The organism is Streptomyces scopuliridis, from assembly GCF_042790125.1.
In the GTDB taxonomy this organism is placed as follows: domain Bacteria; phylum Actinomycetota; class Actinomycetes; order Streptomycetales; family Streptomycetaceae; genus Streptomyces; species Streptomyces scopuliridis_A.
The window spans coordinates 170,685-228,355 of the sequence record NZ_JBHTZS010000009.1; the positions used below are offsets into that span (position 1 = coordinate 170,685).

Consider the following 57,671-nt stretch of genomic DNA (forward strand, 5'->3'; position numbering starts at 1 on the left):
TCTCAGATCGCCATGACGATGGAGGTCTACGCGGAGGCGAGCGAGGAAGAGGTGCGTGCGGCCATCGGCAGGCTTTCCGAAGCAATGGGCGGCACCGGCTGACGTTCACCGGACCCGTTGCTGTACTTCGCTGCTGTACGGCCCAACAAGAGGGGCCCCCGGATTTCTCCGGGGGCCCCTCACCTGTGTGCACTCGGCAGGATTCGAACCTGCAACCTTCTGATCCGTAGTCAGATGCTCTATCCGTTAAGCTACGAGTGCTTGGCGTTCCGGGTTTTTCTTCCCGGTCGGCGTTGCGGGAACAACATTACATGACCTGTGGCGCCAGGTGAAATCCATTAGCCGGACCACCGCTGACCTGCGAAAACGCCTCAGATTCGACCCCGGAACCGCGCGCCGGCCCCCGGGCGGACGATCACTCGTGGGGGCGGTCACTCGTACGGACCATCGTTGCCGGAACGACCGAAGCCCCGGCCGTGGGGCCGGGGCTTCGGTGATCAACACGCGGAGGCGGAGGGATTTGAACCCTCGATGGGCTTTAAGACCCAAACCGCATTAGCAGTGCGGCGCCATAGACCGGACTAGGCGACGCCTCCAGCACACTCACGCGGGCGCGAGTGGTGCGTGCAGATGATGACACAGCCAGGTGGGGTGTCACCAATCGCTTCTCACGGTACTAGGCGGGTGGCCCACAGAGCAAAGCGCTTCCGCGTGCGCAACGCCGCGGCTTGACGCGCGTTAGAGAGGGCGGGGCGTTGGCCCCGGATCCGAAACCCGTCAGGAGCTTCCATGCCGCGTCGCCTCGCCCTCATCGCCGCCGCCTCTGTCGCCGCGTCCGCCGCCCTGCTGGGCGCCGTCGCGCCCGCCGCCTCCGCGGACGCCTCGGCCCGCGCCGACACCGGCACCTTCACCGAGTCCGCCGGCTTCACGCTCACGCGGCTCGCGCCCGTACCGCTGCCGCTGCCGCGGGCCGAGGACGCTCCGGACGAGTTCACCGTCACCGTCGCGGACTCCGGGCTCCGGGGCGCCGACGGCACGTACCGTCTGAAGTGCCGGCCGGCCGGGGGGACGCATCAGCAGGCGCGGGCCGCGTGCGACCGGCTGGCGCAGCTGGCGAGCGAGAAGAAGGATCCGTTCGCGCCGGTGGCGAAGGGCACGCAGTGCACGATGCTGTACGGCGGCGACGCCACCGCCCGCATCACCGGCACCTGGCAGGGACGCGCCGTCGACGCCACGTTCAACCGGAAGAACGGCTGCGAGATCGCACGCTGGCAGACGCTGGAGCCGGTGCTGCCGAGCACCCGGGCGTAGGACCGCCGACTCGTACAGGCGCCTGTCCCGGTCCGGTCCGGTTGGGTCGGGTCGGGTCGGGTCGGGTCGGGACAGGTGCCCGGTCGGGCAGTACACCCCACAATGAGGCAATTGCGAGGTGCAGAAAGTCCCGTGAGAGGCCACTGGAACAGGCCATTCGCACACAACCCCTGCGAGAGCTCCCGCTCATCCGCCGTCGCGGCCGGCTCCCCAGCCTTTAGACTCCCTTCCGTGACAGGCCGGAACCCGAGGGGCAAGATGGGTGCCGCGGTCCGCAAGGTGCAGTGGTTCAGGGAGGAAGCGTCGTCGTGAGCAGCAGGCCATCGCGAGGCGCTGCTCGCCTCGCGGCGATACTCGACGCACTCCCCGACGGCTTGGTGCTCGTCAACGCCAACGGCACGGTCGTCAACGCCAACACCATCGCGCTGGAGATGTTCGAGACGCCCGGCACGGCGCTGGTCGGCCGCGGGCTGCTCGATCTGCTGCCCGAGTTCGACTCCAAGCTGATCCCCGGTTCGATGCGCCGCCCGGAAGCGGCCGACGCGCGCGGCCGTACGAAGCCGACGCGGATGATCGCGCGCCGTACGGACGGCGGTGAGTTCCCGGCCGAGGTCACCAGCGCGAGCCTGGAGGACGGCCGGGACGCCTACAACGACTCGCACAGCTACACCGGCGACGAGCTGCTGATGCTGGTCGTACGCGATCTCTCGGGCACGATGGACACCGAGGCCGAGCTGGCACGCTCGCAGCGGCAGACCGAGATGATCCTGCGGGCGGCCTCGGAGGGTGTCGTCGGTACGGACACCGACGGCCGCGTCGTCCTCGTCAATCCCGCCGCCGCGCAGATCCTCGGCTTCCGCGCCAGCGATCTGGGCGGCCACCAGCTGCACCCGCTGATCCTGCACTCCCGCGCGGACGGCGAGCCCTTCCCGTACGAGGACTCACCGCTCGCGGACACGCTCAGGTCGGGCCGCAAGCACCGGGTGCGCGGGCAGGTGCTGTGGGCGAAGAGCGGCAAGCGGGTGCCGGTCGATCTGACGACCGCGCCCGTACGGGACGGCGATCAGCTCGTCGGCGCCGTGATGACCTTCACCGACCGGCGTCCGTACGACGAACTCACCGAGCAGCACGCCGCCGAGCTGGCCGCGGCGGAGGAACGGCACACCGCGGAGCTGACGGAGACCACGGAGCGCCTCACCACCGAGCTGACGGACACGACCGCGCGCCTCCGCGCCGAGCTGGCGGAGACCACCGAGCGGCTGCGTGCCGAGCTGGACGAGGCGACGGAACGGCACGCGGCGGAGCTCGCGGACCGCAGCGACCGGTACGCGGCCGAGATCGAGGAGCTGACGGAGCGGTACGGCGAGACGTCCGACCGGCACTCCCAGCTGACCGCCGTCCTCGGTGAATCGCTGCGCGGGCCGCTGGTCGAGCTGCGCGGCGAACTGACCACGCTCGCCGCCGACCCGGCCGGACAGCTCTGGCCCGAGGCCAACCAGATCCTGCACCATCTGGCCGCCGGTTACTCGCGGATGACGACGCTCGTCGACAACGTCCTCGGGTACCAGCGACTCGACGCGGGTACGGAACAGCTGATCAAGACGAACACCCTGCTCGACGGGGTCGTGGCGGCCGGAGTGGAGGGCGCGGTCGAGCTGATCGGGCCCGGCCGGGCGCAGTTCGCGGTGCACGCCCCGCCGATCGAGGCCGAGGTGGACCCGGGCCGGCTGGCGACGGCGCTCGCCCATCTGATCGCCGATGTGGCCGGGGTCGACTCGACGGGCCGGGCCAGGCTGGTGCCGGGCGGCGGATACGTGGACTCGACGATCGTGGTGGCCGCGGCGCAGCGCGGCGATGTCGTACGGATCGAGGTGCGCGGGCCGTACGCCGGGGGCGATCCGGTGCATGAGCCGATCGTGCGCGGGATCGTACGGGCCCACGGCGGCGTGCTCCAGACGCACGAGATGCCGGGCATGGGCGGTAGCGCGTATGTGCTGGAGCTGCCGCTCGGCGAGGGCGCGGGTACGGTCAAGCCGCCCGCCGGGATGCCGGGGTCCGCGCAGCCGGCCCTGCCCGCGGCGGGCGCGGAAGCCGGGACGGGCACGGGAGCCGGTGCGGGGACTTCGGGCGGCGGCAGGCGACGCGCGCGGCGGGCGTCCACGGACGCGTTCCTGGCCTCCGCGACGGAGACGGAGGACGCCGGGGAACCTACGGGACGGCGCCGGGCGCGCGCGGCGGAGCCGGGAGCTGAAGCGGGCGCCGAGCCTGGAACGGCTGGGGCTGGGACCACTGGAGCTGGGGCCGGGACGGCTGGGGCCGGGGCCGGGGTCGGCCAGGACCTGATCCCCGCGCAGGACTCCGGCGGGGGAAGCGGCACGGGCCGTCGGCGCGGCCGTCCGAGCCCCGCTGACGACGCTGCCGCGGCTGCCGGGGGCCCGGGTGCCGCTGGACCGTCGGTCAGCGGACCGGGCGCCGCCGGGCCCTACCCGGGGTCCGCTGTCGCGCTGCCGGCTGCCCCGCTCTCCGAAGGAGCGGTCGTGACGGCCGCCGAGGGAGCGCATCCGACCGGACGGGCGGCGCTCGGCCAGGCCGTCCCGCCCCAGGGTGTGCCCACGGAGGCCGCCGCCGGGACGGGACGCCGGGCTCGGCACGGGGGTCAGGCCGGACACGGTGGCCAGGGCGGACAGGCGGGGCAGGGCGGACAGGCCGGGCAGGGGCAGCGGGCGCTTCCCGCGCTTCCGGCCGGGCCTATGACGCCCGCCGCTCCGATGGCGCCCGCCGCCCCCGTATCCGCACCCGTACCGCCGCCCGCTCAGGCAGGCATCGCGGCATCCGCCTCGCCCGCCTCACCCGCCTCACCCGCCTCACCCGGCGCTTCTCCCGCTCCCGCCGCCCCGGCACCGTCCCCGGCGCCCATGCCGATGCCTTCCGCTCAGCCGACGCCACCGGCCGGGCGCCGCGCCCGGCGCGCGCTGGCTCCCGCGCAGGAGCGGCACATCCCCGTGCCCGCCGAGCCGGAGGGCGCGCGCAGCCCGTTCGCGCTCCCGCCCGCCGAGGCCGACCGTACGCCCGCGTCCGGCGCTGGTCACAGCCCCGCAGCCGCCGTCCCGCCCGCGCCGGGCGGCTCACTGCCGAGCCGCCATGACGCCGTACGGACGAACCCGGACGACGACCACACCCCGCCGCAGCCGCACCCGCTGCCACCGCGGCGCAGGGAGTCCTTCGCCGAGACCGAGGACGCCCCGAACCCGAACGTCTGGGGAAGCCCCGAACGGACCCCGCCCGGCCGGTCCGTCCCCGGCCCTGATCACGGCCATGGCGATTACGGCCATGGCGTGGACCCCACGTCCGGTCCGGCGTCCGGTACCGGCCTGGCGTCCAACGGCCGGGGGATGCCCACGACTTCGGGCTTCGGCACGATGGCCGCGCCCCCGGGCTGGCCCGACGACCCCGCCGCGGGCAACGACACCGGCAGCACGCTGGTCCCGCCGGCCGCCCGTACCGCCCCGGCGCCCGGGGCCGTACCCGGGGACTCCTCCGTCCAGCCTCCGACCTCGTCCGCCGCCGTCGCCGCCGTGCCGAATCCCCGGCGCGGCGCTCATCAGCCGCTCCCGCCCGCGCAGCCCCTGCCCGAAGAGGCGCCGGTCTCGCCGGACTCCACACAGGGGCGGGCCTTCAGCGTGCGCACCCTCGGTCAAGGTGTCCCCTTCACGCAGCAGCTTCCCCACCCCCAGGGCCAGAACCAGAACCAGGCCCAGGGCCAGGCGCAGGCGCATGCTCCGGGCCAGGCCCCGAACCAGCCTCAATCCCTCGGCTCCGGCCGCCGCCGCAAGCTGGGCACCCCGCCTGACGGCACCGAACGCCCCGACCTGACCGCCCCGGGCTCCGGCTCCGGTGCGCACCCCGCCGTCGGCGCGGCGCAGAGCGGCTCGCGCCTGCCGCACGCACACCCCGAGGGACGTTCGTACGCGATAGGGGCGCCCGACGAGGGCGCCGAGGGCCCCGAGCCGCTGGACGGCCCCGGCGGCGCGGTCGAGGTGGCCAACCGCCCCCAGCCGCGGCCCGTCGACGACGAACTCCCCCCGGAGCCGCTCGACAACCCCCGCCGACTGCTGGTCTGGCCCGCGCCGGACGTCTCCACGCAGCAGGCGCTGAGTGACCGCGGCTACCGCCCGGTGGTCGTGCACTCCCGCGAGGAGGTCGACGCGCAGATCGCCGCGTTCCCGGCGGCGCTGTTCGTCGACCCGCTGACCGGACCGATCACCCGTACCGCGCTCCAGTCGCTGCGCCAGGCCGCGGTCGCCGCCGAGGTCCCCGTCCTGGTGACGGCGGGGCTCGGGCAGGCGACCCGCGAAGCGGCGTACGGCGCCGACCCGGCCGTACTCCTCAAGGCCCTGGCCCCGCGCGACAGCGAACAGCACCCCTCGCGCGTCCTGCTGATCGAGGAGAACGAGGAGATCGCGCTCGCTCTGACGGAGACGCTGGAGCGGCGCGGCATGCAGGTCGCGCGCGCGGCCACCGACAACGAAGCGGTCAACCTCGCGACCCAGATGCGGCCGAACCTGGTGGTCATGGACCTGATGCAGGTACGCCGACGGCGCGCCGGGATCATCGACTGGCTGCGGGCCAACGGCCAGTTGAACCGGACGCCGCTGGTGATCTACACCTCGGCGGGAATCGACCGGACGGAACTGCCGCGGCTCGCCTCCGGGGAGACGGTCCTGTTCCTGGCCGAGCGCTCCACCAGCGACGAGGTGCAGTCCCGGATCGTGGACCTGCTCGCGAAGATCGGGACGAACTGACCTTGGGACGGAGTGACGGCCGGACAAGACCTCCGGACACGACCTCCGGACAGGACCTCCGGACAAGATCTAGAGCCGCGTGACGTCCAGCTCCCCGTCCGCGTACTGCCTGCGGATCACCTTCTTGTCGAACTTCCCGACGCTCGTCTTCGGCACCGCGGACACCACCGTCCACCGCTCCGGCAGCTGCCACTTCGCGATCTTCCCGGCGAGGAACTCCCTCAGCGACGCGTAGTCGACCGTCGCCCCGTCCCTGAGAACGACCGTCGCGAGCGGTCGCTCGCCCCACTTGTCGTCCGGTACGGCCACGACCGCCGCCTCCGCCACCTCCGGATGGGCCATCAGCGCGTTCTCCAGCTCGACGCTGGAGATCCACTCGCCCCCGGACTTGATGACGTCCTTGGCGCGGTCGGTGAGCGTGAGATAGCCGTCGGGGCTGATGGTCCCCACGTCGCCGGTCTTGAGCCAGCCGTCCTCGCTGAACTTGTCCGCGGGCTTGATCGGCTCACCGCCCGCGCCCCCGTAGTACGCCCCGGCGATCCAGGGCCCTCGTACCTCCAGCTCGCCGGCCGACTCACCGTCCCATGGCAGGAAGTCGCCACGGGGCCCGGCCAATCGGGCCTCGACACCGGCCGGGAAGCGCCCCTGGGTGAGGCGGTACGGCCACTCCTCCTCGGCGGTGAGTCCGGCGGGCGGGTTGGACATCGTGCCGAGCGGCGAGGTCTCCGTCATGCCCCAGGCGTGGCAGAGCCGTACCCCGAGCGTGTCGTACGCCTCCATGAGCGAGGGCGGACAGGCCGCGCCGCCGATGGTGACGCGGGCCATCGACGTCAGATCGCGCGGGCGGGCGGTGACCTCGGCCAGCAGCCCCTGCCAGATGGTGGGGACGGCGGCGGCGTGTGTGGGCTTCTCGCGCTCGATCATCTCGGCGAGCGGGGCGGGCTGGAGGAAGCGGTCGGGCATCAGCATGCTGACGCCGGTCATGAAGGTGGCGTGCGGCAGGCCCCAGGCGTTCACATGGAACTGCGGGACGACGACCAGCGTGGTGTCCTTGTCCGTCAGACCCATCGACTCGGACATGTTGACCTGCATGGAGTGCAGATAGATGGAGCGGTGGGAGTAGACGACGCCCTTGGGATCACCGGTGGTGCCGGAGGTGTAGCACATGGCCGCGGCGGACCGCTCGTCCAGCTCGGGCCAGTCGAACGTGGTGGGGCGGCCGGCGATCAACTCGTCGTAGTCGTGCACGCGTACGGACGCCCCGTCGAGCAGGGCGCGGTCGCCGGGACCGGAGACGATGACGTGCTCAACGGTCGGCAGATGCGGGAGGAGCGGGGCGAGGAGCGGCAGCAGCGACCCGTTCGCGAGGATCACGCGGTCGGCCGCGTGCCGGACGATCCAGATCAACTGCTCGGCCGGGAGCCGGAGGTTGAGGGTGTGGAGGACCGCGCCCATCGAGGGGATCGCGAGATACGCCTCGACATGCTCGGCGTTGTTCCACATGAGGGTGGCGACACGTTCGTCGTCGACGACTCCGAGCTCGTCACGCAGGGCATTCGCGAGCCGCGTCGCGCGCCCGCCGACCTCGGCGAAGCTGCGGCGCTGTGGCTCGCTCTCGCCGGTCCAGGTGGTGACCTGCGACCTTCCGTGGATGGTCATCCCGTGGTGCAGGATGCGGGTCACAGTCAGCGGTACGTCCTGCATGGTGCTCAGCACGGCGTCCTCCCGGTGGGCGCTTGCGCTACGTGGCAGTTAACGGTTGCGGAGATTCTGCGCACGTACCGCGCGGTATGTCACTACCCGGGAGTAGAACGCGCGGTCGGACGTCGCACTGTCCGACTCCCCGCGATCAGCGGACGGGCGAGAGCTCCGGGTCCTCGCGGAGCTTTCCGAGCGCGCGGGACACCGCGCTCTTGACCGTGCCGACCGAGACACCGAGCACCTCGGCGGTCTGGGCCTCGCTGAGATCCTCGTAGTAACGCAGGACCACCATGGCCCGCTGACGGTCGGGAAGCCGCATCACCGCACGCCACATCGCGTCGTGCAGCACCTGCTGCTCGGCCGGATCGGGCTCCGGCTGACCGGCGGGCTCGGGCAGTTCCTCGCAGGCGAACTCGTCCACCTTGCGCTTGCGCCACTGCGACGTCCGGGTGTTCAGCAGGGCACGGCGGACGTAACCGTCCAGCGCCCGATGGTCCTCGATCCGGTCCCAGGCGACATACGTCTTGGTGAGGGCCGTCTGCAGCAGGTCCTCCGCGTCGCTCGGATTGGAGGTGAGCGAGCGCGCCGTACGCAGCAGCACGGGCCCCCGCGCCCGTACATACGAGGAGAACGACGCGAAGGGCGGGAACGGCGAGAAGCCCGCGGGGCCGGTGTGGCCGCTATGGCCCGCGTGGGAGTTGTGGCTCGGGTACGACGAGTGCGCGGCCGGTTTGGCGGCTTGAGAGGCGCTCGTGCAGACAGGCGTGGTCATGGCTCCACGCTAGGAGCGAGGCCCACCTCGGGGGATCGGCCCCAGGTCCCGAAGCGGTCTCCGCCTCAGGGTGTAGGGAGGGTGCCGGCTCCACCTCCTGTAGGTGGAGGAGGGGTCGGGGAGGCCGTCAGGGTCATGCGCGGGAAGTACGGATCCGCCACCGTACGAGAGCGATCGGTTACGCGAAGACCATGGGCCGCGCAGGAGTGCCAGCGCCGACGAGAGACCGGCGAGAGCACGAGGAGACGCCGGAGAGACGCCGACCGGAAACCGCCCGAGACACCGACCGAGACACCGGTCGAGACATCGGCCGAGGAGCGGACCGAGACGCTGACCGAGACGCCGGTGAACGCGGAGAACGCGGAGAACGCCCTGCGCGACGGCACCGGAGTACCGCCGCGCAGAACGTACTTCACCCCTCAGTCACGCCCCCCGTCGGGCCGTACTTCACCACCAGAGGTTGTTGAAGGTCACCGCGACGTTCTTGTTGGACTGGTCGATCGCCGTGAAGCCCGAGCCGATCACATTCGCGGTGTTGTTCTGATTGGACGCCCCTTCGCCGGTCGCTACCTGCTGCGTGGTCGTCGAATTGCCGAGGTTGTGTCCGCCCACCCCACTGCCGCTGATCGTGGCCACGGTCGCGTTCGATCCACCACCGGAGAAGGCGCCGTTGTCAGCCTGAGCGACCCCGGTGAAGAGCGCGGCGGCGAGGGGCAGCGCGGCGACAGCGGCGAAGGCACGGGCGGTACGGAAGCTTGCCATGACATTTCCTCCAGGAACCAGAAGTACGGCTTTTTCCGAGGCAGTTGGCCGACTGTCTCGGTCGTGGTGACGACGTCGCGACCTCAGAATTGCCCACCGAATCCTCCGCGAACCACCCCGGAGACCCTGATTCCCTCGCAAGCGTGAGGACATGTCGATAAACCCCTAATGCGCCCCCAAAGCCCTGATCCGCCCTCGTCCAGACGTCGCGATCCGTACCGCGAGCCCTTCCACCACAAGCGAAGAAGCGTTTCCTCCCCTCCTCACCCTCACTCCTCGAACTACTCCCCCTTCCCTTCTTCGAACACTTGTACGAACATAGACCCATGGCCATCACCGCCCGGCACACCGCCACCCTGGCCCTCGCGCACGCGCTGTCCGCCGCCGACCGTGGGCTCCCCGTCTTCCCGCTGTCCCCCACCAAGCTCCCCGCGCTGCGCTCACCGCACAGGGGCGAGCCAGAGCCGGTTCTCTGCCGGGGCGAGTGCGGGCGTCCCGGCCACGGCGTGCACGACGCCACCACCGATCCCACCGGCGTACGCTCCCTGTTCACCGCCGCGCCTTGGGCGACCGGCTACGGCATCGCCTGTGGCAGGCCGCCGCACCACCTCATCGGAATAGACCTGGATGTCACCGCGGGACCGACGTCAGGACCGGCTTCGGGACCGACGTCAGGACCCACATCGGGACCGGCCTCCGGTCCACACCCGGGACGGACCTCGGCACCGGCGCCGAACTCACCACCCGACTCGGTGGCAGCGCTTCAGCAACTGGCTCTCCAGCATCTGTTCACGCTCCCGGAGACCGTGGTGGTCCTCACCCCCAGCGGTGGCCGCCACATCTGGCTGACAGGCCCGCCGAACGTCGTCGTACCGAACTCCGCGGGCCGGCTCGCCCCCGGCATCGACGTACGCGGAGCGGGCGGCTATCTCGTGGGCCCTGGCTCCGTCACGGCGCGCGGCGCCTACCGGCCTGCTCCCGGTACGGCCGACCTGGCACCCGCGCCCTGCCCCCGCGCCCTTCTGCGCCTGCTCACACCCCCTGCGCCCCCTACGCGCGCTCCGCACCGCCGGCACGGCTCCGGCGCGGCCCAGGAACAGCCCGCGCGCGGCCACGGCCTCGTGCAGTTCGTACGCGCGGCGCACCCGGGCCAGCGCAACACCCGGCTGTTCTGGGCCGCCTGCCGCGCGTACGAACACGGCTTCGGCGAGACGCTGACGGAACCCCTCGTCGACGCCGCCGTACACACCGGCCTGACCGAACAGGAAGCCCGCGCGACCATCGCGTCGGCCGCCCGCCTCACCGCCGGCCCCTGACGGACGACACGGAGAGCGCCCGTCATCGATGGTGAGGATCAAAGCCGCAGCCGGGCGTCCCCCTTCACCCCGCGACCAGGTCCGCGACTTCGCGCGCGGTCCAGTGGCCGGCCGCACCTGGGCACGCCGCGAGATAGCGCGCGACGGTCTCCACATCCCAGGCCCCCGCCTCCAGCAGGCCGGAGCCCAAGACCTTGATGTAGGACGCAGAAGGCGCGTTCCACTCCGTCTCGTTCACGCTCCACGGAGCGGTGAAGGTGAGCACCGGAATCCCGTCGATCGCCCCCGGACACACAAGCGTCTCGTACCGCCCGCCCCCGAACACCGACCGCCCGCCGCTCAACGCTTCGGTCAGATCGAGATCAACCCCCGGCTCCCGGTACATCTCTTGTGCCGCGATATCCGAGAACTGCCCCACCGAGACACGATGCGCTCGCGCCAACACCCTCCCCCTACCGCCGGGATCGTAGAACGCCCTCCCCCCTCCCCACACGGGCGACTCGGTGGCGAAGTACACCACGCCGCCGAGCTCCACGGGCACGGACACCCGCGGCAACCGCGTGTCCCGGCACCCGGGATACGCCCTGCCGGCATTCGGCGGCCGTCCACCGACGATGTAATACGAGAGCCGCTCAAGGCACGTATTGGAACCGTAAGACGTGTACCAAACCTCACCCGGCGAAGCGCTGCCGCTCGCTCGCCTCTCCATGACACGGGGCCTGATCACTGATCCACCGATCGCTAGTCACGGCCACTCCAACGCACCGCCCCCATCCTCGCCACAACGAGCACCCACCGCCTCAGGTCAGACGGGTTCAAGCAACCCCGCCGGCCCGTCATCACTCGCCCCGGGGGGCCATCACGGACGTGATCACGGCCGAGGGGCACGTAGCGGACTCGACGATGCGGGTCCAGAAGGCTCATCATGCAGGCGCGCCGCGGAACCGACAGGTTCGGCACATGCGTCGTCGCCAGACAACCTCATGCAACTACATCAAGAAGGCAGGGCATGGAACCGGATCCCTCGATATGGGAGTTGCTGTTCGTGTTCCTCTTCGGGGGCATTATCGCCATTGTGAGGATGTCGTTGATCGTGTTCCCCATCATCGGCGTCGGGATCTGGACTGTGTCGCGAGTGCGCCGCCGCCTACGTGGCCGCAGCCGCTAGTCCAGCACGCGCAGCCGTGCCCAACTCGTGACCGACCGAGCAGGGACTGCGGGGAACACCTGTCGCTCCTAAAAGGCCAAGCGAAGGCACTGGCTAACGGTTCGGCCGGAGGACGGTGAACTCATTCCTCGCATGGAAGTAGAGGCCACGCCCTCCCCTCCTCACGGCAGTACGAGCACAAGGCGCCCGCGGCGAACACCTGGAGGCGTTCTTCGGCTGCATCTACTACGCGGCCATGCGACCGGGCGAGATCGCAGCGCTCAAGATACGGCGCCGACCCTGACGGCCGGCTATTCCGCGCGGCCCAGGGCGGCCACGTCCGTCCCGGCCAACTCCCAGTCCCTTGTTGCGGAAACCGGCTGACACCAAGCGCTGAAGCCGTGCATAATCCTGCTACTTGGCAACAAACGCGGCTCCCTGCGTCCGCCGCCCCATTGTGGGCATGACTTGAGGGAGTCCGTAATGGAACCGATTTCTCTGCTGCTCATTGCGATCATCTTGATGATTGTGCGTGAGAGGTAGTTACGTCGCGCCGAGTGTCGAGGGCCCTCACGGGCCCTCGATTTGTTCCTCAAGGACATCGTCGTGATCTTCGAGGCCGACCCTACGGTGGCTCGCTAAAGCCTGGGAGACGACCGGTCCCAGCCACAGCGAGCTTTGCACCCTACCCGCTGCACGTAGCGCGCCGCGTCTGGCGCGGACTGCCGGGACGAAGGCGGGAGGCGCGTCGCGCCGCGTGCGGGCCTTGAAACCGTGGGGAAAGCTGTAGCTCAGGGCTTTACTGATTTCTCGATGCAGTTGGATCCATGTGAGAGTCTGCCGAGTTCTGGGGGGGGGACAGTCGGGGGACGAACACTGATCCACAGCAGGCCGCAGGTGAGAAACAGTGAGACAGACTCAACGCCGAAGGGGTGTCTCCCACACGGAGACACCCCTTCTGACCTGCACCTACACTGACCTGCTGCGGTGGGTGTGGGATTTGAACCCACGGTGACATCGCTGCCACGACGGTTTTCAAGACCGTTCCCTTAGGCCGCTCGGGCAACCCACCCATGCCCCGCCCACCAGCGACGGAGCGGCTACAGCCTACCGGGCCCGGCCGGTCGCGGGGGCCGTTGGCCTGTCCCTGGTCTGTGGGCTCCGGAAACGGGACGTTGACGGGCCCGAGAGCAGGGTGCCATGGGTACCGGCCGTACCCGTCGAGGAACGCCGGGCGGGAATCGCGACGGACGGCGGGAGCCGGAGCCGCCACCCTCCTGGGTCCTCCGGACGCGGGCCAGGTGGTCGGCGCGGCTGCGTCGGGACGGGGACAGAAACTTGCAGGTCCTTGCGGAGTCCGCCGATCTCCCGTCAGCCGGCCGGGTCGATCCGCTGGATCTGCTCGACCTCGTGATGGAAGTGCCGGATCACGTGGATGAGGATCGCCTCCACGTCACCTCCGCAGGTCGTCGCTTCGTCTCTCATAGAACAATCACGAGCACGAACGTCGGCAGCAAGGTCACCAAGGCACTGGGCAGCCAGTACCAGGGAGTGGCCACAGCAACCCTGCGCCGCACGGGGCGGTTGGTCAGCCACCAGAGCAGGATGAACCCGACCGTCACCGGCCCCCCGAACAGGAGCCAAGGCAGCATGCCGTCGTTCTCCGTCGGCTCGCGCTGGGTCCAGCCGAGCGCGGCGAACGGCCAGTTCGACGCGAAGTACCACAGCAGCCACACCGGAACCACAGCGGGAAGTCCCAGCAGCAGGTTCACGCCCACGGATGTCAACGACCACTTCCACATGCGCCCAGTATGGAAACCCTGGGTGGCTGTCACTTGCCGCGGGAGAGCTGGTTGTCGTTCTCCAGCACGTTGTACAGGCCGTGCAGCTCACGGCCGTACGGTCAAGTCCGGCCTGCGAGCCCCGGATTGGGTGCGCGTTGCAGAGCGTCAGGCAGGCGACCGACCGGATGTCGTAGTCACCACCCGTGATCACCACTACCTTGATCGACTTCGCACCGGTCCCTCGGGGGGACTGCTGGCGCCCGGCTCCCCGCCTACCGCTAGAGTGCGATGCTTGTTCGATTCGCCGGGGGCGGAGGGGGAGGGGTTATGAGCGTACAACTGCGCGATATCGCCGGTGAGTTGGCGGGGGTTTTGTGGCGGGAACACACCGTGTACCGGGAGCGGTCCGGCGGTGTGGTGATCCGGGGCGAGCATGTACGGCGGTGGATCAGCCTCGCTCCGGCGGGCGGCCGGGACGAGGTCCTCGTACGCGCGGGGCGCATCCTGGACGGCGGCACCACCGCTCCGGCGCGTTCGGAGGCCGTGGTGCCGCTGTCCGCCGGTACCAGCGTGCTCGCCGCGACCTGCCGTCGCCTGCTCGCCGAGACGGCGGCCGACGCGGCGCCGTTCACGCCGGGACGGGCAGCGCCCGCACGGTCGAAGCGGTCCGGGAAGGCCGCGCGGCCCAAAGGCAGGGGGAAGCACACCAGTTTCGGTTCATGGGTGATCCTCGCCTGCGTCGCCGGTGTGATCGCCCTGTACGTCTACAGCACCGCGATGCGTGGCTAGCCGGTACTGCTAGCAGGTACTGGAGGGACACGTCAGGGTCGGTCCCGGTCGAGGCGCGGTGCCCACCGACAAATTGTGTGGTCGTAGTCTTCAGCGGCCCGTAGCATCCGCCCGTGACTGAGGATGCGATGGGAGAGCCGGTGGCGGAGGCGGACCGGGAGCCGTGTTGGCGGGGGAGGAAAGTCGGTCTCTCGCCTCTTGATGTCGCTGACGCCGAGCTGGTTCACAGGTGGCGGTCCGACCCGGTAGCCGCTCACGAGATCGGTATCTGGCCCCAGCCGCTGTCCGGCCTCCGTGAACGCATCGAGCGCCACATCGACGACCAGGACCGCGACGACTTCCTCGTTCTCCTCCCCGATGGCACGCCGATCGGCCACATCGCCCTCTTCGACCAGAACATGGCCGAAGGCACGGCGGAGGCCTATCTGATGCTGGACCCGCGGAACCGCGGGCGGGGTTACGGCACGGACGCCTTGAACGCCCTGGTCGATCTCGCTTTCGGCGAACTGCCGATGCACCGCGTCGAGGCCGTCACGCACACAGACAACACCGCCGCGCTCGCCACCTTGGGAAACGCCGGGTTCGTCCAGGAGGGAGTGCGCCGCTCGGCGTGCTTGCATCGGGGACGCCGCTATGACCTCGCGGTCCTGTCTCTGCTCCGCAGCGAGTGGGAGTCACTGACGCGCCCCAGATCCTGGGATCTCTGAACGAAGTCGCCTCCGACCGGGGTCGTGGTCCGTCAGCTCGGCAGTCGCGTGGCGGTGTTCGTGGTGACGCGCCGCGCTGGGACGACGCTTTCGACTTACCACCAGTCGCCCTAACCGGGGCCCCGGGCCCCGCCAAGACGCAGGCCGGCGGTTGAGCGTGTTCCACGCCCCGCCGCTGGCCTCAGGAAACGAGCAGACCCGTCAGCTCTCGCCCTCGCGCTCGCCCAGGGTGACCTGGGCCGTGGACTCCTTGCCGTCGCGCTTGTAGGTCAGGGTGACCTTGTCGCCGGGCTTGTGGGTCCAGATCTGGCCGATGAGGGTGGGGCCGCTGTCGATCGGGGTGCCGTTGAACTTGGTGATCACGTCTCCGGCCTTCAGCCCCGCCTTGGCAGCCGGGCCGTTCGCGACGACCGCCGGGGTGCCGCCCTCTCCCTGGGCCGAGATCCTGGCGCCTTCGCCGCCCTCGGCCATCGTGACCGTCGCGCCGATCACGGGGTAGACCGGCTTGCCCGTCTTGATGAGCTGCTCGGCCACGTTCTTCGCCTGGTTGATCGGGATCGCGAAGCCCAGCCCGATGGAGCCCGCCTGGGACTGACCCATGCCGCCGCTGCCCGCCGACTGGATGGCCGAGTTGATACCGATGACCGCCCCCCGCGAATCCAGCAGCGGGCCGCCCGAGTTGCCCGGGTTGATGGAGGCGTCGGTCTGGAGGGCGCTCATGTACGAGTTGCTGGAACCGGAGCCGTCACCCGAGGCGACCGGGCGGTTCTTGGCGCTGATGATGCCCGTGGTGACCGTGTTGGAGAGACCGAACGGGGCACCGATCGCGATCGTCGAGTCCCCGACGGCGACCTGATCCGAGTTGGCGAGCGGGAGCGGGGTCAGGCCGGAGGGCGCCTCCTTCAGTTTGATCACCGCCACGTCGTACCCCTCGGCCCGGCCGATGACCTCTGCGTCGTACTTCTTGCCGTTGGAGAAGGTCGCCGTGAGGTCACCTCCGTTCGCCGCGGAGGCCACCACGTGGTTGTTCGTGAGGATGTGGCCCTCCTTGTCGTAGACGAAGCCGGTGCCCGTACCGCCCTCGCCGTTACCACCCTGCGCCTCGATGGTGACCACGCTCGGCAGCGACTTGGCGGCCACCGAGGCGACCGTGCCGGCGTCACGCTTGACCTCCTTCGGGGCGTCCGCCGCGGAGACCGTCGTCGAACCGATCGAGCCCTCGTCGTTCCTCTCGGCCGCCCAGTAACCGATCCCGCCGCCCACACCGCCCGCGATCAGCGCGGCCACGAGCACGGCGGTGATCAGCCCGCTCTGGCGCTTGCGCGGCGGCCTCGGCTCATGTCCCGGCACCGGCGCGCCCCAGGCGGGACCGCCGCTGTCCGCTCCGCCGTACGACGCTCCGCCGTACGAGGGGAACTGGGGCGGCGGCGGGGGCCAGCCCGCGTCGGCCGCACGCGGCGGCGCGGCGGCATGCTCCGGCTCGGAACCCGGCTGCGAATGAGGCTGCGACGGCGACTGAGGCTGAGGCTGTGACTGCGACGACGGGTACTGAGGAGCGGACTCGGAGAAACGCCCCGCCCGGTCGGCCGTCGGCGCCGCCGGCTCACCCGGTGCCGACCCGTGCCCCCCGGGCTCGCGCGCCCCAGGCTCAGCCGCGGCGGGCTCGCGCGCCCCCCGCTCATAGGGACCCGGCTCATGCGCGGCCGGCTCAGGCGCGGCCCCTCGCGGAGCGGACGCGGGCGTGCCCTCGGGAGCGGCATCCGGCACGGGAGGTACGGACGGGGCGGCGGGGACCGCGTTGCCCTCGTTCTCAGTGCTCACAGCTCTTTCTCCTCGGTTCCACGTCGTCTTCGGCAAGAGTCCGCTGTGCAAATGTGCAAGTGAGTGTCTGCGGTCAGCTTTTCCCACAGCACGTCAGGCCACTGTAAGCAGGACCTGTGCGTCTGCCCGTCATCCTTTATTCCGGACAAAAAGAACACACCTGGACCGACCGGCCGTCAGACACCAACCGTTCACTCACGTACCCCCTCACGATGACACCATGACGCGGTGACTCAAGCACGCCAGCACAGCATCCAGGTCGTCGCCCACCGCGGAGCCTCGGAGGACGCCCCCGAGCACACCCTGGCCGCGTACATGAAAGCCATCGAAGACGGGGCCGACGCGCTTGAGTGCGATGTACGGCTCACCGCCGACGGCCATCTCGTCTGTGTCCACGACCGGCGGGTGAACCGCACCTCCAACGGCCGTGGCGCCGTCTCCGCCCTGGAACTCGCCGATCTCGCGACCCTCGACTTCGGTTCCTGGAAGGACAGCGAGGAGAGCCCGGACTGGCGGGACCCGGAGTTCACCTCCGTACTGACGCTGGAGCGCCTGCTCGAACTGGTCGCGGACGCCGACCGCCCCATCCAGCTGGCCATCGAGACCAAGCACCCCACCCGGTGGGCCGGGCAGGTGGAGGAGCGGCTGCTGCAGCTGCTGAAACGGTTCGGACTGGACGACCCCACGCGCGGCGGCCGGGCCCCCGGCGCCCCCACGCGGGGCGGCCGCGCCCCGGGCGGCCTGCCGCCGGGCGAGCCCCTCCGGGGCCGGTCCGCGCCGGGCGGAGCCGTTCCCGGGGAGTCGGCCGTACGGATCATGAGCTTCTCGGCGCGCTCGCTGCACCGGATCGCCTCCGCCGCGCCCCAGCTGCCGACCGTCTATCTGATGCAGTTCGTCTCACCCCGGCTGCGCGACGGACGGCTTCCCGCGGGGGCCAGGATCGCGGGTCCCGGCATGCGGATCGTCCGTAACCACCCCGGCTATATCGCCCGACTGCACAGGGCGGGCCACCGTGTCCATGTCTGGACGGTGAATGAGCCGGAAGATGTCGATCTCTGTGTGCGCCTCGGGGTGGAGGCGATCATCACCAACCGCCCCAAACAGGTTCTGTCCCAGCTGGGCCGTCTTTCCTGAGATCTCCCGACTCACACCTGACTCCGGCTCACGGACAGTGACAAAGAGCGCACCGGCGCGTTCGTTCCGTGTTCGAACGTCACGAGTGCGTCAATGGCCTTCCCTTGGCCGGTTTCCGGTCCAGGCCATTGGGGCATCCACACCGTGGCGTGGGGCAAAGGAGGTCTCGGGGGTGGCGTTTGTGGTGGCACAGGAAGTGCCCACGTCGTCGTGCATGGCCGTGCCCCATGGCCCTGCGGGCGTGGGTGAGGCGCGACATCGGATGCGTGAGCAGTTGAGGCGCAGCGGGATGTCTGACGCGGTAGTGGACGACGCCGTACTGATCCTTTCCGAACTCCTCAGCAATGCCTGTCGGCACGGCAGACCGCTGGGGCGTACGGAGATCGGTGACGGGGACATACGTGCCGCCTGGCGCGTCGACAAGGCGGGCCGGCTGACCGTCGAGGTGACGGACGGCGGTGGTCCTACGCGGCCCATCCCCGCCACCCCCTCGGTCACGGCGCGCGGCGGGCGCGGGCTCAACATCATCACGGCCCTCGCCCAGGAGTGGGGGGTACGGGACAGCGCCTCCGGAGAAGTCACGGTGTGGGTCATCGTTACGGATGGGCACCGCCGCGACGATTTCGCTACGCGCGTCACATCCCCTCGACCGAGTCCGGAGAGGCACGACGGCCTGGAGGAACTGGACGGGCTGGACGCGTTGGAGGGCTTGAACGGTCTGGACGGGCTGGACGGATTGAACGGTCTGGACGGGCTGGATCTCGCGGAGGTCTTGGAGGACAGGGACTGACGGGACTGACCGAGGACTGACCGAGGACTGCCTGACGAATGACCTGACGAAGGTCTGACGAAGGCCCGGCGGAGGACTGCCGGAAGACTGGCGGAGGACCGTCTGAGGCCCGGCTCAGGGGCCAACTGCGAGCTGACGGGAGGACCGCGGAGAGCGGTTTCGTCAACTCTTCGCCTCTCCGATCCTCCGTCTCGCCCGTTCGCGCGACGGCAGCGCGCCCCCGGCAATCCCCGTACGGCTAGGCTCGCGCCGACACCGCATCGCCGCTACCGGGAGAAAGCCACACCATGGCCAAGAAGCGCCCCCAGACGAAGGCCGCGAAGGCTCAGCTCAAGGACGGACCGGTTCCGGTAGTGGGGGCCCGTGAGCCCTGCCCGTGCGGTTCGGGCCGTCGCTACAAGGCCTGCCACGGCCGGGCCGCCGCACACGCCGTGACCGAGCTGGTCCAGCGCCCCTTCGAGGGCCTCGCCGGTGAGTGCGACTGGGTCGCGCTGCGCGAGCTGGTGCCCGCCGCGACCGCCGAGCTGACCCTGAAGGACGGACTGCCCGAGGGAGTTCCGTCCGTGACGCTCGCGACGGTCCTGCCGATGGCCTGGCCGGCGCTGCGCCGCGACGACGGCTCCGTACTGCTCGCGCTCCAGAACGACACCTCGTCCGGTGATCTGAGCCGCGATCTCGCCGACACGCTCCGGCGTGCGCTGACCGCGGAGCCCGGCAACCCGGTGGCCGCCCAGCGCGTGCCCGCCGACGGCCCGCGCCTCCAGGACCTGCTCGACCCCGACGCCGCCTTCACGCCGGTCGTCCACTCCGGATTCGAGTTCTGGGTGCCGGACGCGCAGAACGCCTCGGCGGAGGTGACCGCCTCACTGGAGCGCGCCAACGCCGCCGCCATCCCCACCGCGCTGCTCTCGGGTACGGACGCCGCGTACTGGTGCGAGACACCGGAGAAGAACCACCTCCGCTGGGTCATGCCGTACCCCGAGGAGAAGCTGCTCGACGCGCTCGCCCGGCTGCACGCCGCGGGCACATCAAGCCTTGGTGAGGGCACCCGGCTGGTCGGCTCCTTCCGGGCGCACGGGCTGACGGTGCCGGTGTGGGACCTGCCGAGCTCGATGGGCGCGGAGGAGTGCGAGAAGCCCGCGGCGGAGTTCGCCGAGCGGCTCACCGCGGCGCTCGCCGTCGACGCGCCGCTGACCGGGGACGAACGCCGGGCGCGCGGCGGGCTCACCAACCGCCAGGTGACGCTGAGCTGACAGCCCCAACGGAGTGTGACGCGTTCCACTGAAGTCGGTGACACCTGTCACAACTTGCTCTACCGGCAGGTAATTCATTGTCCGAATACACCGGATCGAATTTGCTAACCGCCGATCTCTTGTTACCGTTCTAGAAGCCCGGTCGCTGGTGCATCCCCCGTCGCCAGCGACCGGGCGTCTGCGTTCTCGGACGCCCCCGGCGTGTCAACGAGCCGCCGGGGCCGGGGAGTTGCTCCCTGATCTCAGCAGCAACGGCTCGATCTCCGCATCGTTCCCCGCAATCTCCCCACCGTTCCCACTGCTCCTGCCGTTCCCCTCGTTCCCGCCGCCCCCGCCGCTCCCTCCGTTCGCACTGTTCGCGGACGCGGAGAACTCCGCCACCGCCATGTACGCGGTGTGTTCGCCCCGGGACGGCTCGCGCGGTGTCTCGCAGATCGCCGGTTCGTCACCGGCCTCGATCGGGCACCGGGTCTGTACGGTCCGCCCGTACGGCCCCATCAGACTCAGCACGGCGAGCAGTTCGTCGCCCGTCCTATTGCGGTAGTACGTACGCGCCCACGTATCGGGCCTGTCCCGCGCCGTGGTCAAGATGCAGGTCTGCGCTTCGATCCCCTCAGGGGAGGCGACTTCCGGCCCGCATCGCTCGCTCGTACGTGCCACGGGGTCCGTATCACGCGTACCGGCCGTCACAGCGTTCCTCGTGCCCCGAGCGCTCCCCGTGTCCCCCACGCCCCCAGCCGTCCCGGAGCCATCAATTCCGGACACGGTCGAGAGTCCCGTCTTCGCATCCGCAAGGAGCCCGGCCGCGCCACCTCTCGCTTCCACGTCGGACTGTGGGCCGTCCACGGGGCCGGCGGAGGCGGCGAGCGGCAGCAGCGCGGTGAACACCACAACGGCCGCGAGCCCGATCATGCGGAGATTCATGGTGGGGCCCACCTGTCACTGCCGGGGGAATTGCTGACGGTGGGCCGAAGATATCGACGGAATGAGGCGTCCACGGACCCCGCGCGCCCAATTCCCCCGCAACTCGGCCCTACTCGCACCCGTACGAGTGACAGAGCGTAAACGCGCCCCGGTCCGTGTGACACCGGACCGGGGCGCGGAAAGCCGTCAACAACACCGGCCGGCCGGCACCGGAACACCGGACGCCGCCGGGCAGGCGGGACTTTGAAGACAGGCCTAGGCCGTCAGGTCAGTACGCGAGCCTGCTGCCGCCGTCCGGCGCGCTCGTACTCGCCTCGACGAGCGCGTCCACGACCGCCTCCACGTCCGGCAGCCAGGGCGCCGCCGAACCCTCCAGAGGCGCCCGCTCCCAGCGCACCTGTCCACCGGCCGCCTCGGACGGTGGCAGCACCAGATAGCCGCCCTCGCCGTGGAACCGCAGCGAACTGGGCACCCAGTCCTTGCTGTAGAGCAGCTCACCGAGTTGTTCGAGGCTGTACGGGGCCACCAGCAGCGACCAGCGCGTCGGGGTCGCGACAACCGGCCCCAGCCGCATGCCCATCCGGTCCAGCTCCACCAGCGCACGCGCGCCAGCGACGGCGGGCAGGCTCACCGCGCACGGGGCGCTGCCGCCGGTGGCCAGCACGATCGGGGCCATGGGGCGGTTGCCCCACCACCAGCGCACCATCCGCTCGTCGGTGGTCGCGGCGAGCAGCCCCGGATCGAAGGGGTGCGCGCCGGGCACGACGCATTCGAGGTCGGGGCAGGCGCAGCCGTGGCCGCGCGTCCCGCGTCCGCCGGCCGACTTGAGTCCGGCGCCCGGCAGTACGGGCCATCTCCACGCGGTGGCGCAGGTGAGCGCCGCGTCGAGCTGCGCCGCCCTCCCCTTGCGCCGGAACCGGAGCCTGCGTCGCCTTCCGAGGATCTCGCGCATGAGCGCTCGTTCCTTTCCGTTGAACGCCGAGGTCCACATGACACTGACACCATGTGTGTGCATCACTTCACCGTGCGTACATTTCGACGCGTGGCCGCCCCCTGCCCGAGGCATGGACAGACCTTCGCGGTCCGTGGTGCGTCGCACCGTCCCTGAACCGAACTCGGACTGTCTTCATTAAACGCGTGGCGAGGGGTGGCGTGCGCATGGCGCTTACTGTCCCGCTGCCGTACCGCTGTACTTTTCCCGCCACTCCGGGGGATGGGCGCGGGCTACGGCGGTTAAGACGCCCAAGCCCGTCGGCAGGTTCCGAGGCGGTCCCAACTGCCCCTGTCCGTCACCGTTTACGTACCCATCACGTTCGGAATGACGCTCCACCCGGGTCGTACTCGAACTCAGCCCTGAAGGACTCCCAGTTGAGCGCCCTCAGTCGACCGCAAAACCACATCACCACGGTCATTTTTTGGCCAAGTTCACCGTCTCACAGACACCCATCGTTCCTCTAGGACAATGCTGGACATCACATCAGCTGTACGTGTAGATGTGGATCTATTGATAGCTGCGCAGAATGACATGGGGGTTTGCAATGCTATTGAGTGAAATGCACCGTCTCGGAAGGCGGCTGCTATGAGCGCTCCGCACATGCCGAAAGTGGCTGGAATCGACTCCACGGTCCCTGCCCCCACGCAAACTGCTTCGCCCCTCGACGCCCTTCCGGCCGCGCCGGGCGCACTGATCCAGGACCGGCTGGCGGGCTGGGTCTCCGATCTCACGACCCTCCATGAACTCACCGAATGCCTGGCCAGGACCCGTTCCCTGGACGGCGCGCTCCATGAACTGCTGCGCGCCGGCGCCGCCCTGGTCGGCGCGCGGCGGGGTCTGGTCCTCTTCGAACCGGCCGACGGTCTGGGTCCCGTCACCACGCTCGGGCTCGGACTCAGCCACGCCGATCTCGGCCATCTGGAGACCGTGCCGCGCCACGCCACCTCGTACGGCAGACTCCTCGGCGGTCCCGACGGACCAGACGGTCCCAACGGACCAGACGGGCCAGCCGAAGCGGTGGCTGTCCCCGATCTGCTCGCCGAGACGGATGGCGGTACAGCGGGTGCGGGGACGGGTGCGGGTGAGGGGACGGCGACGGAGACGGACCCGCGCCAGCGCGAGGTGGCGGCGCGGCTCGGCCTGGGCGCCAGTTACGCCGTACCGCTGCTGGCCGGTGGCGCCGGGAGCGATCCCCGTACGGCACCTCCGGGCGAGCCCCCTCAGCCCGCTCAGTCCCCTCAGCGCGCAAAGCTCGGTGCCGCCGTCTGGTTGTACGACAACCCCGGCGAGCCGACGGAACGCCAGCGCCATCTGATCGGTCTCTACGTCCGTTACGCCGGCGAACACCTCGCCCGTCTGCTGGAGCTGGAACGGGCCCGCGCCCACGTGACCACCCTCACCCATGAGCTGCTGCCCGGCCGGCTGCCCCGGATGCCGGGCGTACGACTCGCCGCGCGCCACCGCACCACGGCGGGCGGCGGGGGCGACTGGTACGACGCGCTGCCGCTCCCCGAAGGCGCCCTCAGCCTCGCCGTCGGCTCGGTCAGCGGCTGCGGGCCCAGCGCGCTGGCCGCGACGGGACGCCTGCGCGCCGCTCTGCGGGCGTACGCCGTGATGGAGGGCGAGGACCCCATCGCCGTCCTGTCCGATCTGGAGCTGCTGCTGCGGCTGACCGAGCCCGCGCGTACGGCCACCGCGCTCTTCGCGTACGCCGAACCCGCCCGGCGCACGCTCGTACTGGCCGGAGCCGGACACGCGCCCCCGCTGGTCGTCGGGGACCGGCGCACCGAGTTCGTCGAGACGTCGTTGTCCGCGCCGCTCGGGATGCTGTCCTGCTGGCAGGCGCCGAGCGTGGAACTGGTGACCGAGCCCGGAGAAACGGTGCTGCTCTATACGGACGGGCTGCTGCGCCGTACGGGCGAGCCCATGGACCGGGCCTTCGCCCGGCTGCACTCGGCCGCCGCGAGTGTCCCCGCGACCGCCAGGGACGATCCGGGAGCGGTCGCCGATCACGTACTGCGGGCCCTGCCGCCCGCCGAAACCGCGACGCCCGGCCTCGCGGAACCGGCCGAGGACTTCGTACTCCTCGCCGCCCGCTTTGAGTGATCATGACAGATTCCTCACAGCGAACCCGGGCTCTTCTGCGCTCACACATACGATGGAAAAGATGGTCCAGATCCGTAGTCGTATGAGGAGTAGACGTGGCTGAGGAGCTCACACCGGAGACCCCGGAGCCGGAGACCCCTGAAACAGCAGAAGCCATCAAGCCGAGGAAGAACGGTCTGTACCCGGGCGTGTCCGATGAGCTCGCAGAGAACATGAAGTCGGGCTGGGCCGACACCGAACTGCACGGCCTGGAGCCGATCGCGCAGGCCTCCGAGACCGCCGCCCGGCGCGCCGCGCTCTCCGCGCGCTTCCCCGGCGAGCGCCTGGTGATCCCCGCGGGCAACCTCAAGACCCGCTCCAACGACACCGAGTACGCCTTCCGCGCCTCCACCGAGTACACGTACCTCACCGGCGACCAGACGCAGGACGGCGTCCTCGTACTGGAGCCGAAGGCCGGCCAGGACGGGCACGACGCGACTGTCTATCTGCTGCCGCGCTCCAACCGCGAGAACGGCGAGTTCTGGCTCGACGGCCAGGGCGAGCTGTGGGTCGGCCGCCGGCAATCCCTCACCGAGGCCGAGCAGTTGCTCGGTATCCCCGCCAAGGACGTACGGGAACTGCCCGCCGCCCTCAAGGACGCCACGGGCCCCGTCCGTAACGTCCGGGGACACGACGCCGGTATCGAGGCCGCGCTGACCGACAAGGTCACCGCCGAGCGCGACGAGGAGCTGCGCGTCCACCTCTCCGAGGCACGCGCCGTGAAGGACGCGTTTGAGATCGGAGAGCTGCAGAAGGCCGTGGACTCCACCGTCCGGGGCTTCGAGGACGTCGTGAAGATCCTCGACAAGGCCGAGGCCACCAGCGAGCGCTATATCGAGGGCACGTTCTTCCTGCGTGCCCGCGTCGAGGGCAACGACATCGGCTACGGCTCGATCTGCGCGGCGGGACCGCACGCCACCACCCTGCACTGGGTACGCAACGACGGTGACGTACGCCCCGGCGATCTGCTGCTGCTCGACGCCGGTGTGGAGACCCACACCCTCTACACCGCGGACGTCACGCGCACGCTGCCGATCAACGGCCGCTACAGCGAGCTCCAGCGGAAGATCTACGACGCGGTGTACGAGTCCCAGGAGGCCGGCATCGCGGCGGTGAAGCCCGGCGCGAAGTACCGCGACTTCCACGACGCCTCGCAGCGGGTCCTCGCCGAGAAGCTCGTCGAGTGGGGGCTGCTGGAGGGGCCGGTCGAGAAGGTCCTGGAGCTGGGCCTCCAGCGCCGCTGGACCCTGCACGGCACCGGCCACATGCTCGGCCTGGACGTCCACGACTGCGCTGCCGCGCGCCGGGAGGCGTACGCGGACGGGACGCTGGAGCCGGGGATGTGCCTCACCGTGGAGCCGGGGCTCTACTTCCAGGCCGACGATCTGACCGTGCCCGAGGAGTACCGCGGCATCGGCGTCCGGATCGAGGACGACATCCTCGTCACGGAGGACGGGAACCGGAACCTGTCGGCCGCGCTGCCGCGCCGGTCCGACGAGGTCGAGGCCTGGATGGCGGCGCTCAAGCAGGCCTGAGCCCGGTCCCGGTCCGGCTTCCGTGGAGGGCGTCTTGGCTCTGGGCTCACATGGCTCTGAGCAGGGCGCCCTCGCGCCATTTCAGGATCTTGTCGAAGCTGACCACCGCGCCGTGCCCCGGCCGGTTCCCGAACTGCACATGATCGGCGAGCTGCTCGATCAGCCCCAGGCCCCTGCCGTTCTCGGCCGTGAGCGCGGGTGCGGGGGCGGGGGCCGTACGCTGCACCACCCGCCGGGCGGGAAAGCCGGGGCCCGAGTCGGCCACTTCGATACGGCATCTCTCCCCGTCGAGATACGCGGTCACCCGGTACGCCCCGGGGGGCTCGCCGGACCCTTCGTCCCCGCCGTGCTCAACGGCGTTCGCACAGGCTTCGCTGAGCGCGACCGACAGGTCGAAGGAGATGTCCGGGTCGACACCCGCGGTGTCCATGGCTCCGAGCAGAAGGCGGCGGGCGAGCGGAACACTCGCGGCTTCGCGCCGCAAGTGGAGAGACCACCAGATGCTCATGCTCCAGCCTCCAGGCTGCGGCTCGACATACCGGCGCTCGACATATCGAGGCTCGACATACCGATACGTATTGCCCCGCGTCTCCGGTCGTAAGCACGAGGGTGACGTGATAACCCTCATTCGGCGGACGCGTCCACGGGGCACCGCGGTGTATGGAAACCGAGCGCCCCGGTGTCCGGAACAGGGAGGGAACGAGGGAGGGAACGGGGGATGGGTAGGGGACGGACAGAGGGCCGGGACGGGTCGGTGATGCCGCGGGGAGGGGGAAGAGTTCGGGCAGAGGGTGACCTTCCGGACCTGCCCTACGGCGCCCGGGGCCGCAGTGCGATGATGACCCGGCCATGTCCAGACCCGTCCGTACGTACGCCGGAGCCGCGCCGCGGCTGCTGAGGGCCGCGGTGTTCACCGCGGTCTGTGTCGTGCTGTCGGCGACGGGACATGTACTGGCCGCCTGTGCGCCGGTCCCCTGGTGGACCCTGCTCCTCGGCTTCCTGGGAGTGTTCGCGGTCACCGCCCCGCTCGCCGGACGCGCGCGTTCGACCGGCTCCATCGTCATCGCCCTGATGGGTGGTCAGCTCGGTCTGCACACCCTGTTCGGCATCGGCCAGCAGCACCCCAAGGTGCCGGTGGGCACGGACGACGCACTGATCAGAATGGCCGCGAAGCTGGTCTGCGGACCGGGACCCGCCTCACTCAGCGCGGTCGACGCACAGCGGATCGTCGCCAACGCGGGGATCAGCCCGGTGGGTTCGACGACGGGCACCCATCAGCACATGGCGTCCGCGTTCGGCCCCGCGGCCTCGACCGCCGCGTCGGCCACCGCCGCCGGCGAGGGGCTGCTGCCCTCCCTCCCCATGGTGCTCGGGCATCTGCTCGCCGCCCTCGCGACGGGCTGGCTGCTGCGCCGCGGGGATCTCGCGCTTCTCCGGCTCACCCAACTGTCCACGCAGGGCATCGGTGAAGTCACCGACAGTGCGGCGCTGCGTGCACTGCGCGCCGCTCTCGCCCTCGTACGCGCCCTGCGCGCCGGGCTGCCCGGCGTACCCGCGCCGCGGCCACGCGCCCGCCGGAACGGCTCGTACCGCACTCCCCCGCCACCGGCCGGTGAGACGCTCCAGCACACGGTGATCAGACGCGGCCCTCCGGCCGTATTCGCTCTCGCAGCCTGACGCGACACCCCTCCGCGCTTCCGCGCGCCGATGGACATCGGACACGGACCGGGGTGAGGTCGCGCTGCCGTCGCGCACCGCCGCCGCGGCATCCCCGTCCGATCACCTCTCTGTCTTCACTTTTTCTTTCGCACCGTGGAGTGTTCTGTGTTCTCAGGAAAGAACGTCACCCGCGTCTCCGTCGCCGGCGGTATCGCCGCGACCGCCCTTCTGCTGGTGGCCGGCACCGCCTCCGCGCATGTGAGCGTGCAGCCGCAGGGCGAGGCCGCCAAGGGCGGTTACGCGACGATCAACTTCAAGGTCCCCAACGAGCGCGACAACGCCTCCACCACCAAGGTCGAGGTGAGCTTCCCGGCCGACCACCCGCTGGCGTCCGTGCTTCCGCAGCCCGTGCCCGGCTGGAAGATCGACGTCGCCAAGACCAAGCTCGCCAAGCCGCTGGAGATGCACGGCAACACCATCACCGAGGCCGTGTCCAAGGTCACCTGGACCGGGGAAGGCGGCAAGATCGGTCCGGGCCAGTTCCAGCAGTTCCCCCTCTCCGTCGGACAACTCCCCGAGGACGCCGACCAGCTGGTGTTCAAGGCGATCCAGACGTACGACAACAAGGAAGTCGTCCGCTGGATCGAGGAGCCCAGGGAGGGCGGGACGGAGCCTCTGAGCCCGGCGCCCGTGCTGAAGCTCACGGCGGCCACCGAGGACGAGCATGGCGCCGCGGACGGGAAGCACACCGCCGGAGCCGACGCGAAGGCCGAGTCGGCCTCGGCCTCCGCCGACACCAGTGACACGACCGCCCGTGCCCTCGGCCTCATCGGCATCCTCGTCGGCATCGCCGGCGTGACCTTCGCCGTGCTGGCCGGCCGGCGCCGTACGGCCTGACGCTCCCCCTCACGCGCTACGGCCCCGCACGCCGAGGCCCCCGCGCACCACGGCACTACCCACCACGTACCCGAGGCGCCCGGGACACGCGGGCCGGGAAGCACACCCCCCGGCCCGCGTGTCCGGTGCCCGTACCCCACGACCAGGAAATACCCCCATGCGCACGAACACAGTGACCTCACGCAAGAAGACAGTGGCTTCCGCCGCCGCCCTCGTCGCGGCCCTGGCACTCACCCTGACCGCCTGCGGCGGTGGTGGCGACGACTCCGCGAAGCCCGTCGCCGATGTCTCCGCCCAGCCGAAGACCCAGGCCGCGACCGTGCTCGACACGCCGTTCAAGAAGCCGAACCTTGTCCTGAAGGACACCAAGGGGGAGTCGTACGACTTCCGCGAGGCGACCAAGGGCAAGCCGACGCTCATCTACTTCGGCTACACCAACTGCCCCGACGTCTGCCCGACAACGATCAGCAATATCGCCATCGCCCGTAAGTCGCTGCCCAAGGCCGACCAGGACAAGCTCCAGGTCGTCTTCGTCACCACCGACCCGGAGCGGGACACCTCCGACGAACTCCGCAAGTGGCTGGCCAGCGCGGGCGATCCGTCCTTCGTCGGGCTCACCGGCGACTTCCCCACCATCCAGGCGGGCGCGCGTCAGCTCGGCATCGGCATCGACGCACCCAAGAAGGAGAAGGACGGCACCGTCGTCTCGATGCACGGCGCGCAGGTCATCGCGTTCTCACCGAAGACCGACGGCGGGTATGTCCTCTATGGCGAGGACGCCTCCTCGGACGACTACGCCAAGGACCTGCCGAAGCTCATCAAGGGTGAGACCCCGTGAACCGCCGCGTGAGCCGCCGCGGCCCTCTCGCTCTCGCCATCGGTCTGACCGCCGTGCTGGCGCTGGCGGGCTGCTCCTCGGCATCATCCGCTTCCTCCTCTTCCTCGTCCACTTCCGGCTCTTCGTCCAACTCATCCGCCAACCCCGCGGACAACGCACCTCAGTTGAAGGTCAGCGGGGGCTATATGCCGCGCCCCGTCGGCGATCTCGCGGCGGGCTTCCTCGTCGTCACCAACAGCGGTGGCGTCGCCGACAAGCTCACGTCGGTCACCAGCGACATCTCCGACGACATCACGATCCACCGCACCGAGAACCAGAAAATGCGGAAGGTGAACTCCTTCGACATCCCGGCCGGCGGCGAACTGAACCTCGCGCGTGGTGGCAACCACATCATGTTCATGGGGCTCAAACAGCAGCCGGAGCAGGGCCAGAAGATCGGCATTGAACTGCACTTCGAGAAGGCCGACCCCATCAAGGTCGAGCTTCCCGTGAAGGAGATCAACTACAACCCGGCCCAGCGATGAGGGACTGACACACCATGACAGCCACCGCCCCGCGCTTCGGATCCGCACCGCTGGTGCGGCTACTGCTCGTCACCACGGTGCTTCTCGGCACCGTCTTCACCGTGCTCTCCGGCACGGCGTCGGCGCATGCCGCACTGACCGGGAGCACTCCCGAGGACGGGGCGGTGGTCGCCACCGCTCCCAAGGACATCAGCCTCACCTTCTCCGAACAGGTCGCCATGGGCGACAACTCGATCCGTGTGCTCGATCCGAGCAGCAGGCGCGCCGACACCGGGAAGATCCGCGACCTGAGCAGCGGCAACACCGTCGCCTATGGCATCGGCCTCCACGCGGGGCTGCCCGACGGCACCTACACCGTGGCCTGGCAGGCCGTTTCCGCCGACAGCCACCCCATCTCCGGCGCCTTCACCTTCTCCATCGGAGCGCCTTCGAAGACCACGGCCACCGTGCCCGCCGAGGAAGCCGGCGGGGGACTCGTCGGCGTCCTCTACGACATCGCGCGCTACGTCTCGTACGCCGGTTTCATCCTCCTCGTCGGCGGCGCGGCCTTCGTGCTCGGCTGCTGGCCGCGCGGCGCGTCCGTTCGTCCCCTGCAACGGCTCGTCGTACAGGGCTGGCTCACCCTCACCGCCGCCACGCTCGTCCTGCTGCTCCTGCGCAGCCCGTACACCGGTTCGGGTGAACTGGGCGACGCCTTCGACCTCGGCGGACTCCGGGACGTCCTGGCCACCAAGACCGGAGCGGCACTCGTCTCCCGGCTGCTGCTGCTCGGCGCCGCCGCCCTGTTCGTCGCCGTGCTCTTCGGCGCGTACGCCAAGCGGGAGACGCACCGGGATGAGGAGGAGAGCGAGGAGGAGAGGAAGGAGAGGAAGGACCTCACCTTCGGACTCGCCATTGGCGGCACGGTCGTCGCGGCCGGGATCGCCGGAACGTGGGCGCTCGCCGAGCACGCCTCGACCGGGATCCAGCCCGGTCTCGCCATGCCGGTGGACGTCCTGCATCTGCTGGCGGTGGCGACCTGGCTCGGCGGGCTCACGGCGCTGCTCGTCGCCCTCTACCGGGCACCCTCCCTGGAGAACGCGGCGGTGCGGCGCTTCTCGCGCATCGCCTTCATCAGCGTCGTGGTACTCGCCGTGACCGGGCTCTACCAGTCCTGGCGTCAGGTCGGATCGTGGTCGGCGCTCTGGGGCACGTCATATGGGCAGCTCCTTCTGGTCAAGGTCGGGCTCGTCGCTGTGCTGGTCGGGATCGCTTGGTTCTCGCGGCGGTGGACGGGACGGCTGGGGCAGCGGGCTGAGGAGGAGACGGAGGCCAAGGCAGAGACAGAGAAAGAGGCAGAGACGAAGACGGTGGCCGAGGCCGAGGCCGCGACAGGATCGGAGACTGGGAGTGGGGCCGATACCGCCGCGGCGACGACCGTCGTTGGTGACAGTGAGAGAGCTACCCAGCTCGCACGGCAGAAAGCGGCACTGGCGACTGCTCGCCAGAAGCGGATCCGCGACGCCGATCCGGGACGAATCGGACTGCGCCGTTCCGTACTGGCCGAAGCCGGCGTCGCCGTGGTGCTCCTCGCCGTCACGACCGTACTGACCTCCACCGAGCCGGGCCGTACCGCCGAGCAGGAAGCCGGCGCGACCGGTGGCACGGCCGCCACCGCACCCGCGGCCGAGGGCCCCATCGCCCTCACGCTGCCCTTCGACACCGGCGGCGAGAACGGCAAGGGGACCGTACGGCTCAGCCTCGACCCCGGCCGCTCCGGCGCCAACGCGATGCACATCTACGTCGACGGCCCGGACGGACAGCCGCTGGACGTGCCCGAAGTGAAGGCCGCCTTCACCCTCACGGCCCAGCAGATCGGTCCGCTGCCGATCACCCCCGAGCACCTCGCGCCAGGACACTGGAGCGCGGACGCCGTGCAGATCCCGATGCCGGGCGACTGGCAGCTCCAGCTGACCATTCGTACCTCCGACATCGACCAGACGACCGTCGACAAGAACGTGAAGATCGGCTGACCCATCGTGAGCGAGACGACCCGGCAGGACCACGACAACCTCGACGGCCACGGCGACGGAGGCGGGCACGCCCCGCCCGCAGGTATCTCCAGGCGGCGGCTGCTCGGCACCGCGGGCGCCGCCGGCGCCACCGGGCTCGCGCTCGGAGCGGCGGGCGGAGCCGGCGCGTACGCGGCGAGCCGCCCCGCGCCCGCGACCGCGCTGACCAGCGTCGGCACGGACTCGGTCCCCTTCCACGGCGCGCACCAGCCCGGCATCACCACCCCCCTGCACGCCCGTGGCCATCTGATCGCCTTCGACCTGGCCCCGGGCGCGGGACGGAAGGAAGCCGCCGCGCTGCTGCGCCGCTGGTCGGCCACGGCACGGACACTGATGGCCGGTGAACCGGCCGGGGGCGGCGCGTCAGGAGGGGCGGGAACGGACGGCGGCCACGACACCGGTATCGCCCTGGACGCGGGGCCTTCCTCCCTCACCGTGACCTTCGGATTCGGCCGTACCTTCTTCGACCGTACGGGCCTGGCCGCCCGGCGCCCGGCCGCCCTGGATCCGCTGCCCGCCTTCTCCTCCGACCATCTCGACGCCGGACGCAGCAACGGCGACCTCTGGATCCAGATCGGCTCCAACGACGCGCTCGTCGCCTTCCACGCCCTGCGGGCGCTCCAGAAGGACGCGGGCGCGGCGGCCCGGGTGCGCTGGCAGATGAACGGCTTCAACCGCACTCCCGGCGCCACCCCCCACCCCATGACCAGCCGGAATCTGATGGGCCAGATAGACGGCACCGGCAACCCCAAGCCATCGGAGCCGGACTTCGACCGGCGGATCTTCGTCCCGGCGACGCCGGCGGCCGGCACCCCGTCCTGGATGGCGGGCGGCTCCTACGCGGTCGTACGGCGTATCCGCATGCTCCTGGACGACTGGGAGAAACTCGCGCTCACCAAACAGGAGCAGGTCATCGGCCGGCGCAAGTCCGATGGCGCCCCGCTCACGGGCGGTACGGAGACGACCGATCCGGACCTGGACCGGATGGGACCGGACGGCAAGCCCGTCATCCCCGGCAACGCGCACGCCCGGATCTCGACGCCGGAGGCCAACGGCGGGGCCGCGATGCTGCGCCGTCCCTTCTCGTTCCACGACGGGATCGGGCCGGACGGAACGCCGGACGCGGGGCTGCTCTTCGTCTGCTGGCAGGCCGATCCGCTCAAGGGGTTCGTACCCGTACAGCGCAAGCTCGACCGGGGGGACGCGCTCTCGGCGTTCATCCGGCACGAGGCGAGCGGTCTCTTCGCGGTGCCCGGGGGCGCGCGGGAGGGGGAGTACGTGGGTCAGCGGCTCCTGGAGTCCTGAGTCCGCACGCCCCCCACCTCGGGGTTTACGAGGCAGGATCCATGAGACCCGTCGGCCTACTAGGGTGACCGTATGTCGGCCACGCGCTACACGTATCTCGGCCCCGAGGGCACCTTCACGGAAGCGGCCCTCCGTACGCTCCCGGAATCCGCCACGCGGGAACTCGTCCCCATGGTGTCCGTACCGGCGGCCCTCGATGCCGTACGGAACGGGGAGGCCGCGGCGGCTCTCGTTCCGATCGAGAACTCGGTGGAGGGCGGGGTCACCGCCACCCTGGACGAGCTCGCCTCCGGCGAGCCGCTGATGATCTACCGCGAGGTGCTGCTGCCGATCGCCTTCGCCCTGCTCGTACGGCCGGGGATGCGGCTGTCGGATGTGAAGACGGTGACCGGTCATCCCGTCGCCCAGCCGCAGGTACGCAACTGGCTGCGGAGCCATCTGCCGGACGCGCTGTGGGAATCGGCCGCGTCGAACGCGGACGGGGCGCGGCTGGTGCAGGAGGGCCGGTTCGACGCGGCCTTCGCGGGTGAGTTCGCGGCGGCGACGTACGGCCTTGAGCCCCTGGTCACCGAGATCCATGACGCGGAGAACGCGGAGACACGCTTCGTCCTGGTGGGCCGGCCCGCGCGCCCCGCGGCGCCGACCGGTGCGGACAAGACGTCGGTGGTCATCTGGCTGGGCGACGACCACCCGGGCGCGCTGCTCGAACTGCTCCAGGAGTTCGCGGTGCGCGGGGTCAACCTGATGCTGATCCAGTCGCGTCCGACGGGCGCGGGGATCGGCAATTACTGCTTCGCGGTGGACGCCGAGGGTCATATCTCGGACCGGCGAGTGGGTGAGGCGCTGATGGGGCTGAAGCGGATCTGCCCCAAGGTGCGGTTCCTGGGCTCGTACCCGCGGGCGGGGATGTCCCCGGCCGATGTACGGCCGCTGCGGCCCGGGACCTCGGACATGGCGTTCATCGAGGCGTCGGACTGGCTGGCGCGCAGCCAGGACGGCCGCGCCTGAGGACCGAGCCGGCTGCGGAGCCCGCTCCGGTCCCGCCCGGCCTCAGTACGCGCCCGTACGGCCCCGATACGCCCCGTCCGGCCCTGTCCGAGCTCCGGGAACCTGTGGATGCACCGCCGAGTTATCCACAGGCTCACCCCTCGCCCTGGGGACAAGTCGACAACGCGGACCTGCACAGTCGACAAATCGCTCCCGTCGCCCCCCGCCCATCCACAGGGCACCAAGGGGCCCCACGTCACCTCAATTCCCGTGATCAACTCGTTAGAGCGAGCAATTCCCACCCGGATGAGCGCGTAAAGCGGGTTTGAGAAGAGAATTCCCCAGACCGGCCCCGGCTTTCGAGACGACCGCTTCAGCGATCCACAGATCTCCCACACAGCCTGTGGATAACCCCGGAACCCTGTGCATTTCTGTGGACAACGCACGCCCCCGACCGGCTCAAGTCCCGTGCCCCACAAGGAAAGTGAGTCAAGGCGGCGACGCCGGAATGCCTCGTTCCGGGGAATTGCGCCCCCTTTATTGACGAACACCGGGCAACCGGTGAGGGTTTTCCCGACAGGTTTACCAATTCCGGCAATTAGGACAAAGGGGCGCGCCTGTCGATATCGAGTGGGGCGGTGTCAGTGCGCACCGGTAGCCTGGTGGGGTGATTGACCTTCGCCTGCTCCGTGAGGACCCCGACCGTGTTCGCGCCTCCCAGCGCGCCCGTGGAGAGGACGTCGCGCTCGTCGACGCCCTGCTCTCCGCCGACGAGCGGCGCCGGTCGTCCGGCCTGCGCTTCGATGAGCTGCGCTCCGAGCAGAAGTCGCTCGGCAAGCTGATCCCCAAGGCGTCCCCGGAGGAGAAGGCGGAGCTGCTCAGGAAGGCGGAGCAGCTGAAGGCGGACGTCAAGGCCGCCGACGCCGAGCAGCACGAAGCCGACGAGGACGCCAAGCGGCTGCTCCTCCAGATCGGCAACATCATCCACCCCGACGTCCCGGTGGGCGGCGAGGAGGACTTCGTCGTCCTGGAGACGCACGGCACGATCCGTGACTTCGCGGCGGAGGGCTTCGAGCCCAAGGACCATCTGGAGCTCGGCGAGGCGCTGGGCGCCATCGACGTCGAGCGGGGCGCCAAGGTGTCCGGCTCGCGCTTCTACTATCTGACGGGTGTCGGCGCGCTGCTGGAACTCGCCCTCGTCAACGCGGCGATCGCGCAGGCCACCGAGGCCGGTTTCATCCCGATGCTCACGCCCGCGCTGGTCCGCCCGCGCGCCATGGAGGGCACGGGTTTCCTCGGCCAGGCCGCGGAGAACGTGTACCACCTGGAGAAGGACGACTACTACCTGGTCGGTACGTCAGAGGTGCCGCTCGCCGCGTACCACATGGACGAGATCATCGAGGCCGACAAGCTGCCCCTCCGGTACGCGGGCTTCTCGCCGTGCTTCCGCCGCGAGGCCGGGACGTACGGCAAGGACACCCGTGGCATCTTCCGGGTCCACCAGTTCGACAAGGTCGAGATGTTCTCGTACGTCGACCCGGCCGAGGCACAGTCCGAGCACCAGCGGCTGCTGGACTGGGAGAAGCAGTGGCTGACCGGCCTCGGGCTGCCCTTCCAGGTGATCGACGTGGCCACGGGCGATCTGGGCGCCTCGGCCTCGCGCAAGTTCGACTGCGAGGCGTGGATCCCGACCCAGGGCAAGTACCGCGAGCTGACCTCCGCGTCCAACTGCGACGGTTTCCAGGCCCGTCGGCTCGCCGTCCGGATGCGGGACGGGAAGCAGGTCAAGCCGCTGGCGACGCTGAACGGCACGCTGTGCGCCGTTCCGCGCACGATCGTGGCGCTTCTGGAGAACCACCAGCAGCCGGACGGCTCGGTGTGGGTGCCCGAGGTGCTCCGCCCGTATCTGGGCGGCCGTGAGGTACTGGAACCGATCGCCAAGTGAGCACGGACCCCTCGGCGGCGCCCGCGCCGTCCTCCGCGCTCTCCTCGGCGCCGTCGTTCCCGTACAGGCTGGTCGCGACCGATCTGGACGGCACGCTGCTGCGTGAGGACGGCACGGTCTCCGGGCGTACGCGCGAGGCGCTCGCCGCCGTCACCGCGGCGGGCGCCGCGCACATCATCGTCACCGGACGTGCCGTGCCCTGGACCCGGCACATACTGGACGACCTCGGCTACGAGGGTCTCGCGGTGTGCGGCCAGGGTGCGCAGGTCTATCACGCCGGAGAGCACAGGCTGCTGACGTCGCTGACGCTGGACCGCCAACTGGCCGGGCTGGCGCTGGCCAAGATCGAGGGGGAGGTCGGCCCGCTCGCGCTGGCTGTGAGCCGCGACGGACTCGACGGCGATGTGCTGGTCGGCCCCGGGTACCGGCTCCAGGAAGGCCCGCTGCCGACCGTGCTGGTCGACGACCGGGCAGAGCTGTGGTCGGCGCCGCTCAACAAGGTCTACATCCAGCATCCGGAGCTGGACGACGACGCGCTGGCGCAGGCCGCGCGGGCGACGGTCGGCGGTCTGGTGGATGTGGTGATGGCGGGCGCCGGGGTCGTGGAGATCCTCCCACTGGGCCTGAGCAAGGCCACCGGACTCTCGCTCGCGGCGCGCCGGCTGGGCGTCAAGGCGGCGGACACGATCGCCTTCGGCGACATGCCGAACGACATCCCGATGTTCGGCTGGGCGCGGCACGGCGTGGCGATGTCTAACGCGCACAACGAGTTGAAGGCCGTGGCGGACGAGGTCACGGCGTCGAACGAGGACGACGGCATCGCGCTGGTGCTGGAGAAACTGCTGGCCCAGAGCCTGACTTGATCCAGGCCCCTGGGCCTGCCGATCCGGTGGGTCGGTGACGGGGACGGCGACGGGGGGGACGGGGGACGGGGGACGGGGACATCGGCGGAGGATGCGCGGATCGAACGCGCGCGGGCTGTACACCCGACCGCGGCTTGGAGCCTGTCGCAAGCCGTTGCCTTGCCACTCGGCCAATCCTCCGGGGGAGGGGCGGCCCGCGCGGATGCGCGCTCGAAGCGGCCGCCCCTGGGCAGCGCGCCGGCGGCAGCGCGGAGTGGTGATGTCCACTCCGGTGCCTACGCGGTGCTGCCCCGCTGGGAACTCGACGGACTCGGCCTCCCGGTCATCGCCGCGTTCCGCTCCCGGTCTCTGTGTGTACTGACACAACTACTCTGACCGGCCGGGCGGTTCGGCGCCACCGAATTTCCGCGGCACGGCCCGCGTCCGCCCCTGGGATGTCCGTTGGGCGGACGCGGGCCGGCCGAAGAGGATCAGCGGCGCTTACACCCGCGACGCAGATCCCTCAACTGATGGACGACGTCGTCCACTCTGGCGTCGACGCTGTGGATGTCCGCGGACATCTCGCACAGCCGGTTGCTGATGGCGGCGACAACCCGGTTGGTGGCGTCGAGCCGCCGGTCCAGGCTGTCGAGCCGGTACGACATCCGGTTCAGGACCGGCCCCAACTCCCGCAGCGCGACCCCGACCCCACCGAGGCACGCCTCGACGTCGGTGACCCGCCGGTCGAGGTCCACATAGCCCTTCCGCAGATCGTCCTCGGCGTCGAGGAGGTACGTTCGGACGCACCGCGCGATGTCGCTGTCGCGGAGAAGCATCGCGATGTTGAGGACGGCGCGACGGGTGTAGAGCGTGAGGCTGGAACGCCTCTGTGGATAACTCCTCTCACCCTCGGATGAGAGTGACATCGTGTCACTCTGATATTCCCGCAGGTCAGGGCCTCGCAGTACCTGCATACCGTTCTCGGACAGCTCCGCGCGATGCCTCGCGGTCAACTGCCTGATGACGTCTGTGGATACTTCGAAGTAGCGCGCGACGCCCTCCGTCGCGATGTGCACGCCGTCGTGCAGCAGTTGGAGCGCCTTGACCTTGTCGAGCGTCTCGACCCGCCCCACGACGCTGTCGCGCATCGTGCGCGATTCGAGCAGAGCACCTTCAGGTGGCATGAAAATGCCTTCCCCTTGTAGAACCGATGATGGTCGGCCCTGTCCCCGGGCTTCAGGGGCGGAGGTCGGCTCACGGTGGCTACTCACTCAATGACCGGTGCGGCTTTCGATCCGGCACCGGCAATCCCCAGTTTCACAAAGGCTCGACGCTACGAATCCCAGTTGCCTCCACGCACCCCGAACAACGAGCCGATAAGCGTACAGTTACGCCGCAACCCCTACCCATCGGGCAGGGGTTGCGGCGTAACGAGGGCGTACCTCGGAGGTCATGGCAGTGGACACGGCGGAGGACGCGGCAGAAGACCTGTCGAGCGAGAGCCCTCGGCTCACTCCTCGCCCGCGAGCGTCAACGTCCGCAGTTTCTGGCCCGCGTACCAGGTCGCGACCACCGAGACACCCACCAACAGGACCACCGCCAGCGGCAGTCCGACGTCCGAGGTGATGGTCGTACCGTCACCGATCTTCTGGGCGAGCGCCAGGGACCACTGCTGGACGCTGAGCGTGCGCGCGCCCGCGACCAGGCTGCCGAAGAGGGCCTCCCAGACCAGCGCGTAGACGAGTCCTATGACCACCGCGTGCCTGCTGACCGTGCCGAGCAGCAGGAACAGCGCGCTGTAGGCGATCGAGGCGACGAGCGCCGCCACCGTATAGGCGATGGCGATCTGCTGGCCGTTGCCGTTCAGGATGTATCCGGCGATGAAGGTGGGGATCGCGGAGAACGCCATGGTCACGGCGATCGCCACGATCAGCTTGGTGAAGATGATCGTCGACCGCTTCACCGGCTTGGACAGCAGATAGACGATCGAGCCGTCGTCGATCTCGGGCCCGATCGCGCCCGTGCCCGCGATCACGCCGATCAGCGGCACCATCGTGGCGAGGGCGAAGCCGCCCAGCACGTCGGACGCGACCTGGTCGTCCACTCCGTTGAAGCTGCGGACGGCCGCCGCGATGACGATCAGCAGAGCGGGCAGTATGAAGAGGATGGCGGCCCGGCGCCTGCCGAGCAGGGCCCGGTAGGTGAGCCGGGCGACTGTGGGGTTGTACATGACGTCACAGCTCCTTTCAGGCCGCTCAGGCCGCTACGAGGTAGGAGAAGACCGATTCGAGGGACTCGTCCGAGGGCGAGACCGCGAGCAGCCGGATGGAGTGCTCACGGGCGACCCGCGGCAGCAGTTCGGTGAAGCGCCCGAAGTCGACCGCCTGGATGCGCAGGGCGCCCTCGGCGATATCGACCTCGATACCGGCCGTCGACGGGTCGGCGATCAGCGCGGCGGCGAGCGCGCGGTCGTCGCTGGACCGTACGAGATAGCGGTGCGGCCGGTCGGTCATGAGGCGGCGGATCTTGCGGAAGTCGCCGGAGGCGGCATGGCGGCCGGCCACGATCACCTCGATGTGTGAGGCGAGTTGCTCGACCTCCTCCAGAATATGGGAGGAGAACAGGACTGTCCGGCCCGTGGCGCCCATACGCCGCAGCAGATCCATCAGCTGCATCCGCTGGCGCGGGTCCATCCCGTTGAACGGCTCGTCCAGGAGCAGCACCGACGGGTCGTGCACCAGCGCGGACGCCATCTTCACGCGCTGGCGCATGCCCTTGCTGTATGTCGCGATCTTGCGGTCCTGCGCGTACTCCATCTCGACGGTGGCGAGCGCCGCGCGGGCGGCTTTCGCGCCCAGTCCGTGCAGTTCGGCGTTTGCCACGACGAAGTCGAGACCGGTGAGGAAGTCGTACATCGACTCCCGCTCCGGCACGATGCCGATCTTCCGGTAGACGGACTCGTTGCGCCAGATCTGCTCCCCGTCGAGCGTGACGGTGCCCGTGGAAGGGGCGAGGAAGCCCGCCATCATGTTGATGAGGGTGGACTTGCCCGCGCCGTTGGGGCCGAGCAGTCCGGTGACACCGGGTCCGATCGTCATCGTCACGTCGTTGACGGCCACCACATTGCCGAACCAGCGCGAGGTGTGCTCGATATTGATGGTGGTCACAGCCCGACCTTCCGGTAACGGCGCATGAGAACGGCGTACGAGCCGAGGACGAGCGCGAGGACGACCAGCAGATAGACCACGCCCACGCCGGCCGAGGGACCCGCCTCGCCGGGGAAGGCCGAGGTGGCGCCCAGGAAGGCGGTCTGTACGCCGTCGATGAGCGTGACCGGCGAGAAGAGGCCGAGCCACTTGACGGCGCCGAGCGCGTCCGTCTGCCAGGCGATCGCCTGGACGGTGGAGACCGCGCCGTAGGAGATGGTAAGGGTGGCGATGACCGCGGCGACACCGAAGCCGCGGCGCGGCGTGAGCGCGGCCATCACGAGGCCGATCCCGCCGAAGAGGAGCGAGAGCAGCGCGACCGAGGCCAGTCCCTGGCCGAAGCCCTTGGTCTGGTCGACGAAGTCCATCTTGGCCAGCAGAGAGCCCACATAGAGGATGACGAGCGGCGCCGCGGTCAGTACGAAGAGCGCGGAGGCCATCGCCCCGTACTTGGCGACGACGTAGTCGATCCGCTCGATCGGGCGGGAGAAGTACAGCGGCACGGTCTTGAAGCGCAGATCGCGCGAGACGGACTGCGGGGCCTGGGCCGCGAGATAGAGGCCGATAACGGCCTGGGTGACGATCGCGTAGCGCGTGTAGTCGAGCGGCAGGCTCTTGAGGTTGGTCGAGATGGCGACCGCGACGATGATCGCCGCGGGCAGGCACATCACCGCGAAGAGGAGCATCGGCAGGACCTTGGACTTGGCCGAGCGGCCGAGCCCGTACGCGCCGCGCAGGGACTGCGAGTAGAGGGAGCGCCGGGCGTAGGCGCGGCCGAGCCGTGGCCCGTCGTAGTTGCGGTACCCGATGTTGTGGATCCGGGTGGATCCGGCGCCTGCCCCGGTACCGGTCTCGGTCTCAGTGCTCATCGCGGGCGCCTCCCTTCTGCAGTGCGTACTCCGCCTCGCCGGCGCCCTGGCCCGGCTGGGCCGTTTCGGCGGACGGTTGCGGGCGGAAGACCTCCGCGATGTGGTGGCGGCGCTGTTCCATCCGGACGAGTCCCAGGCCGAGCCCGGCGACGGTGTCGCGGACGACGTCGTACGTCTCCTCGCCCTTGGCCTCGATCAGCAGGATGTGGCCCGCGCCGGGCAGCCCTTCCTCCATGCCCGCGTGGAGGGTGAGTCCGGCGGTGGTGAGGGCCTCGCGCAGGGACCGCGTGCCGTCGGGGTGCGCGTCCGTGTCGGTGACCTCGACCGCGAGGGTGGTGGTGGTCTGGGTGAAGTCACTGGTGGAACTGGAGCGCAGAAGCGTTCCGCCGTCGATGACGACGACATGGTCACAGGTGCGTTCGAGCTCGCCCAGGAGGTGCGAGGTGACCAGTACGGAGATGCCGAAGTCGGTGTAGACACGCCGGATGAGGCCCAGCATCTCGTCGCGGCCGACCGGGTCGAGACCGTTGGTCGGCTCGTCGAGGAGGACCAGTTGGGGGTCGTGGACCAGCGCCTGCGCGAGCTTGACGCGCTGCTTCATGCCCGTCGAGTAGCCGCCGATGGGGCGGTAGCGCTCCTCGTACAGGCCGACATGGCGCAGCGTGTCGGCGGTCCGCTCGCGGGCGGCGGTCGGCGGAAGTCCGGACATGCGCGCCATGTGGACGACGAACTCGGTGGCCGAGACGTCCGGCGGCAGGCAGTCGTGCTCGGGCATGTATCCGACGCGCTCGCGGATGGCGCCGCCGCTGGTGGCGACATCGAGCCCGAGCACCGTGGCCCGGCCTTCCGTGGCGGGGGACAGACCCAGCAGGATCTTGATCATGGTGGACTTGCCGGCTCCGTTGGCACCCACCAGGCCGGTCACACCCGGTCCGATGTCCAAGGAGAGCCGGTCAAGCGCGGTCACCCGGGGGAACCGCTTGCTCAGGCTTTCTGTCGCGATCACAGTCACGGTTCGACGGTAGTGGCGCGGGCCGCGGTGAGCGTCAGACCAGGCGGCTGTATCCGTGTCAGCCTCCAGATGTAGGGAACCCGTAGGGGCCCTGGCCACCGGCAGGTTATCCACAGGAATGCCCCGCCCCTTGACGTCGCCGCCAACCATTGTCACATTCATCAGTGTCACGTTACGAACACGTACCGCACACGGAACGGGGTGGGGAACGGGTGGGAGGCGACGCAGTGACGGACGTACGGGCCGCGGAGCTGCGGGGGTTCAGGGAGGTGCAGCGCCTGGCGTACGCGTGCGCGGAGGCGGTCGCCGCGCGGCTGCGGCCGGGGGTGACCGAGCGCGAGGCGGCGCGCATGCAGCGCGAGTGGCTCCGGGCCCGTGGGGTGCGCGACTGGTTCCATCTGCCCTTCGCGTGGTTCGGGGACCGTACGGCGTTCGCGGGCTTCCGGATACCGCTCCAGTTCTTTCCCACCGGCCGGCGGCTGGAAGCGGGCATGCCGTTCATCCTCGATCTGGCGCCGGTCCACCGCGGCTTCACGGCCGATGTCGGCTACTCGGGCTGTCTGGGGCCGAACAGGCTGCACGGCAGACTCCTCGCCGATCTTGAGGCGCATCGCGAGCTGATCCTCCGGGAGGTGCGCGAGCGGCGTTCCCTGCGGGAGATCTACGAGGACGTGGACCGGCTGATGGTGCGGCAGGGATACGCGAACCGGCATCGCGCGTATCCCTTCGGTGTCATCGCCCACAAGATCGACCGGGTGAAGGAGCGCCGCTGGTCGCCTCATGTGTTCGGCTTCGGCACCCAGTCGCTCAAGGGGCTGGCGGCCGACGCCCTGCATGGCCACCGGGACGGCTGGTCGCCGCTGTGGAGCCCGTACAGATTCTCCGATCACCCGCCGCGGCCGGGGCTGTGGGCGGTCGAACCCCACCTCGGATTCCGGGGTACCGGCGCGAAGTTCGAGGAGATCCTGGTGGTCACCGACTCCCGGGACCCGGAGCAGAGCGCGTTCTGGCTGGATGACGATCTGCCGCATGTGCGGCGCTGGGCGGAGGCCGTATGAGCGGCGGAGCGGGCGGGAGCGGTGGTACGGACATGGGCCTGGCGGGCGCGCGGGAGCGCTGGGTGCGTACGGGCGGGATCGAGCTGTGCGTCGCCGAGTTGGGCGATCCGGCGCGGCCGACCGTCTTGCTGGTGCACGGCTATCCGGACAGCAAGGAGGTCTGGTCCCAGGTAGCGGGGCGGCTCGCGGGCCGTTTCCATGTGGTGCTGTACGACGTACGGGGCCACGGCAGGTCGACGGCGCCGGTCCCGCTGCGCGGGGGCTTCACGCTGGAGAAGCTGACGGACGACTTCCTGGCGGTCGCCGACGCGGTGAGCCCGGACCGGCCGGTCCATCTGGTCGGCCACGACTGGGGCTCCGTACAGTCCTGGGAGTTCGTCACGGTCGCGCGGACCGAGGGCCGGATCGCCTCCTTCACCTCGGTGTCGGGCCCCTCCCTCGATCATCTGGGGCACTGGATCAAGCAGCGGGCGGCCCGGCCCACCCCCCGCCGGGCGGGCCAACTCCTCGGACAGGGCGCCAAGTCCTGGTACATCTATCTGCTGCATACGCCCGTGCTGCCGGAGCTGGCCTGGCGCGGGCCGCTCGGCAAGCGGTGGCCGAAGATCCTCCAGCGGGTCGAGAAGATCCCCGGCGGTACGTACCCGACGTCCTCGCTGCCGCAGGACGCGGCGCACGGCGCGTGGCTCTACCGGGACAACGTCCGCGCCCGGCTGCGCAGACCGCGCACCGACGCCTACGCGCACGCCCCGGTGCAGCTGATCACGCCCACCGGCGACGCCTACCTGTCGGAACGGCTCTACGACGATCTGGAGCAGTGGGCTCCGCAGCTGGTACGGCGCACGCTGCCCGCCAAGCACTGGGTGCCCCGCACCCGCCCCGACCAACTGGCCTCCTGGATCGGTGACTTCGTCATGGCCCACGAGGACGGCGGGCTCCCGGACCGCGGCGCGGCGCCGAGCGGGCCGTACGCGGAGCGCTTCGGCGGACAGCTGGTGCTCGTCACCGGCGCGGCAAGCGGCATCGGCCGGGCCACCGCCTTCGCGTTCGCCGAGGCGGGCGCGCGGGTCGTCGCGGTCGACCGGGACGCGGAAGGGGCGGCCAGGACCGCGGAGCTGGCCCGGCTGATCGGCGCCCCGGACGCCTGGGCCGAGCCGGCCGACGTCGGCGACGGGCAGGCGATGGAGAGGCTCGCCGAGAAGGTCGCCACGGAGTACGGCATCGTCGATGTGCTGGTCAACAACGCGGGGATAGGGCTGTCGGGAGCGTTCCTCGACACCACCGCCGAGGACTGGAAGAAGGTCCTGGACGTCAATCTGTGGGGCGTCATCCATGGCTGCCGGCTCTTCGGCAAGCAGATGGCCGAGCGAGGGCAGGGAGGTCATATCGTCAACACCGCGTCCGCCGCCGCGTATCAGCCCTCGAAGGCGCTGCCCGCGTACAGCACGTCCAAAGCGGCGGTGCTGATGCTCAGCGAGTGTCTCCGGGCCGAACTGGCCGGTCAGGGCATCGGGGTCTCCGCGATCTGCCCCGGCTTCGTCAACACCGGCACCACCTCCACGGCGCGCTTCACAGGTGTCTCCGCCGAGGAGGAGGAGCGGCGCAGGAAGAAGACGTCCCGGCTGTACGGGCTGCGCAACTACCCGCCCGAGAAGGTCGCCGACGCCGTACTGCGCGCCGTCGTACGCAACCAGGCCGTGGTGCCGGTCACTCCGGAGGCCCGCGGGGCCCGGCTGCTGTCCCGGTTCGCGCCGGGCGCGCTGCGCGCCCTCGCACGGGTGGAGCCGCCGCTGTGAGCGCCGAGGGGGACGGGCGGCAGCCCATCGTGCCGCGCCGGGTCTCGTTCGACTGGCGCGAGACCCCTCTGCACTGGATACCGGACGAGCCCACCGCCACGCATGTCATCAATGTGCTGCATCTGCTGCTTCCCGCGGGTGAGCGATGGTTCGTGAAGGTTTTCAAGGAGGGCCTTCCGCTGGTCACCGACACGCGGCTGCTCCAGGACGTCAAGGGGTTCATGGGGCAGGAGGCCACGCACAGCGTGCAGCACTCCTCTGTCCTGGACCACCTGGCGGAGCAGCGGCTGGACACCGACGCGTACACCCGGCATGTGGACTTCCTCTTCGAGCGGCTGCTCGGCGAGGAGCCGCCCTGGGGAATACCCTTCCCGGCCGGGAAGTGGCTCCTCTACCGGCTGGCGTTCATCGCGGCGATCGAGCAGTTCACGGCGGTCCTTGGCGACTGGGTGCTGCGCGCGCGGGAGCTGGACCACGCGGGCGCCGACGCGGTCATGCTCGATCTGCTGCGGTGGCACGGCGCGGAGGAGGTCGAGCACCGTGCGGTGGCGTTCGACATGTACCAGCACTGCGGCGGCTCCGATCCGGCGCGGTATGCCCGGCGGATCGGGACGATGTGCGTCACCGCGCCCGTACTGCTGTGGCTGTGGGCCTGGGGCGCCGCGTATCTGATCCGGCACGACCCCCAGCTCGCGGGCCGGCGGCGCTACTCGCTGCGCGAGCACAACAAGGCGGCCGGCAAAGGGCTGCTGCCCACCTGGCGGGAGCTCGGCTCGGCGATACCCCGCTACTTCCGGCGCTCGTACCATCCCTCCCAGGAGGGCTCGTTGCGCAGGGCGGTCGACTATCTCGCGACCTCGTCTGCGGCGCGTGCGGCGGCCGGGGCGGTGGGCCGCGCGGCCCTGGGACGAGGGGAGTGAGCGTGTCCGGGTCCGTTCCGGGGTCCGCGCCCGGCGCCGAGTACCGGATCGAGGGTCTCGCGCAGGCGAGCGGCGCCACGGTCCGTACGATCCGCGCCTACCAGGACCGCGGACTGCTGCCCAGACCGGAGCGGCGCGGCCGGGCCAATGTGTACGACGGCACCCATCTCGTCCGGCTGCGGCAGATCGCCGGTCTGCTCGACCGGGGCTACACCCTGGCCTCCATCAAGGAGTTGCTGGAGGCATGGGACGCCGGGCGCGGGCTGGGCGGGGTGCTCGGGCTGGCCGCCGAGGTGCACGGACCGTGGACCGACGAGGAGGCGGCCAGAATCTCCCGCGAGGAGCTGGACGAATGGTTCGGCGGCGCACGCGATGACGCCGCCGTCGAGGAAGCCCTGGAGCTGGGCGTACTGGAGCGAATCCCGGGCAGGGACGACGCCTTTCTCGTCCCCAGCCCTCAGGAGCTGGCCGTGGCGGCGGAGTTGCACGCGGCAGGGGTGCCGCTGACGGCAACCTCCGGACATCTGCGGGAGCTTCGCGGCCAGGTCGAGCACATCGCGTCCCGTTTCCTGGAGTTCACCACTGAGCATGTCTTCGCCCGCTATCTCGGTCACCGGCCGCCGACGGACGCGGAGGCGGCGGAGGCCGCGGCGCTGGTGCGCCGGATGCGGCCGCTGGCGCAGCAGTCGGTCGATGCCGAACTGGCCCGTGCGATGAGGCTGTTCGCCACTCGTCACCTCCAGCGGCACCTGGCGGTGGACACCCCGCCCTCGGAGGAGTCGGGGACCCGGTCCGTGGCTCTGCCCGCCGACACGATCCAGGCTGTGGAAAACCTGGTTGGCCGGGAGAGGGTGACGGCCTTCGTCGCCGCGGCCACGGAACGCGAGGTCCAGGCAAGGACCTTGGACGACCTCGCCTCAACCCACAGACACAGCAGTCAAATCAACCAAATAGGGTAAACCGCTAGCCAGTTGTCCACAGATTCGCCAAATAGCCTGTGGATAAACCGAGTTGACTGTGGATCAAACCTATGGACCGTCAGCTTTTCAAATCAGTGGCGCGGGAGAACACCACCGGTCACGCTGTTGCGATGACCGGAGTATCCGATGAGCGGCGCATCGTGAAGGTGTCGAAGTACCTCGCCAAACATCTGCGCCACCAGCCCGAGCGGATCGGCCTCGCCCTCGACGCGAACGGCTGGGTGCCGGTCGACGAGCTGATGACCGCCGCCGCCGCGCATGGCTTCCCGCTGAGCCGTGCCGAACTCGACCATGTGGTCGCCGTCAACGACAAGCGGCGCTTCACGATCGAGGGCGACCGGATCCGCGCCAACCAGGGCCACACCGTCACCGTCGACCTGGAGCTGGCCCCGGCACCACCGCCCGCGTACCTCTACCACGGCACGGTCGCCCGCAACCTGGACGCGATCCGGGCCGAGGGGCTGCGTCCCATGGACCGCCACCACGTCCATCTCTCGCCCGACCGCGAGACCGCGACGCGGGTGGGTGCGCGCCGCGGCCGGCCCGTCGTCCTGCCGGTGGACGCGGGAGCGATGCACCGCGACGGGCTGGTGTTCTTCGTCAGCGCCAATGGCGTCTGGCTCACCGACTCCGTTCCGCCGCGGTACCTGCGCTTCCCCGGCTGACGGCCGACGGCTGCCCACCGAGGCGAGCGCCCGACGGCAGACATCCGACGGCAGACGTCCGACGACCGGCCACCGGCCAGCCCCCGGTCGGGGCGCTACCGTCCGAGCTGGGCCGGCGCCTCGGTGGCGATCCGCTCGTAGACGCGCTGGTCGGCGGCGAATTCCGAGTCCGGAATGGGGGCGTGCACCGCTATCTCGGTGATGCCCAGCTCGAAGTGCCTGCCCGCGAAGTCCACGAACGCGTCGAGCGACTTCATCGGCCCGTCGCGGTCCGGGGTGAAGCCGGTGAGCAGGATCTTCTCCACCTCGGACACTTCCCGCCCGATCTCCGCGCAGGCGTTGCCCAGCCGGTCGATCTGCCCGCTGATGGCGGCACGCGACTGCTCCGGCGTACCCGTCTCGAACAGCTTCGGATCCCCCGTCGTCACCCACGCCTGACCGTGTCGGGCGGCAAGCTTCAGCCCGCGCGGCCCGGTGGCCGCCACCGCGAAGGGCAGCCGGGGCCGCTGCACACACCCCGGGATGTCACGCGCCTCGACCGCCGAGTAGTAGGTCCCTTCGTACGTCACGGAGTCCTCGGACAGCAGCCGGTCCAGCAGCGGCACGAACTCGGCGAAGCGGTCGGCCCGCTCCTTCGGCGTCCAGGGCTCCTGCCCCAGCACCGTGGCGTCGAAGCCGGTGCCGCCCGCTCCGATCCCGAGGGTGATCCGGCCGTCCGAGACATCGTCCAGCGAGATCAGGTCCTTGGCGAGCGTCACCGGATGCCTGAAGTTCGGCGACGTGACGAGGGTGCCCAGCCGGAGCCGCTCGGTGACGGCGGCAGCCGCGGTGAGGGTCGGCACCGCCCCGAACCAGGGCCCGTCGCGGAAGGTCCGCCAGGACAGATGATCGTAGGTGTACGCGGTATGGAAACCGAGCCGCTCGGCTCGCAACCATTCGTCACGGCCTCCGTCGCGCCAGGGGCGGACGGGCAGGATCACGGTACTCAGACGCATGCCCCTGACGATACGGGTGGGTCCACAGCGCACGTCCGGCCGGGCATGGAGCCGAGATACTGCCCCTCGGCCCACTCAGATGTGCGCCCCTCCGCACGCCCGTGCGTATCCGTACGGGAGAATGGACGCGTGACCCCGCCCAATGGACCCGCGCCCGCGCCCGACGACTCCCCGCTCCCCGCCAGACCCCGGCTGATCGCCACCGATCTCGACGGCACCCTGCTGCACGACGAGAAGTACGTCTCCGACCGTACGATCGCCGCGCTCGCCGCCGCCGAGCAGGCCGGCATCGAGGTCTTCTTCGTCACCGGCCGCCCGGCCCGCTGGATGGATGTCGTCAGCGAGCATGTGCACGGCCACGGGATGGCGATCTGTGCCAACGGCGCCGCGGTCGTCGATCTGCACGCCGGCGGAAAGCTGCTGCAGGTCCGCCCCCTGGAGCGCGACACCGCCCTGGCCGTCGTCCAGGCGCTGCGCGACGCCGCGCCCGGCACGACCTTCGCCGTCGAGCTGACCACCGGCATCCACTACGAGCCGGCGTATCCGCCCTTCCACCAGGATCCGGGCGCCACCGTCGCCACCGCGGAGAAGCTCCTCCAGGTACAGGTACAGGGGCAGGAGCAGGTACAGGGACAGGGACAGGAGCAGGGTCAGCAGGCGGAGGACGAGTCCACCGCGCCCGTCGTGAAGCTGCTCGCCCACCACCCCGACCTGACGCCCGACGGCTTCCTCACCGTGGCCCGTACGGCGGTGGGCGACCGCGCCACCATCACCCGCTCCAGCCCGAGCGCGCTCCTTGAGGTCAGCGGCCCGGGGGTCAGCAAGGCCAGCACGCTCGCGCTCTGCTGCGCCCAGCGCGGCATCTCGTCCGACGAGGTCGTCGCCTTCGGCGACATGCCGAACGATCTGGAGATGCTGACCTGGGCCGGGACGTCGTACGCGATGGCCAACGCCCATCCGGACGTACTGGCCGCCGCCTCCGGACGTACGGTCACCAACAACGAGGACGGCGTCGCGATCGTCATCGAGCAGCTCGTGGCCCGCCGCCGAGCGGACGGGCACTGAGCGAACGGGCCCCACGCAGCCGGGCGTCACGCAGACAGCGGGCGCCACGCGGGCAGACCCACGAGCGGCGGTGGACACCGCCCCCTACAGCGGAACCTCCCACACCACCGTCGTACCGCGCCCGCCCTCCCCGATGCCCCGCTCGCACGTACTCGATCCGCCCAGCGACTCCGCACGCCGCTTGAGGTTGCGCAGCCCGCTGCGCCGCCCGCCCTCCGGAATGCCCACCCCGTCGTCGGCGACCGACAGCCGGACCGCGCGCCCGCCGTCCGGAAGCCGGACCGTGGAGTCGAGGACGACCTCGATACGGGTGGCGTGCGCGTGCCGGAAGGCGTTGGAAAGGGCCTCCCGGAGCGCTGCGATCATGTTCTTCCCGGCGAGTTCACCGACGGAGTCGACCTGGCCGACGAAGCGATGGGCGGGCCGGAAGCCCAGGGGCACGGCCGCCATATTGATCTCCCGCAGCACCCGGGTACGCATCCCCGGCGGCGCCTCGGCAGGTCCCTGCTGGAGCGCGAAGATGGCCGTACGGATCTCCTGAATCGTCACGTCCAGTTCCGCGACCGCTCTGTCGATGCCGTGGTGCACCGCGGGCGCCACCTCACCGCGCTGGGCCCGCTCCAGCGTCATCCCGGTGGCGAACAGCCGCTGGATGACCAGATCGTGGAGGTCACGGGCGATCCGGTCGCGGTCCTCCAGTACGGCCAGCCGCTCCCGGTCCCGCTGCGCCTCGGCCATCATCAGGGCCAGCGCAGCCTGCGAGGCGAACTGCCTGGCCAGCGTGCGTTCCCGCTTGCTGAAGGGGCCGGCGCCCCGCGTACGCGGCATCACCAGCGCGCCGAGCACCCGTCCGTCGGTGCGCAGCGGCAGCAGCATGACGGGGCCGAACTCGGTGGCCAGCCTGGTCACCAGGCGCGGGTCGGTGGCGGCGTCCTCCACGAAGACGGATTCGCCGGCGAGCAGCGCCGCGGCGGCGGGTGCTTCGGCCGGGACGAGGGAGCCCACTTTCATCACCGGATGATCGGCGGAGACGGCCACGACCTCCAGGCCGCCGCCCGGCGCGCGCAGCATCACCGCGCCCAGCACCGAATCGGAGAGTCTGCGGGCCTGTTCCGCGACGACGGAGAGCGCGTCGTCGGCGTCGCCGCCGGAGAGGAGAGCGGTGGTGATGGCGACCGAGCCGTCGATCCACCGTTCGCGCTGCCGGGCCGCCTCGTACAGCCGGGCATTGCCGATGGCCACCCCGGCCTCGACGGCGAGTACCCGCAACAGGCGCAGATCGCTGTCGTCGAACTCGCCGCCGCCCGTCTTCTCCGCCAGATAGAAGTTGCCGATCGTCCTGTCCTTGACGCGGATCGGGACGCCGAGGAAGGTCCGCATCGGCGGATGGCCCGGCGGGAATCCGACGGTGCGCGGATCGGTCGTCAGATCGGCGAGCCGGATCGGCTCGGGGGCCCTGATCAGCGCGCCGAGCAGGCCGCTCCGCCCGTCCGGTCTGCGCCCGATCCGCCGGGCCACCTCCTCGCCGACCCCGTACGTCACGAAGTCGGAAAGGCCCTCGCCCTCCTCGTCGAGCACACCGATCGCCGCGTACCGGGCGCCCGCGAGTTCGGCCGCGGTCTCACAGATCCGGTCGAGCGTGGAGTGCTGCCCGAGACCGGTGCCGACCGAACACATCGCCTCCAGCAGTTGCGGCACGCGCGCGGCGGTCTCGGCGGACAGGCCCTCAAGGCTGGTCGCCGCGCGGGTGGCGGCTTCGAGGGGGTCCTTGGATTCGGGCGCGTCCATGCCCTTGAGCCTAATAAGACCTATTTGACAGGGAAAGTCGACTTCTGTGCTTCCAGGAGGTCTCCCGCGCGTTCCCGCTCCAGCATCCGGCGCAGCGGCCCCTCGTCGGCGGCCAGTTCGGCATAGGAGCCGCGCTGTACGGGGCGACCGCCGTCGAGGACGATCACCTCGTCGACCGCGTCGAGCCCCTGCAGACGATGGGTGATGAGCAGTGTCGTCCGCCCCTCGGTCGCCGCCAGCAGATCGGTGGTCAGCGCGTCCGCCGTCGCCAGGTCCAGATGTTCGGCGGGCTCGTCCAGCACCAGCACGGGGAAGTCGGCGAGAAGGGCCCGAGCCAGCGCCAGCCGCTGCCGCTGGCCGCCGGAGATCCGCGCGCCGTGCTCGCCGACGAGCGTGTCGAGTCCGGCGGGCAGGGCGTCGACCCAGTCGAGCAGCCGGGCCCGGCGCAGGGCCTCGCGCAGTTCGTCCTCGGTCGCGTCGGTGCGGGCGAGCCTCAGATTCTCCCGTACGGAGCTGTCGAAGAGGTGCGCGTCCTGCGCGCACAGCCCGATGAAGCGCCGGACGGTGTCTCCGTCGAGCGTGGCCGTGTCCGTACCGCCGAGCCGGCAGCCGCCCTCGCGCGCGTCCAGGAAGCGCAGCAGAACCTGAGCCAGCGTCGTCTTGCCCGAACCCGACGGCCCGACGACGGCGACCCGCTTCCCGGCGGTCAGGGTCAGGTCGAAGCCGGTGAGCGCGTCCCGCCGCTGCCCCGGGTACCGCGCGGCGAGCCCGCGTACCTCCAGCGGGAAGGGCGATGCGGGAGCGGTGGCCGGCCGCTCGGGCTCCCGTACGGGTACGGGCGCGTCCAGCACCTCGCACACCCGCTCCGCGCTGCGCCGGGAGCGCTGCCGGTACTGCACGGCGAGCGGCAGCCCCGTGACCGCCTCGAACGCGGCGAGAGGGGTCAGGACGACCACGGCCAGTTCGACGCCGGCGAGCCGTCCGTCCGCCAGGGCCCCGACGCCCACATAAGCGGCCGCGGCGACGGTCAGTCCGCAGATGAGGGCCGAGAGCCCGCCGCCGAGCGCGTTGGCGCTCGCGCCGCGCGAGGCGATGGCCGTCAGCGTCCCGTCGGCCTCCCGCGTCCGGCGCATCCGGTTCGTCAGCGCGCCCGCGACGGTCAACTCGGCGATGCCGCCGAGCAGATCGGCGACGTGGGTGGCCAGCAGTCCCCGGGCCGGGGCGAGTTGCCGCTCGGTCCGGCGCGCGCAGGCACCGCTCAGGAGCGGTACGCCCACGCCGGCGATGAGCAGCCCCACGGCCAGTACGGCGCCCGCCCCGGGCAGCAGCCACGCGGTGAATCCGACCGCGCCCACGCCGACCAGCAGGGCGGAGCCGACCGGCAGCAGCCACCGCAGCCAGTAGTCCTGGAGTTCGTCCACATCGGCGACCAGCCGGGACAGCAGATCGCCACGCCTGGTCTCGCGCAGCCCGGCGGGCGCGATGCGCTCCAGCCGCCGGTAGACGGAGACCCTGAGGTCGGCGAGCATCCTGAGTACCGCGTCGTGCGACACGATCCGCTCGGCGTACCGGAAGACGGCCCGCCCGATGCCGAAGGCGCGGGTCGCCGTCACCGCGACCATCAGATAGAGCACGGGCGGCTGCTCGGAGGCGCGCGAGATGAGCCAGCCGGACACCGCCATGAGCCCGACGGCGGAGCCGAGCGCGCAGCTTCCGAGGACCAGCGCGAGTACGAAGCGGCCACGGAGCGCACCGGCGGCGGCCCGCATCCGCGCGAGCGGAGCCCGGGTCGCGGCCTTCGCGCTGTCCCCGTGCCCTCCACCGCCTCCGTCGGCCGTCCCGTTTCCGCTGTCGGCCGCGCCGAAGGAGGCGGGCACGGCGTGCTCTTCGCCGGACGGAGGCAGCGCGGGAATGTCGCCGAGGCCGAGACCGGGCCCGGACTCCTCGATCGCCGACCCCACCGACGCCATGGACGTCAGAGCTGTCAGAGGCCGCGCCGCGGACTCCGGCAGGTCCGGCCGCGCGGATCCCGCCGTACCTTCGAGGGGCCGCGCCCGCTCCGCGAGGGTCACCACCCGGTCCGCCACCGCGAGCAGCGCGGGCCGGTGGACGACCAGCAGCACCGTACGTCCCACCGCCAGCCGTCGCACCGCCTCGACGATGCCCGCCTCCGTCTCGCCGTCGAGCGCCGCCGTGGGCTCGTCCAGCAGCAGCAGCGGCCGGTCGGCGAGGAAGGCGCGGGCCAGCGCGAGCCGTTGCCGCTGGCCCGCCGAGAGCCCCGCCCCGTCCTCACCGAGCGCGGTGTCCGGGCCGTCCGGGAGCGCCGCCACGAAGTCGTACGCCCCCGCGTCCCGCAGCGCGTCCCGTACCGCCGCGTCGTCCGCGTCGGGCCGGGCCAGCCGTACGTTCTCCGCGATCGTCCCGGCGAAGAGATACGGCCGCTGCGGCACCCAGGCGATCCGTTCGCGCCAGCGCTCCAGGTCGAGGGAGGCCAGATCCCGGCCGTCCACCCGCACCCGGCCCTCGTCGGGTGCGGCGAAGCCGAGGAGCACATTGAGCAGGGTGGTCTTGCCGATGCCGCTGGGGCCGACCAGAGCGACGGTCTCCCCCGGCTCGACCGTCAGCGTGGCCTCGTCCAACGAGGGCTCCGTACGCCCCTGATGGCGGACCGTCACCCCGTCCAGCTCCAGCCGCAGCGCGCCCGGCACCTCCCCCGTGCCACCGGCCGGAGGCTCGGTCTCCAGGACCGTGAAGATCTCCTCGGCCGCGGACAGCCCCTCGGCCGCCGCGTGATACTGCGCCCCCACCTGCCGGATCGGCAGATAGGCCTCGGGGGCGAGGACCAGCACCACCAGCCCGGTGTACAGATCGAGTTCGCCGTGGACGAGCCGCATTCCGATGGTGACGGCCACCAGCGCCACCGACAGGGTCGCGAGCAGTTCCAGTGCGAACGACGAGAGGAAGGCGATCCGCAGCGTACGCAGCGTGGCCTGCCGGTACTCCGAGGTGATCGTACGGATCGACTCGGCCTGGGCCTTGGCCCGGCCGAAGACCTTGAGGGTCGGCAGCCCGGCGACCACATCCAGGAAGTGGCCCGACAGCCGGGACAGCAGGCGCCACTGACGGTCCATCCGCGCCTGTGTGGCCCAGCCGATGAGGATCATGAACAGCGGGATCAGCGGCAGGGTCACCACGATGATGGCCGCCGAGACCCAGTCCTCCGTGACGATCCGGGCCAGGACCGCCACCGGCACCACCACGGCGAGCCCCAGTTGCGGCAGATACCGCGCGAAGTAGTCGTCCAGCGCGTCGACCCCGCGGGTGGCGAGCGCGACCAGCGAACCGATGCGCTGCCCGCTCAGCCACCCCGGGCCCAGCTCGGCGGCCCGCTCCAGCAGCCGCCCGCGCAGTTCCGACTTGACCGCGGCGCTCGCCCGGTGGGCGGCCAGCTCGGTCAGCCAGGAGACCAGACCGCGCCCGGCGGCGACCGCCACCAGGAGCAGCAGAGGAGTACGCAGGTCAGAACCGTCGAACCCGCGCTGGAACGCACCGACCACCACCTCGGCGATGAGCATCGCCTGAGCGATGACCAGCCCGGCGCCGGCCACCCCGAGGACCACCACGGCCACCAGGAAGAATCGGGTGGCCCTGGCATACCGGAGCAGACGGGGGTCGATTGGTTTCACGTGAAACACCTACTCCTACTGCTCTGCCGCTACTGCCTTGCCTGCGCCCCGACGCCGAGTGACCCGGCGCCGCACGGCCGACGCCTCGCGATCCGGCGCCGCACGATCCGGCGCCGCTCGATCCGGCCCCGGCGCCGTGGCTACTCCGCGATGTGCTGCGTACCGATCCGCTTGCGGAAGACCCAGTACGTCCAGCCCTGGTAGAGCAGTACGACCGGGGTCGCGATCCCCGCGCACCACGTCATGATCTTCAGCGTGTACGGGGTCGACGAGGCGTTCGTCACCGTGAGGTTCCACGCCTCGTTCAGCGAGGATGGCATGACATTCGGGAAGAGCGTCAGGAAAAGCATCGCGACCGCGGCCACGATCGTCACGCCGGAGAGCGCGAACGACCAGCCCTCGCGTCCCGCCGCGATGGCTCCGATGGCGGCGACCAGCGCCGCCACGGCGACGACCAGCGCGACCAGGCTCTTGCCGTCCCCGTTGTCCGCCTGGGTCCAGATCAGAAAGCCGAGCGCCAGTACGGCGGTGACCGCTCCCAGCCCGAGAGCCAGCTTCCTCGCCCTGACCCGTATGTCCCCCACCGTCTTCAGCGCGGCGAACACCGTGCCGTGGAAGGTGAAAAGGGCCAGGGTCACCAGCCCGCCGAGGATCGCGTACGGGTTGAGCAGATCGCCGAGGGTGCCGACGTACTCCTTCTGCGCGTCGATCTTCACGCCACGCACGATGTTGCCGAAGGCGACACCCCACAGCACCGCGGGGATCAGGGAGGTCCAGAAGATCGCGTTCTCCCAGTTGCGCTGCCAGTTCTCCTCGGGCCGCTTGGCCCGGTACTCGAAGGCGACACCGCGCACGATCAGACAGACCAGGATGAGCAGCAGCGGCAGATAAAAGCCCGAGAAGAGCGTGGCGTACCAGTCGGGGAAGGCGGCGAAGGTGGCCCCTCCGGCGCTCAGCAGCCACACCTCGTTGCCGTCCCAGACGGGCCCGATGGTGTTGATGAGGACCCGTCGCTCCTTGCGGTTACGGGCCAGCAGCTTGGTCAGGACCCCGATGCCGAAGTCGAATCCCTCAAGGAAGAAGTAGCCGGTCCAGAGGACGGCGATCAGGACGAACCAGACGTCGTGGAGTTCCATTGCTCCTCAACTCCTCAGTACGAGAAGGCCATCGGCCGGTCGGCGTCCGTGTGGTCGCCGCCGATCTTGGTGGGCGGGTTGAGGTCGGCTTCCGTGAGCTCGGGCGGCCCGGCCTTGACGTACTTGACCATCAGCTTGACCTCGATGACCGCGAGGACCGCGTACAGCAGGGTGAAGACGATCATCGAGGTGAGCACCTCGGCCTGGGAGACACCGGGAGAGACGGCGTCGGCGGTGCGCAGCACCCCGTACACCACCCATGGCTGGCGTCCCGTCTCGGTGAAGATCCAGCCCCAGGAGTTGGCGATCAGCGGGAAGAGCAGCGTCCAGAGCGCGGTGATCCAGTACCACTTGGCGAACCTCGGGCTGAGTGCCTTGTTCCGGAAGAGCACCAGATTCGGCACTTCGTCCTCGCCGGTCCGCAGAGCGGCCGGCAGCAGGAACTTCTTGCGCGTCAGCCAGAGCCCGACCATGCCGATGGCCAGGGACGCCATGCCGAAGCCGATCATCCAGCGGAATGACCAGTAGGCGACGGGGATATTGGGCTTGTAGTCGCCGGGGCCGTACTTCTCCTGCTCGGCCTTGTTGATGTCGTTGATGCCGGGGACGTGTGAACTGAAGTCGTTGTTGGCGAGGAAGGAGAGCATCCCGGGGATCTCGATGGCGACGTCGTTGTGCCCCTTGTCGACGTCCCCGTAGGCGAACACGGAGAACGGCGCGGGCGCCTCGCCGTCCCAGAGCGCCTCCGCCGCGGCCATCTTCATCGGCTGCTGCTTGAACATGACCTTGCCGAGGGTGTCGCCGCTGACCGCGGTGAGCAGTCCGGCCACCATGACGGTGATCAGGCCGAGGCGCAGCGAGGTCCGCATCACCGGGATATGGCGCTTACGGGCCAGATGGAAGGCCGCGATACCGACCATGAAGGCACCGCCGACGAGGAAGGCGGCCGTGATGGTGTGGAAGAACTGCGTGAGCGCCGTGTCCTGGGTGAGCACCGCCCAGAAGTCGGTCAGCTCGGCCCGTCCGGCTTCCTTGTTGATCCGGTAGCCGACCGGGTGCTGCATCCAGGAGTTGGCCGCCAGGATGAAGTACGCGGAGAGGATCGTGCCGATCGAGACCATCCATATACAGGCCAGATGGATCTTCTTCGGCAGCTTGTCCCAGCCGAAGATCCACAGTCCGATGAAGGTGGACTCGAAGAAGAAGGCGATCAGCGCCTCGAAGGCGAGCGGGGCTCCGAAGACGTCTCCGACGAACCGCGAGTAGTCGGACCAGTTCATCCCGAACTGGAACTCCTGCACGATGCCGGTGACGACACCCATCGCGATATTGATCAGAAAGAGCTTGCCCCAGAACTTCGTGGCCTTGAGGTACTTCGGGTTTTCCGTGCGCACCCATGCCGTCTGCAGGCCCGCGGTGAGCGCGGCGAGCGAGATCGTCAGGGGGACGAAGAGGAAGTGGTAGACGGTGGTGATGCCGAACTGCCATCGCGACAGGGTCTCCGGCGCCAGAGCGAGGTCCACGTCATCTCTCCTTACATCACATCGCCGTGGTCACAGCGGCGGCCTGCCCCATTTGCCCTGGGCGTAATGCCAGGAACCGGGGCACGCTTGTGAACGCGTTCACATTCACAAGCATTATGTCGCACAGCTTTCCGGATCTTCGCGTGGGGGGTCCCCTCCTCGGACCGACCCGTGGGCGCGCTTGGGCGAAGGCCCCTGAGAGCGCTCTCGAAGGGGCCCCGGGAACGCCGAAGGGCG

45 protein-coding genes and 4 tRNA genes (1 of these 49 only partly in view) are annotated in these 57,671 nt (G+C 70.3%); 26 read left to right on the plus strand and 23 right to left on the minus strand.

Going from position 1 to position 57,671, the window contains the following annotated elements; genetic code table 11:
• Positions 1–102, plus strand: the 3' portion of a protein-coding gene (locus ACFRKB_RS16775) for a site-specific integrase (protein ID WP_383106564.1). The gene continues 1,134 nt to the left of window position 1, outside the view; 102 of the gene's 1,236 nt are visible here — the last part of the coding sequence; its start codon lies beyond the left edge, outside the window; it ends in the stop codon at positions 100–102.
• A gap of 86 nt (positions 103–188) precedes the next feature.
• On the opposite strand, the gene ACFRKB_RS16780 is transcribed toward ACFRKB_RS16775, so the two are convergent.
• Together ACFRKB_RS16780 and ACFRKB_RS16785 are read right to left on the minus strand one after the other, a co-directional pair.
• Positions 189–261: transfer RNA gene (locus tag ACFRKB_RS16780), tRNA-Arg, on the minus strand.
• A 244-nt stretch (positions 262–505) separates the two neighbouring features.
• Positions 506–596: transfer RNA gene (locus ACFRKB_RS16785), tRNA-Ser, on the minus strand.
• Positions 597–789: 193 nt separating this feature from the next.
• Here ACFRKB_RS16785 and ACFRKB_RS16790 point away from each other — a divergent pair.
• Positions 790–1,311, plus strand: coding sequence for an SSI family serine proteinase inhibitor (locus tag ACFRKB_RS16790; protein ID WP_383106566.1), 522 nt, complete (start codon positions 790–792; stop codon positions 1,309–1,311).
• A 308-nt stretch (positions 1,312–1,619) separates the two neighbouring features.
• Complete coding sequence (locus tag ACFRKB_RS16795) at positions 1,620–6,113, plus strand: hybrid sensor histidine kinase/response regulator (protein WP_383106567.1); 4,494 nt, start codon at positions 1,620–1,622, stop codon at positions 6,111–6,113.
• A 69-nt stretch (positions 6,114–6,182) separates the two neighbouring features.
• Here the strand turns inward: ACFRKB_RS16795 and ACFRKB_RS16800 are convergent, their stop codons facing one another.
• The 3 genes from ACFRKB_RS16800 to ACFRKB_RS16810 all read right to left on the minus strand — a co-directional run bounded on the left by ACFRKB_RS16800 (position 6,183) and on the right by ACFRKB_RS16810 (position 9,348).
• On the minus strand, positions 6,183–7,829 hold the full coding sequence (locus tag ACFRKB_RS16800; protein WP_383106568.1) for a long-chain fatty acid--CoA ligase: 1,647 nt from the start codon (positions 7,827–7,829) through the stop codon (positions 6,183–6,185).
• Between the two features lie 133 nt (positions 7,830–7,962).
• Positions 7,963–8,586, minus strand: a complete 624-nt coding sequence (locus tag ACFRKB_RS16805) for a SigE family RNA polymerase sigma factor (RefSeq protein WP_383106569.1) — start codon at positions 8,584–8,586, stop codon at positions 7,963–7,965.
• Positions 8,587–9,033: 447 nt separating this feature from the next.
• Positions 9,034–9,348, minus strand: coding sequence for a hypothetical protein (locus ACFRKB_RS16810; RefSeq protein WP_383106571.1), 315 nt, complete (start codon positions 9,346–9,348; stop codon positions 9,034–9,036).
• Between the two features lie 326 nt (positions 9,349–9,674).
• Here ACFRKB_RS16810 and ACFRKB_RS16815 point away from each other — a divergent pair, with 326 nt between their 5' ends.
• Complete coding sequence (locus tag ACFRKB_RS16815) at positions 9,675–10,664, plus strand: bifunctional DNA primase/polymerase (protein WP_383106572.1); 990 nt, start codon at positions 9,675–9,677, stop codon at positions 10,662–10,664.
• Between the two features lie 64 nt (positions 10,665–10,728).
• Here ACFRKB_RS16815 and ACFRKB_RS16820 read toward each other — a convergent pair whose 3' ends face one another.
• From ACFRKB_RS16820 to ACFRKB_RS16830, 3 genes are all read right to left on the minus strand, one after another.
• Entirely contained in the window at positions 10,729–11,082 is a 354-nt protein-coding gene (locus ACFRKB_RS16820; RefSeq protein ID WP_383106573.1) for a hypothetical protein, read from the minus strand.
• Positions 11,083–12,796: 1,714 nt separating this feature from the next.
• Positions 12,797–12,883, minus strand: a tRNA-Ser gene (locus ACFRKB_RS16825).
• Between the two features lie 409 nt (positions 12,884–13,292).
• Positions 13,293–13,613, minus strand: coding sequence for a hypothetical protein (locus ACFRKB_RS16830; protein WP_383106574.1), 321 nt, complete (start codon positions 13,611–13,613; stop codon positions 13,293–13,295).
• 309 nt (positions 13,614–13,922) lie between these two features.
• Between ACFRKB_RS16830 and ACFRKB_RS16835 the strand changes: the two genes are divergently transcribed.
• The gene (locus ACFRKB_RS16835; RefSeq protein ID WP_383106576.1) at positions 13,923–14,384 is read left to right on the plus strand and encodes a hypothetical protein; all 462 of its coding nucleotides are present in this window, start codon (positions 13,923–13,925) and stop codon (positions 14,382–14,384) included.
• A gap of 128 nt (positions 14,385–14,512) precedes the next feature.
• Positions 14,513–15,091 carry a GNAT family N-acetyltransferase gene (locus tag ACFRKB_RS16840; RefSeq protein ID WP_383106704.1) on the plus strand — a complete coding sequence of 193 codons (579 nt, stop codon included), beginning with the start codon at positions 14,513–14,515 and terminating at the stop codon, positions 15,089–15,091.
• A gap of 201 nt (positions 15,092–15,292) precedes the next feature.
• Here the strand turns inward: ACFRKB_RS16840 and ACFRKB_RS16845 are convergent, their stop codons facing one another.
• Positions 15,293–16,912, minus strand: a complete 1,620-nt coding sequence (locus ACFRKB_RS16845; protein WP_383106577.1) for a S1C family serine protease — start codon at positions 16,910–16,912, stop codon at positions 15,293–15,295.
• A 228-nt stretch (positions 16,913–17,140) separates the two neighbouring features.
• On the opposite strand from ACFRKB_RS16845, the gene ACFRKB_RS16850 reads away from it, so the two are divergent.
• The 3 genes from ACFRKB_RS16850 to ACFRKB_RS16860 all read left to right on the plus strand — a co-directional run bounded on the left by ACFRKB_RS16850 (position 17,141) and on the right by ACFRKB_RS16860 (position 20,089).
• A complete protein-coding gene (locus ACFRKB_RS16850; RefSeq protein ID WP_383106578.1) occupies positions 17,141–18,046 on the plus strand; it encodes a glycerophosphodiester phosphodiesterase in 906 nt (301 codons plus the stop codon).
• Between the two features lie 85 nt (positions 18,047–18,131).
• Complete coding sequence (locus tag ACFRKB_RS16855) at positions 18,132–18,836, plus strand: ATP-binding protein (RefSeq protein ID WP_383106580.1); 705 nt, start codon at positions 18,132–18,134, stop codon at positions 18,834–18,836.
• A gap of 287 nt (positions 18,837–19,123) precedes the next feature.
• On the plus strand, positions 19,124–20,089 hold the full coding sequence (locus ACFRKB_RS16860; protein ID WP_383106581.1) for a DUF5926 family protein: 966 nt from the start codon (positions 19,124–19,126) through the stop codon (positions 20,087–20,089).
• A gap of 204 nt (positions 20,090–20,293) precedes the next feature.
• Here the strand turns inward: ACFRKB_RS16860 and ACFRKB_RS16865 are convergent, their stop codons facing one another.
• Entirely contained in the window at positions 20,294–20,677 is a 384-nt protein-coding gene (locus ACFRKB_RS16865; protein ID WP_383106582.1) for a hypothetical protein, read from the minus strand.
• Positions 20,678–21,281: 604 nt separating this feature from the next.
• Positions 21,282–21,965: a bifunctional DNA primase/polymerase gene (locus ACFRKB_RS16870; RefSeq protein WP_383106583.1), complete on the minus strand. Its 684-nt coding sequence runs from the start codon at positions 21,963–21,965 to the stop codon at positions 21,282–21,284.
• A gap of 627 nt (positions 21,966–22,592) precedes the next feature.
• On the opposite strand from ACFRKB_RS16870, the gene ACFRKB_RS16875 reads away from it, so the two are divergent.
• Both ACFRKB_RS16875 and ACFRKB_RS16880 read left to right on the plus strand, forming a co-directional pair.
• Positions 22,593–24,113 (plus strand): PP2C family protein-serine/threonine phosphatase, encoded by a 1,521-nt coding sequence (locus tag ACFRKB_RS16875; RefSeq protein ID WP_383106585.1) that lies wholly within the window; start codon positions 22,593–22,595, stop codon positions 24,111–24,113.
• A gap of 95 nt (positions 24,114–24,208) precedes the next feature.
• Entirely contained in the window at positions 24,209–25,687 is a 1,479-nt protein-coding gene (locus ACFRKB_RS16880) for an aminopeptidase P family protein (RefSeq protein WP_383106586.1), read from the plus strand.
• Between the two features lie 46 nt (positions 25,688–25,733).
• On the opposite strand, the gene ACFRKB_RS16885 is transcribed toward ACFRKB_RS16880, so the two are convergent.
• Positions 25,734–26,195, minus strand: coding sequence for an ATP-binding protein (locus ACFRKB_RS16885; protein ID WP_383106587.1), 462 nt, complete (start codon positions 26,193–26,195; stop codon positions 25,734–25,736).
• Positions 26,196–26,536: 341 nt separating this feature from the next.
• Between ACFRKB_RS16885 and ACFRKB_RS16890 the strand changes: the two genes are divergently transcribed.
• From ACFRKB_RS16890 to ACFRKB_RS16930, 9 genes are all read left to right on the plus strand, one after another.
• Positions 26,537–27,364 (plus strand): hypothetical protein, encoded by an 828-nt coding sequence (locus ACFRKB_RS16890; RefSeq protein ID WP_383106589.1) that lies wholly within the window; start codon positions 26,537–26,539, stop codon positions 27,362–27,364.
• Positions 27,365–27,511: 147 nt separating this feature from the next.
• On the plus strand, positions 27,512–28,243 hold the full coding sequence (locus ACFRKB_RS16895; protein WP_383106590.1) for a YcnI family copper-binding membrane protein: 732 nt from the start codon (positions 27,512–27,514) through the stop codon (positions 28,241–28,243).
• 157 nt (positions 28,244–28,400) lie between these two features.
• Positions 28,401–29,081, plus strand: a complete 681-nt coding sequence (locus tag ACFRKB_RS16900) for an SCO family protein (RefSeq protein WP_383106591.1) — start codon at positions 28,401–28,403, stop codon at positions 29,079–29,081.
• Positions 29,078–29,605: a copper chaperone PCu(A)C gene (locus tag ACFRKB_RS16905; protein ID WP_383106592.1), complete on the plus strand. Its 528-nt coding sequence runs from the start codon at positions 29,078–29,080 to the stop codon at positions 29,603–29,605. Before ACFRKB_RS16900 ends, ACFRKB_RS16905 begins: the two co-directional genes overlap by 4 nt.
• Positions 29,606–29,619: 14 nt before the next feature.
• Positions 29,620–31,617, plus strand: a complete 1,998-nt coding sequence (locus ACFRKB_RS16910; protein ID WP_383106594.1) for a copper resistance protein CopC — start codon at positions 29,620–29,622, stop codon at positions 31,615–31,617.
• 84 nt (positions 31,618–31,701) lie between these two features.
• Positions 31,702–32,961: an iron uptake transporter deferrochelatase/peroxidase subunit gene (gene efeB / locus ACFRKB_RS16915; protein WP_383106705.1), complete on the plus strand. Its 1,260-nt coding sequence runs from the start codon at positions 31,702–31,704 to the stop codon at positions 32,959–32,961.
• Positions 32,962–33,033: 72 nt separating this feature from the next.
• Positions 33,034–33,969 (plus strand): prephenate dehydratase, encoded by a 936-nt coding sequence (gene pheA / locus ACFRKB_RS16920; RefSeq protein ID WP_383106595.1) that lies wholly within the window; start codon positions 33,034–33,036, stop codon positions 33,967–33,969.
• 646 nt (positions 33,970–34,615) lie between these two features.
• Positions 34,616–35,893, plus strand: coding sequence for a serine--tRNA ligase (gene serS / locus ACFRKB_RS16925; RefSeq protein ID WP_383106596.1), 1,278 nt, complete (start codon positions 34,616–34,618; stop codon positions 35,891–35,893).
• Positions 35,890–36,756, plus strand: coding sequence for an HAD family hydrolase (locus tag ACFRKB_RS16930; RefSeq protein ID WP_383106598.1), 867 nt, complete (start codon positions 35,890–35,892; stop codon positions 36,754–36,756). Before serS ends, ACFRKB_RS16930 begins: the two co-directional genes overlap by 4 nt.
• An 85-nt stretch (positions 36,757–36,841) precedes the next feature.
• On the opposite strand, the gene ACFRKB_RS16935 is transcribed toward ACFRKB_RS16930, so the two are convergent.
• The 6 genes from ACFRKB_RS16935 to ACFRKB_RS16960 all read right to left on the minus strand — a co-directional run bounded on the left by ACFRKB_RS16935 (position 36,842) and on the right by ACFRKB_RS16960 (position 41,816).
• Positions 36,842–36,936: transfer RNA gene (locus ACFRKB_RS16935), tRNA-OTHER, on the minus strand.
• A gap of 290 nt (positions 36,937–37,226) precedes the next feature.
• Positions 37,227–37,919: a hypothetical protein gene (locus ACFRKB_RS16940; protein ID WP_383106599.1), complete on the minus strand. Its 693-nt coding sequence runs from the start codon at positions 37,917–37,919 to the stop codon at positions 37,227–37,229.
• A gap of 326 nt (positions 37,920–38,245) precedes the next feature.
• A complete protein-coding gene (locus tag ACFRKB_RS16945; protein WP_383106600.1) occupies positions 38,246–38,965 on the minus strand; it encodes an ABC transporter permease in 720 nt (239 codons plus the stop codon).
• 25 nt (positions 38,966–38,990) lie between these two features.
• On the minus strand, positions 38,991–39,902 hold the full coding sequence (locus ACFRKB_RS16950; RefSeq protein ID WP_365976813.1) for an ABC transporter ATP-binding protein: 912 nt from the start codon (positions 39,900–39,902) through the stop codon (positions 38,991–38,993).
• A complete protein-coding gene (locus tag ACFRKB_RS16955; RefSeq protein ID WP_383106601.1) occupies positions 39,899–40,810 on the minus strand; it encodes an ABC transporter permease in 912 nt (303 codons plus the stop codon). Before ACFRKB_RS16955 ends, ACFRKB_RS16950 begins: the two co-directional genes overlap by 4 nt.
• Positions 40,800–41,816, minus strand: coding sequence for an ABC transporter ATP-binding protein (locus ACFRKB_RS16960; RefSeq protein WP_383106706.1), 1,017 nt, complete (start codon positions 41,814–41,816; stop codon positions 40,800–40,802). Before ACFRKB_RS16960 ends, ACFRKB_RS16955 begins: the two co-directional genes overlap by 11 nt.
• A gap of 218 nt (positions 41,817–42,034) precedes the next feature.
• On the opposite strand from ACFRKB_RS16960, the gene ACFRKB_RS16965 reads away from it, so the two are divergent.
• The 5 genes from ACFRKB_RS16965 (at position 42,035) to ACFRKB_RS16985 (ending at position 47,241) form a co-directional block, all read left to right on the plus strand.
• Positions 42,035–42,880: a M24 family metallopeptidase gene (locus ACFRKB_RS16965; RefSeq protein ID WP_383106602.1), complete on the plus strand. Its 846-nt coding sequence runs from the start codon at positions 42,035–42,037 to the stop codon at positions 42,878–42,880.
• Positions 42,881–42,912: 32 nt separating this feature from the next.
• The gene (locus ACFRKB_RS16970; protein WP_383106708.1) at positions 42,913–44,676 is read left to right on the plus strand and encodes an SDR family oxidoreductase; all 1,764 of its coding nucleotides are present in this window, start codon (positions 42,913–42,915) and stop codon (positions 44,674–44,676) included.
• The gene (locus ACFRKB_RS16975) at positions 44,673–45,596 is read left to right on the plus strand and encodes a metal-dependent hydrolase (protein WP_383106603.1); all 924 of its coding nucleotides are present in this window, start codon (positions 44,673–44,675) and stop codon (positions 45,594–45,596) included. The genes ACFRKB_RS16970 and ACFRKB_RS16975 overlap by 4 nt, the downstream gene beginning before the upstream one ends.
• A 2-nt stretch (positions 45,597–45,598) precedes the next feature.
• Entirely contained in the window at positions 45,599–46,555 is a 957-nt protein-coding gene (locus tag ACFRKB_RS16980; protein ID WP_383106605.1) for a MerR family transcriptional regulator, read from the plus strand.
• Positions 46,556–46,686: 131 nt separating this feature from the next.
• Entirely contained in the window at positions 46,687–47,241 is a 555-nt protein-coding gene (locus tag ACFRKB_RS16985; protein ID WP_383106606.1) for an RNA 2'-phosphotransferase, read from the plus strand.
• A gap of 95 nt (positions 47,242–47,336) precedes the next feature.
• Here the strand turns inward: ACFRKB_RS16985 and ACFRKB_RS16990 are convergent, their stop codons facing one another.
• Positions 47,337–48,236: an LLM class flavin-dependent oxidoreductase gene (locus ACFRKB_RS16990; protein ID WP_383106607.1), complete on the minus strand. Its 900-nt coding sequence runs from the start codon at positions 48,234–48,236 to the stop codon at positions 47,337–47,339.
• Between the two features lie 129 nt (positions 48,237–48,365).
• Between ACFRKB_RS16990 and ACFRKB_RS16995 the strand changes: the two genes are divergently transcribed.
• Positions 48,366–49,301, plus strand: a complete 936-nt coding sequence (locus ACFRKB_RS16995) for a Cof-type HAD-IIB family hydrolase (RefSeq protein WP_383106608.1) — start codon at positions 48,366–48,368, stop codon at positions 49,299–49,301.
• A gap of 84 nt (positions 49,302–49,385) precedes the next feature.
• Here ACFRKB_RS16995 and ACFRKB_RS17000 read toward each other — a convergent pair whose 3' ends face one another.
• From ACFRKB_RS17000 to ACFRKB_RS17015, 4 genes are all read right to left on the minus strand, one after another.
• Positions 49,386–51,089 (minus strand): sensor histidine kinase, encoded by a 1,704-nt coding sequence (locus ACFRKB_RS17000; protein WP_383106610.1) that lies wholly within the window; start codon positions 51,087–51,089, stop codon positions 49,386–49,388.
• A 20-nt stretch (positions 51,090–51,109) separates the two neighbouring features.
• The gene (gene cydD, locus ACFRKB_RS17005; protein ID WP_383106611.1) at positions 51,110–54,775 is read right to left on the minus strand and encodes a thiol reductant ABC exporter subunit CydD; all 3,666 of its coding nucleotides are present in this window, start codon (positions 54,773–54,775) and stop codon (positions 51,110–51,112) included.
• A gap of 140 nt (positions 54,776–54,915) precedes the next feature.
• Positions 54,916–55,911 carry a cytochrome d ubiquinol oxidase subunit II gene (gene cydB, locus ACFRKB_RS17010; RefSeq protein ID WP_365976803.1) on the minus strand — a complete coding sequence of 332 codons (996 nt, stop codon included), beginning with the start codon at positions 55,909–55,911 and terminating at the stop codon, positions 54,916–54,918.
• A gap of 14 nt (positions 55,912–55,925) precedes the next feature.
• A complete protein-coding gene (locus ACFRKB_RS17015; RefSeq protein WP_383106613.1) occupies positions 55,926–57,434 on the minus strand; it encodes a cytochrome ubiquinol oxidase subunit I in 1,509 nt (502 codons plus the stop codon).
• Positions 57,435–57,671: the final 237 nt, after the last annotated feature.

Excerpts from the sequence above, each read along its gene's own strand:
- ACFRKB_RS16790 (WP_383106566.1), top strand. The coding sequence starts at position 790 with ATGCCGCGTCGCCTCGCCCTCATCGCCGCCGCCTCTGTCGCCGCGTCC.
- ACFRKB_RS16805 (WP_383106569.1), bottom strand. The coding sequence starts at position 8,586 with ATGACCACGCCTGTCTGCACGAGCGCCTCTCAAGCCGCCAAACCGGCC.
- ACFRKB_RS16810 (WP_383106571.1), bottom strand. The coding sequence starts at position 9,348 with ATGGCAAGCTTCCGTACCGCCCGTGCCTTCGCCGCTGTCGCCGCGCTG.
- ACFRKB_RS16815 (WP_383106572.1), top strand. The coding sequence starts at position 9,675 with ATGGCCATCACCGCCCGGCACACCGCCACCCTGGCCCTCGCGCACGCG.
- ACFRKB_RS16830 (WP_383106574.1), bottom strand. The coding sequence starts at position 13,613 with ATGTGGAAGTGGTCGTTGACATCCGTGGGCGTGAACCTGCTGCTGGGA.
- ACFRKB_RS16835 (WP_383106576.1), top strand. The coding sequence starts at position 13,923 with ATGAGCGTACAACTGCGCGATATCGCCGGTGAGTTGGCGGGGGTTTTG.
- ACFRKB_RS16840 (WP_383106704.1), top strand. The coding sequence starts at position 14,513 with ATGGGAGAGCCGGTGGCGGAGGCGGACCGGGAGCCGTGTTGGCGGGGG.
- ACFRKB_RS16860 (WP_383106581.1), top strand. The coding sequence starts at position 19,124 with ATGGCCAAGAAGCGCCCCCAGACGAAGGCCGCGAAGGCTCAGCTCAAG.
- ACFRKB_RS16870 (WP_383106583.1), bottom strand. The coding sequence starts at position 21,965 with ATGCGCGAGATCCTCGGAAGGCGACGCAGGCTCCGGTTCCGGCGCAAG.
- ACFRKB_RS16875 (WP_383106585.1), top strand. The coding sequence starts at position 22,593 with ATGAGCGCTCCGCACATGCCGAAAGTGGCTGGAATCGACTCCACGGTC.
- ACFRKB_RS16885 (WP_383106587.1), bottom strand. The coding sequence starts at position 26,195 with ATGAGCATCTGGTGGTCTCTCCACTTGCGGCGCGAAGCCGCGAGTGTT.
- ACFRKB_RS16890 (WP_383106589.1), top strand. The coding sequence starts at position 26,537 with ATGTCCAGACCCGTCCGTACGTACGCCGGAGCCGCGCCGCGGCTGCTG.
- ACFRKB_RS16900 (WP_383106591.1), top strand. The coding sequence starts at position 28,401 with ATGCGCACGAACACAGTGACCTCACGCAAGAAGACAGTGGCTTCCGCC.
- ACFRKB_RS16910 (WP_383106594.1), top strand. The coding sequence starts at position 29,620 with ATGACAGCCACCGCCCCGCGCTTCGGATCCGCACCGCTGGTGCGGCTA.
- pheA (WP_383106595.1), top strand. The coding sequence starts at position 33,034 with ATGTCGGCCACGCGCTACACGTATCTCGGCCCCGAGGGCACCTTCACG.
- ACFRKB_RS16940 (WP_383106599.1), bottom strand. The coding sequence starts at position 37,919 with ATGCCACCTGAAGGTGCTCTGCTCGAATCGCGCACGATGCGCGACAGC.
- ACFRKB_RS16945 (WP_383106600.1), bottom strand. The coding sequence starts at position 38,965 with ATGTACAACCCCACAGTCGCCCGGCTCACCTACCGGGCCCTGCTCGGC.
- ACFRKB_RS16955 (WP_383106601.1), bottom strand. The coding sequence starts at position 40,810 with ATGAGCACTGAGACCGAGACCGGTACCGGGGCAGGCGCCGGATCCACC.
- ACFRKB_RS16970 (WP_383106708.1), top strand. The coding sequence starts at position 42,913 with ATGGGCCTGGCGGGCGCGCGGGAGCGCTGGGTGCGTACGGGCGGGATC.
- ACFRKB_RS16985 (WP_383106606.1), top strand. The coding sequence starts at position 46,687 with ATGACCGGAGTATCCGATGAGCGGCGCATCGTGAAGGTGTCGAAGTAC.
- ACFRKB_RS16990 (WP_383106607.1), bottom strand. The coding sequence starts at position 48,236 with ATGCGTCTGAGTACCGTGATCCTGCCCGTCCGCCCCTGGCGCGACGGA.
- ACFRKB_RS17000 (WP_383106610.1), bottom strand. The coding sequence starts at position 51,089 with ATGGACGCGCCCGAATCCAAGGACCCCCTCGAAGCCGCCACCCGCGCG.
- cydB (WP_365976803.1), bottom strand. The coding sequence starts at position 55,911 with ATGGAACTCCACGACGTCTGGTTCGTCCTGATCGCCGTCCTCTGGACC.